We start from the raw sequence: 55976 nt of genomic DNA, 5'->3' as shown, positions 1-55976 counted from the left end.
CGGAGGTGGAGGAGAAGAGCCGGTCGAACTGGTCGAGGATTCTCCACCCACGATGGTTTCGCCCACGGCCAGCACCTGCACCATCTGAAGCAACGTCTGCGCGCGGCTACGCCCTGCGCCGCGCGCGCCGCTGATGGCGTCGGCACCTGGATAGACGACCTGCACATCGACGCGGTCTCCGGGCCGGACAAGGCCTGCGACCGCGATCTCGGCAGTTGTATCGATGCTGATCGCGCGCATGCCGACCGGGACGCGAATGGCGAGTTTGGCCTCTCCGCCCACCGCATCGCGCGGGATCGGCGACCCGGAAGCGATCGTCCGCGTGGCAACCTTGCCGATTAGTTCGGCTGGCGTCGCCACTTGCGGATTGCGACCAGGGTCGGCGACCAGGTTACGGATCATCCCGGGCGTGATCGTTTCTCCCGTGTCGATCTGGCGCGCGGCCGCTGCGAGTACGACGACCGGCGCTCCGACCCACGGGGCAGGTGAGGGAGACGCTGCTGCAGGAGTCCGCTGCAATTCCCGAATGCCAAGCATGAGGAATAGCAGGGCGGCTAGCGTCCCCGCGATCATCATGGTCCTGGCTTTTGCACCGAGCTGCATTTCAACCCCCTTTGGCTTGCGATTACGCAAAGCCTTTGCCCCGACCGGGATCAGCGCATCCCGGCGCTCACCCTTGGCCAGATTCCCTAGAGAATCCGCGAAGATAAGGGGACCGCAGATCGGGCCATTTTGATGTGAAGGGCTGCCGGAGGTTAATGGCGATCCGGCATCGGAAGCAGCCATTGCCGCCATTTTTGCGTGCCGATTAACGCGCAAAACCGATATATCGCGGTCGCGCGGGCGTAAATGTTCGCTTCATTTTGGTTGCAATTGCTCCGACCCCTATCAGCACGCAAATGCTGCATCGGACTTCAAAACGGCTAATGTGCGAGCAAAAGAGGCACCCGCGCCTGTCGCAACATGGAGCGGGTGACCCCGCCAAAGACCAGTTCGCGCAGGCGGCTGTGGCCGTAAGCGCCCATGGCCATCCAGTCGGGTTTCAGCACGCCTATGGCCGCCTGCAGCGTTGCTTCGACCGACCGTCCGTCCTGCGGCCAGATATGCAGCTGAGACTTGATACCATGGCGGGCAAGATATTCCGGCGCGTCGGTGGAGGGGAAGGGGTATTTCCCCGCTTCCTCGACGGTCACGATATGAACCTCCTCAGCCAGCTTCAAAAGCGGGAGCGAAAGGCGCAGCGCGGCTGATGCTTCTTGCGATCCGTCCCAGGCGACCAGCACCCGACCGGCGACGGTCAGGCCGCGCGCTGCCTGCGGAACCGCTAGCACTGGCGAGCGACCACCCAACGCTAAATCCGCGACGATATGCGGAGGATCGCTCATTTCCGTCCGGGGGCCTTCCGGCAGGGTGACGATAATGAAGTCGCTGAGTGTGGAGGCTGACAGCAGGCCGTTCACCAGATCGCCATCGACCTGCCGCCAATCCCAATTTACGCCCTCTCGCCGCAGCCGTTCTTCCATGTGGGTCCGCAGCCGGGCGTCTATGTCATGCAGTTCTGCCATCATCGCAGGCGCCATGGACGCGCCGCCATAGACATCGGACGCAATCAGCCCGGGTACGGAGGTTACTTGCACGCAATGCAGGTGCGCATCCGCTCCGCGAGCGATGTCGCAGGCGACTTGCAGTCGGCTTTCCGAGCCGCTGTCGTCGTGGATGTGAAGCAGAATGGATGTCATGCGCGCCTCCATGTCCGTGACGTCCCCGCATGGGGAACGGGCCTGTGGTGGCGACCGTTATATCATGCAGGAACGGAGACGGCCAATGCCTGCCGACAGCAGCACCTGCACCACTTGCGCATTGGATGACGTGGCCGCCGCGCAGTCCCTTGTTGCGAACTATTCGGATGTGCAGGAATATTTTTTTCCAGTCGTCCTGTTGTATAGGCCTGTTTTTACAGGGTCATACATAGTATATTACAACTATGGCTACTGCGGCGGGAGTCGACAGTGACGAAAAGCGAATTGTTTTCCAGCTTCACGCGGAACTTCGACGAACGGCGTCAAGCCGAGATGTCGATTGAAGATTATCTGCTTGGATGCCGTAATGATCCGATCATGCACGCGTCCGCGCCGGAGCGGCTGCTTGCGGCGATTGGCGAGCCGGAGATCATAGACACATCCCGCGACCAGCGGCTGGGCCGGATCTTCATGAACCGCACCATCCGTCGCTACAAAAGCTTCGCCAATTTCTACGGCATGGAAGGGACGATCGAACATATCGTCAGCTTCCTGCGCCACGCGTCCCAAGGCCTGGAGGAGCGTAAGCAGATTCTCTATCTGCTGGGTCCGGTTGGCGGCGGCAAGTCGTCGCTTGCCGAGCGGCTGAAGGCGTTGATGGAAACCCATCCCATCTATGCGTTGAAGGCGGGGGATGAGATCAGCCCCATCTTCGAAAGCCCGCTCGCGCTGTTCGACGCGGAAACGCACGGGACCCTGGTCGAAGATAGCTACGGCATCCCCCGCCGCCGACTGACTGGTTTGATCAGTCCGTGGGCGCGCAAGCGGCTCGATGAATTCAGCGGCGACATCTCGCAGTTCAAGGTTATCCGTTTGATGCCCTCACGCATGCGGCAGATCGGGATCGCAAAGACCGAGCCGGGCGACGAAAACAACCAGGACATCAGCTCGCTGGTCGGCAAGGTCGATATCCGCAAGCTGGAAATGCTGTCACAGAATGATCCCGACGCCTACAGCTATTCGGGCGGTTTGAACCGCGCGAACCAGGGCATGCTTGAGTTTGTCGAGATGTTCAAGGCACCGATCAAGATGCTGCACCCGCTGCTGACGGCGACGCAGGAGGGGAATTATATCGGGACCGAAAATATCGGCGCGATCCCCTATACCGGCATCATCATGGCGCACAGCAATGAATCGGAATGGACGAACTTCAAAAATAACAAGAATAATGAAGCCTTTATCGACCGTATCTACGTCATCAAGGTGCCCTATTCTCTTCAAGCGACCGAAGAACGGCATGTTTACGAAAAGCTTCTGAGGGAGTCCGACCTGAACAAGGCGCCCTGCGCGCCGGGCACGCTGGACATGCTGGCGCGCTTTTCAGTCCTCACGCGCCTACGTGAGCATGAGAACAGCAATCTTTATTCCAAGATGCGCGTCTATGACGGCGAAATGCTGCGAGAGATCGATCCGCGCGCGAAGAGCATGCAGGAATATCGGGACGCGGGCGGGGTGGACGAAGGCATGTCGGGCATCTCCACCCGCTTCGCCTTCAAGGCGTTGTCGGCGACCTTCAACCATGACACCAATGAAATCGGCGCGGACCCTGTCCACCTCATGTATGTTCTGGAGGGCATGGTTCGGCAGGAACAATTCCCGGCCGAAACGGAAGCCAAATATCTGGAGTTCATCAAGGGCGAACTGGCCCCGCGCTATGCCGAATTCATCGGCAATGAAATCCAGAAGGCCTATCTTGAATCCTACAACGACTATGGCCAGAACCTGTTCGACCGCTATGTCGCCTATGCCGACGCATGGATCGAGGATCTGGACTTCAAGGACCCGGACACCGGCCAGCTGCTGGATCGGGAGGTCATCAATCAGGAACTGACCAAGACCGAAAAGCCTGCCGGGATCGCCAACCCCAAGGATTTCCGTAATGAGGTGGTGAAGTTCGCACTGCGGATGCGGGCCAGCAATGATGGGCGGAACCCCAGTTGGACCTCCTATGAAAAAATCCGCGAAGTGATCGAAAAGCGGATGTTCAGCCAGGTCGAGGACCTGTTGCCGGTCATCAGCTTTGGATCGAAGCGCGACGGCGACACCGCTATGAAACATGACGAATTCGTCGCCCGCATGGTTGAGCGGGGCTATACGGAACGGCAGGTCCGGCGGCTGGTCGAATGGTATATTCGCGTCAAGCAGGCTGGTTGAAGGAGGCGCTCGGGTCGGCATGCACATAGTCGACAGACGGCTGAACCCCGGGGGCAAGAGCCTGGTCAATCGGCAACGCTTCTTGAGGCGGGCGAGGGCCTATGTCAGTCAGGCGGTTCGCGATAGCCTGAAGGACCGGAGCATCAAGGATCTGGACAAGGAAGGCGAGATCACGATTCGCCGCGACGCCATTCACGAACCTACGCTGCGCCGCGCCGCGAAGGGGGGTAACCGGGAACAGGTGCTGCCGGGCAACCGCGAATTTCTGGAAGGCGACAGGATCAAGCGACCGGACGGAGGATCGGATGGCGGCTCCAGGGCCGGAGAGGGGGAGGATGAGGATGATTTCCGCTTCGCCCTGTCTCGCGAAGAATTTCTGGACCTATTTCTGGACGATCTGGAGCTGCCCGATATGGCCAAGAAACGGCTGATCGCTGGCAAGATCGAAGGCATCAGGCGCGCGGGCTATTCGACCGCCGGGAACCCCTCGAACCTGTCGGTCCCTCGCACCATGCAAAGGGCGCTGTCACGCAGGCTGGCGCTGCGAAGGCCAAGCAGCGGCGACCTCGGCCGACTGGACGACGCAATTGCAGAGATTGAAGCGCGGGATATCGCCGGTCCAGACGATGCCGCGACGCTGGCACGATTGCGGGACGAACGCGCGCTTGTCATCCGGCGGCGTAACCTGATCGCCTATATCGACCCTGTGGACCTGCGCTATCGCCGGTTTGAACCTGTCCCGCGTCCAGTGGCGCAGGCGGTCATGTTCTGCCTGATGGACGTGTCCGGGTCCATGACGGCGCATATGAAGGACCTGGCCAAGCGCTTCTTCGCGTTGCTGCACCTGTTCCTGTCGCGATGCTATGAACATGTCGATGTTGTGTTCATCCACCATACCGACCGTGCGGCGGAGGTTGATGAGCAGACCTTCTTTTACAGCACGGTCACGGGCGGCACGCTGGTGTCGAGCGCCCTGGACAAGCTGCTGGAGGTGATCAGGGATCGCTACAACCCCACCGATTGGAACATCTATGTGGCGCAGGCCTCTGACGGGGACACGCTGGCGTCGGACAATGCGCGGGTGGTCAGTCTGATGGAGGATGAGGTCCTGCCGATCGCCCAATATGTCGCCTATCTGGAAGTCGGGCGTGAGGAATTCGCGTCAGTCGAAAGCGCGACGGCGACCACCGGCTTGTGGGATGCCTATGCGCCGGTGATGGTGGCGAACCCTCATTTCGCCATGCGCAAAGTCACGCACAGGCGCGAAATCTATCCGGTGTTTCGCGAGCTGTTCCAGCGTCGGGGCGTCAGTGAAAGGGCTCGGAGTTGAAGGGCGCGCTGGCTCCTGCGCCGCTATTTACCGGCAGCGATTGGGATTTCGCGCTCATCAACCGCATCTATGAGACGATAGAGCCGATTGCGCTTCAGGAAATGAGGCTCGACATCTATCCCAACCAGATAGAGGTGATCAGCGCCGAACAGATGCTGGATGCCTATTCGTCCATCGGCATGCCGCTATTCTACAAGCACTGGTCCTTCGGCAAGCAGTTCGTGACTAACGAGATGCTGTACCGCAAGGGACTGCGCGGGCTGGCCTATGAACTGGTGATCAACAGCAATCCGTGCATCAACTATCTGATGCAGGAAAACAGCGCGACCATGCAGACGCTGGTCATCGCCCATGCCGCGTTCGGGCATAATCATTTTTTCAAGAATAATTATGTGTTCCGGCAATGGACCGACGCGGACGGCATTTTGGACTATCTGGAATTCGCCAAACGCTACATCGCCAGTTGCGAGGAACGCCATGGCCAATTGGCGGTGGAGAGGGTCCTGGACGCCGCCCATGCGCTGATGAACCAGGGCGTGCACCGATATCCGCGTGTCCGCCCGCGCGACCTGAAAGCCGAAGCGGCGCGGGAAGCCGAACGGCAAGCCTATCGGGACCGCATCTATGACGATCTGTGGCGCACGGTTCCCACAGGCGGGAGGGCTGATACGGTCCCTAGCGATCAAAGGCGCGCGGCGCTGGGTTTGCCGCAGGAAAATATTCTGTATTTCCTGGAAAAGAGTGGACCGCGCCTGGAGAGCTGGCAGCGCGAGATTTTGCGCATAGTGCGGTTGATTGCGCAGTATTTTTATCCGCAGCGTCAGACCAAAACCATGAATGAAGGCGCGGCTACTTTCACACATTATCGGATCATGACGGCGCTGCATGAAAGGGGGTGGATTACCGATGGGGCGTTTATGGAATTCATCCAATCGCACACGGGCGTCGTATATCAGCCAAGCTTTGATTCCGGGCATTTTGGCGGGTTTAATCCCTATGCACTGGGCTTTGGAATCATGTCGGATGTGGAACGAATCTGCATCGACCCGACGGAGGAGGATCGCGAATGGTTTGGCGATATCGCCGGATCAGGCGACCCGGTCGAAGTGCTGAAGGACATATGGGCCAATTACCGCGACGAAAGCTTTGTTTCCCAATATCTTAGCCCGCACCTGATCAGGCAATGGCGGCTGTTCAAGATATTGGACCATGAAGGCGAAGCGGACGTGCGGGTGGACGCCATCCATGATGAGCGGGGATACAGGCGTATCCGCAGGGCGCTGTCCCGCGAATATGACATTGCCCGGCAGGAACCGGACATTCAGGTCGTGGATGTCGACCTGGCCGGTGACCGGACGCTGATGCTGGAAAATACCGTCAGCGATGGGGTGGTGCTGGAATCATCGGACGCCAATCTGGTGCTGCAGAACCTGGCCAATTTGTGGGGTTATGAAGTGGCGCTGAGCGAAGTGGATGCGGACAGCCGCAAGGAGCTGCAAAGCCACCGGTGCCAGCCGCAGGATGACTGGATGCGCTGAACTGGTGCGCGCGACGGTTATGCGGCCAACGCGCCCGAAGATTCTATTTCCCATTGCGTTGCGGGAGGCGTAAATTCCGCGCGATATGGCGATGCTTTCGGTCTGCCAGGACGGATCGCGAGTCGAGCCTGAGGCGGCAGGACAGCAGGAGTGCGGTTCATGACCAATGCCCTTAATGCCCAGGAATGTCTGGAGCGGGCCAGAATGCACGAACAATTGGCGGCGACGACGGCGGACCCCTATGCCCGCACGATGCATCAGGCGATGGCGGCTGAATTTCGCCGCCGCGCGACAATGGGATCTTTCGATGCGGCCCGTGCGGTGATCAACAAGCCGATGGCCGAACTCTGCGCCCCCGTCAGTTGAACGCGGCGGGAGCCCGGCGCAGCAAATAGACGTCCATAATCCATCCATGCCGCGCGCGCAGAGCAGCGCGCCGTTCCACGATGGCGGGGCCAACTTCGCCCAGCGGCCCACGGGCCAGTTCTTCGCAATCCATGCCCAGATAAGCACCCCACCAGATAAGCATGTCCTGCGGTGGAAGGTCGCGAAAGGCGCAATGCCCGTCCAGCATCACGACGATGTCATTGACACCCGGCGGCCATCCCTGTTCCCGCAAGCGGCGGCCCGTGGTGATCAGCACCGGTTCTGCCAGGCGGTTGAGGCATATGCCATGGGCGGCGGTCAGCGCCTGGATGCTGGTGATGCCGGGGATCACGCGGATGTCGACCTTTGGTCCCAGACGGGCGGCGATCCGCAGGCTGCTGTCGTAGAGGGACGGGTCGCCCCAGACCAGTAGCGCCATGGTGCCGCCGTCAGGAAGGTGAAGCGCGGCCTGTTCCATCCACAAACCGGCGATGGCGTCGTGCCAGCCGGTGACGGCATCCAGATAAGCCGGTTCGGCAGCGCGAACCGGCATGTCGAATTCCACGATGCGGGTCGGGCCGGTCAAAAGCTGCGCGCAGATGGTGCGGCGCAGGTCGATAAGGTCGGACTTCGCATCGCCCTTGCGGGGGAGGAGGATGAGGTCGGCGTCGTTCATCGCCTTGGTCGCAGCGCGCGTCAGATGGTCGGGATTGCCCGTGCCGATGCCGATGAGCAAAAGCCGGATCATGCCGCACCTGCCAGAAGGTGAAAGAAGCTGCCGGTGACATGGCCCCGCCGCGATCCAGTGGAGGCGACCGTCACGCCCGCCGCGTCGGCAACGTCCGCAAGCGGGTCGTCGGGCTGTTCGATAACCGTTGAGTAATGAAATTCGTGGCCGTTCAATATGGCCCCGGCTTCATAGCCTGCCATGGGCGCAAGCAAGCGGGCGCGACGGTAGCCCAGGTGCAGGCGGCGGTCGGCGAAACTGGCGACAAGCCCCAACAGCCCCGCCATCGCGTGTGCTTTGCCATTGGCATCTATCAGCGCCTGACCCAGCATCATGTAACCGCCGCATTCGCCATGGACCGGGCGGTCCTGCGCATGGTGGCGAAGCCCGGCGATGCAATGGCGGGCAGCGGCAAGGCGAGGGGCGTGCAGTTCGGGATAGCCGCCCGGAAGCCAGACGGTGTCGGCGTCGGGCGCAGGGGCTTCGTCAGCCAGGGGGGAAAAGGGCAGGATTTCAGCGCCCGATTCGCGCCAGCCATCGACCAGATGCGCATAGGTGAAGGAAAAGGCGGCATCCTGCGCCAAGGCGATGCGCTGACCGGGCGGCGGGCAATGATGATGCGCCTGTGTGAGCGGGCGCGCGTCGGCGAGCGAACGTAACGCCGGAATATCGATATGATCGGCGATGTGGTCGGCGAGAGCGTCGATGATGCGCTCCGCCTCCGCCAGTTCACCGGCCTGGACCAGACCCAGATGCCGTTCGGGCAAGCTCAATTCAGCATAGCGGGGTATGGAGCCAAGCACGGGCATGGCGATGTCGTCCATCGCCTGGCGGATCATCCGATCATGCCGGTCGCTGCCCACGCGATTAAGGATGACGCCTGCGACCCGCACGTCCGGGCGCATGGTGCGGAAACCATGGGCCAGTGCTGCGGCGGACTGACTTTGACCTGTGACGTCGATGACCATCAGGACGGGCCAGCCGAGCATCGCGGCAATGTCGGCGCTGCTGCCGTCCCCCGCGCTGCCGGGCGCAGCCGCGCCGTCGAACAGGCCCATCACCCCTTCGGCAATGGCGAGTTCCGCACCCTGCGCCCGCGCCGCGAGCGACCGGATCAGCGCGCCGTCCATCGCCCAGCTGTCGAGGTTGAAGGCAGGACGATCGCTCGCCTTTTGATGATAGCCGGTGTCGATATAATCAGGGCCGCATTTATAGGGCTGAACCCGGACGCCCGTTCGTGTCAGGGCGCGGATCAGCCCCAGCGTGACGGTGGTCTTGCCCGAACCGGAGCGCGGCGCGGCGATCAGGAGGCCGGGCGTCATTCCTCCGACCCGACAAAGCGGGATTGCGTGGAGGCCGGGCGAAAGCGGCGATCATAGCCGGGCGCGTAGAGGCTGCTTTCGGCGAAATCGCCGTCGCCCAGCACCGGGCCGACCAGAATCAGGGCGGTGCGTTCGGGACCGTCTTTTGCGGCTTCCTCTATGGTGGCAAGGGTAGCGCGAACGATCCGCTCATCGGGCCAGGTGGCGCGCCATATGATGGCGACCGGGCAATCGGGGCCATAGAGCGGCACAAGTTCCGCCACCACCTGATGGAGCGCATGGATCGAAAGATGGATGGCGAGCGTGGCCCCGCTGGCGCCGAACGCTGCCAGGCTTTCCCGTGGTGGCATGGCGCTTGCCCGGCCCGATGTGCGGGTCAGCACGACGGACTGGCTGACGCCCGGCAAGGTGAGCTCGGTGCCCAGCGCCGCCGCCGCCGCCGCAAAGGACGGAACGCCCGGCGTGATGCTGTAGGGGATGTCCATCGCCTTCAGGCGGCGCAATTGTTCGCCCATGGCCGACCAGACGGACAGGTCGCCCGAATGGAGCCGGGCGACATCCTGACCCGCCGCATGTGCTTCGGCAAGGATCGCGATGATCTCATCCAATGTCATGGGCGCGCTGTTCACGATGCGCGCGCCGGGCGGGCAATGGTCCAGCAAGGCGCGCGGCACCAGTGACCCGGCATACAGGCATATGGGCGATGCGGCGATGAGGTCGCGCCCGCGCAAGGTGATGAGGTCGGGCGCGCCGGGACCTGCGCCGATGAAGTGGATGGTCATGCGGAAAATCCTTGGGCAAGGGCGCAGGTCGCTCCCCCACTGGGCGAAACGATGCGGGGGGCGATCAGCCGCGATCCGGTGCCAGCGGCCATCAACGCAACGGCTTCGGCCACGCTGCCGGTGCGATAGGCGGCGATGCTGGCCGGGGAACAGGTGAGGGTCGGGACGCCATCAATGGCGGACGGATCGATGAGCAGGAGGGGAAGGTTGAGCGCCTGGGCAAGGGGGGCGAGTTGCGGTGCCTTGTGCGTCAGGGTGGCGATTGCCGTGGGCGGCGGCGCGTCGCGGGTTGCCAGGTCGAACGCGGCGCGCAGGGCGTCCGCGCCGACGCTGTCGCGGCAGCCAAAGCCCGCGACGATCATAGCGTCACGCTCCACTGCACCAGCGGGTAGGAGGATCGCCAGCCGCGTCGCGTGCCCAGCGGAGCGGCGGAGGCCAATTCTATGCGCAACAGGTCGCCACCCAGACGGGCATGCCACTGGGCGAGCAGGCTTTCGGACTCCAGCGTCACGGCATTGGCGACCAAGCGGGTGGGGCCGCCGGGCCGTCCTACAATGGTTTCGATCAGCGCATCGCTAAGGCCGCCGCCGATGAAGATGGCGTCGGGCCGGGTGCGGTCTTGCAGAATGTCAGGAGCTTGCCCGTGGACGACGGTCAGCCGATCCGCGCCCAGCCGATGAGCATTGGCCCGCGCGCGGGCGGCGCGGGCGTCGTCGGCTTCGAAGGCGAGGGCCTGGGTCGATGGATGGCTCAATAGCCATTCGATCGCGATGGACCCGGAACCGCAGCCAATGTCCCACAATATTTCGCCGGGGCGCGGCGCGAGCGCGGACAGGGTGAGGGCGCGGACGGGGCGTTTGGTGATCTGGCCGTCATGATCGAACCATTGGTCGCCAATGCCGCTGGCGCGCGGCATGACGTCGCCATCCCCCGCCACCGCTATGGCGACCGCGACCGGGTGTGCGACATTGGAAAGGGCATAGCTGTCCGCCCGGACTTGCCGGATATGTTCGCGCGGCCCGCCCAGCGCCTCCATCACGTGAAGCGTCGATGCGCCGAAACCCGCGTTGGTCACATAGGCCGCCAGTTCCCGCACTGCGTCGCCATCGCGCAGCAGGATGATGGCGCGGCGGCCCGGCGCAAGATCGTGGCGCAGCCGGGCCAGCGGCACGGCGTGGAGACCGTGGCAGGCGGTGTCCTGCAGCGCCCAGCCGATCCGCGCCGCCGCGATGGAGAAGGTGGAGGGGGCCGGGTGGACGGTCCATTCACCGGGTGCAAGGCGGCGTGTGATGCTGGCCCCGGCGCCGAACCAGAAGGGATCGCCCGACGCCAGCATGACGGTGGGCTGCCCCCGGCGCGCCAGCAGCGGGGCGATGCCGTCTTCGAACGGCGCTGGCCAGGGGACGCATTGCGCATTAAGGGGCGGCAGCAGCGCGAGTTGGCGCGGTGCGCCGGTGATGAACCGCGCCTGATCCAGCGCCGCGCGCGCGGCGGGGTTGAGGCCGACAACGCCGTCCTCGCCTATGCCGATGATCGTCAGCCAGGGACTGTCAGCGACCATGACCAACATCCTGATATTGGGCGGCACGACAGAGGCGAGCGGGCTTGCCACCGCCGTCGCGCAGAAAGGGTTGCGGGCCGTCCTGAGCTATGCCGGGCGCACCGAACGGCCCCGCGCGCAGCCGGTTCCGGTGCGCATCGGCGGCTTTGGCGGGGTGGAAGGGCTGGTCCACTATTTGCGGCAGGAACGGGTCACGCATCTGGTCGATGCGACCCACCCCTTCGCCGCTACGATGAGCCGTCATGCGGCGCAGGCGGCGCAGATTGCGGGGGTGCGCCATATCATGCTGACCCGGCCCCCATGGGAAGCGGGCGAGGGGGACCGTTGGCATCATGTGCCGGACATTGCCGGGGCGGTTGCGGCACTGGATGGTGGGGCGCGGCGCGTGATGCTGGCGCTGGGGCGGATGCATGTGGATGCTTTCACGGCGCAGCCACAGCATGATTATCTGCTGCGCTTCGTCGATGCGCCGGACATTGCGCCCACGCTGCCGAGCCACCGGCTGGTGGTGGATCGCGGGCCTTTCACGCTGGAAGGCGACCTGGCGCTGATGCGGGAGTATCGGGTCGAGCTGGTCGTCGCCAAAAATGCGGGGGGCGTTGGCGCGCGGGCGAAGCTGGATGCGGCGCGGGTGCTGGGCATAGCGGTGCTGATGATCGACCGCCCGCCCTTGCCCCTGGCGCGGACGACGCACAGCGTTGCGGACGTGATCGAGTGGCTGGATCATTCGGCCCAGCGCGGGGTGTAGAGGATGGGGCCGCTTGGGCGGTTGATCATGCGGGTGCGGCTGGACCCCACGATCACCATCGTGCGCATGTCGGCCATTTCGGGCGTGGCCCGGTCCAGCGTGGTGATGTGCAGTTCCTCCTGCGGGGTCGATACGGCGCGGGCGAAGAGGATCAGGCGACCGGCTTCGCATGTCTCACGCAGGATGCCGAGCGTCCGGGCAAATCCTTCGGGGCGGGAGAGTGAGCGGGGATTGTAGAAGGCCATGGCGAAATCCGCCTGCACCGCCAGGCGCAGCCGTCGTTCGATCAGCGGCCAGGGTTTCAGATTGTCGGACAGGTTGATGGCGCAGAAATCATGGCCCAGCGGCGCGCCCGCTCGCGCGGCGGCGGCGAGCATCGCGGTGATTCCGGGCAGGATGCGGATGTCGACCGCGCGCCAATGGTCGGGGCCGGACTCCAGCGCTTCGAAGAGGGCGGACGCCATGGCGAAGACGCCGGGGTCGCCCGATGATGCGACCACCACGCGATGGCCCTGCGACGCGAGGGTCAGCGCATGGGCGGCGCGGTCAAGCTCCACGCGATTGTCGGACGGGTGTCGCGTCAGGCCGGGCCTGTCGGCCACCCGCGCGACATAGGGCGCATAGCCGATGATGTCGGTCGCCTCATCCAGCGCGGCGGTGACCTCCGGCGTGATCAATGCTTGCGCGCCGGGGCCTAGCCCTGCGACCGCCAACCATCCGCTCATGGCCGCCGCCCTTGCCCATGGATCAGCAGGATGGAAAAATAGCCGGTGATCGCTTCCGCATCGGCCAGCGGGGTGATCCGCTGGTCCGCCATGGTCGCATATTCGACCAGCCAGGCGCAGTCCTGCTTGCCCGCGGCCTCTACCGCGCGGCGCAGCTTGGCGAGGTTGCGGCCGATCTTCATGACGACCAGCGCGTTGGTGTCGTGGATGCGGCGGGCAAGCTCCTCCTCTGGCAGGGTCGCCATCAGCACCGTCAGCACATCGTCGCCCCAGCTGATCGGCGTGCCGCTGGCGGTCCAGGCGCCTGACATGCCGGTAATGCCCGGCACGATCCGCACGGGTGCGTGTGACGCCAGGCGGCTGTGCAGGTGCATGAAGCTGCCGTAGAAAAAGGGGTCGCCCTCACACAGGACGACGACGTCCTCCCCCTGCGCCGCCAACCCTTGCAGATGCGCGGCGCAATCGGCGTAAAAGGGAGAAAGGCAGGCATTGTAGCGGGGATCGGACAGGGGAATTTCGGTCGTTACCGGATATTCCATCGCATATTCCATGGCATCGGCGCGCAGCATGCCCTCCACGATCCGGCGGGCATGGCCGGGCCGCCCGGCCTTGCGGAAATAGGCGATGTGCCGTGCTTGGCGGATCAGCCGGTCGGCGCGCACGCTCATCAAATCCTGCGCGCCGGGGCCGAGGCCTACGCCGTGGATCGTGCCGGTCATTCGGCGGCACTCGCAATTGCGTTGATGGCCGCCACGGTGATCGCGCTGCCGCCTAGTCGGCCTTCCACGATGCAGCAGGGCGCGGGCTGGACCTGCCACAGCGCGTCCTTGGATTCCGCCGCGCCGACGAAACCGACCGGACAGCCGATGATCGCCGCTGGGCGGGGGCAAGCGGGGTCTTCCAGCAGGTTGAGCAGGTGGAAGAGGGCGGTGGGCGCATTGCCGATTGCGACGACCGCACCGGCCAGATGGGGTCGCCACAATTCGAGTGCGGCGGCGGACCGGGTGTTGGACATTGCATGGGAAAGGCCGGGCACTTCAGGATCGTGGAGCGTGCAGATGATGGGGTTGGCGGCGGGCAGGCGGGCGCGGGTGATCCCTTCGGACACCATGCGCGCGTCGCAGAGGATCGGCGCGCCTGCGTCCAGCGCGGCGATGGCTGCTGCGGCAAAAGTGGGGGAAAAGCGGATATGGGCTTCCAGGCCGACCAGCCCGGCTGCGTGGATCATCCGCACGGCGATGCGTTCTTCCTCGCGTGACAGATGGGAGAGATCCGCCTCCGCGCGGATGGTGCGGAAGGATTGGCGATAAATGGCCGCTCCGTCGGTTTCATAGACATGCGGCATCAGGAGGCTCCGAACAAGGCGATGATCTGAGAAGGGGCAAGCCCGGTGCGAACCGGCGGCGCGCCCGCGCGCGCATTCAGCGCCAGGTCGAAACCGCCGTCCCGTCCCGTAAGCACGGTGCCTGCCTGCGTCGGGCGCGCGCATCCCTTGGCGCAGCCCGAAACATGCAGGTCGGCGACATAAGGGGCCAGTTGCGCCGCAAGATCGCGGGTATGGACGCTGGCCTGGGGGCAGCCGGGCGCGCCGGGACAGGCGTCGGTGCTGAGCAAGGGGTCGGCGGGATTATCGGACGGCCCATCGTCGCCCTCCATGATCAGGCCGCGCCATGGGGTGAGGCGCACGGCATGCACCTTTTCATTCATCGCCATGCGCAGCGTGTCGGCGTCGATCCGACCGAAGGGCGCGCCAAGAAAGCGGCCAGGGCAGGCGGCGATGGTGGCGGCGAGCTCGCGCTGTGGAGCGGGCATCCGGTCGGCGCATTGGGGCAGCGGCGCGGCATGGCGGGCCATGCGCCCGGCCTGCGCGCCGCCGCTCGTCATGAACCATGCGGTGAGTGCGATGACGTGATCGACCGCGTTTTCGACGCTGATCGCCATGCCGCAGTCCCGTCCATCGGCGCGCAGGATCAGCGCGCCATTCATGTCCCGCTCAATACGGAAATCCGCCGGGCGGTGGGTCAGGGCGGGGGCAGGACCGGCGTCGATGGCGAAACCCACTTTCGGGGGCAGCGCGGGCAGTTCATCCATCCGGTCGAGCAGCGCGAGGGCGATGGTTTCGGTGTCGTCGCCGGGGGTCCAGTCGGGGTTCAGGATCACAGGGGCATGGGCATCCCCCGCCGCGTCGGGATCGATCAGCCCCATGGCGGCGAGCGCCTGCGCAAGCGGTAGATGGTTGTGATCGCTTACGCCACGAATTTGCAGCCCGGCGCGATTGGTGAGGTCGATATGCCCGTTGCCGAAACGCAGCGCGGCGTCGCACAGGCCTAGCATCTGGGGGCGGCTCATCCGGCCCAGGCGGGGCCGGACGCGGACCAGCAGGCCGTCGCCCGCCATCATCGGCTGCCACGCAGTGGGGCACCAGCCCCGCACCACGGCTAGGGGCGGTTGATCGGCGAACGCGCGCCGTGATCGGTCCTCCACTGTCCAGTCCTCCGAACGCCAAGCAACGATGGCGGCGGAGCACCGGCGTGGCGACAGCCGCACGCCAGCACAGCCGCAGCCGCGCAAAAACTTCGTCGCTCAAACGGAGAACCGAGCCGTGACCATCCCCTGGACCATGGCAAGAGCGACCTTTGCGGCGGCAGGTCTCCTGGCTTGCGGGTCAATGCTGGGACACGGGCCTTCCCGGATTGCTCCAGTGGCTGATCACCTGTCAGGCGATCGTCCGTATCTCGCTCACCGCTCACAGTTGCAGGGACAGCCACGGATTAGGGAGCAAGCTCCCGCACCGCGTTCCCAATTAAGCCCCCGAAGGGACACCGACGCGATCGATGGACCGGCAAGCCGATCCGCCTCGCCTCATAGGGCCATCATCGGGCAAAGGAAAGGGGGGCCGGCCACGCCGTCTTGCGTGCCCCCTGCCGCGTCATTAGTCCTTCGCGGGACAATGATATGGGAGAGATAAATGACCGATCTCAGCTTCGAAGCAACAAGCCGGTTTCTGGAAACGGCAAATGGGCGGCTGCATTATCATGAGGCGGGGTCGGGTCCGGCTTTGTTGTTGCTCCACGGGTCCGGTCCCGGCGTAACCGGTTGGGCCAACTTCGCAGGCAATCTGCCACTCTTTGCGCGCCATTTCCGCACCATCATCCTCGATGCGCCGGGTTATGGAAGGAGCGATCCCATCGATGGCGATCCGGTGGCCGTCGCGCGCGATGCAGCGGTGGCGCTGATGGATGGTCTTCGCATTGATCGCGCCCATGTCATCGGCAACAGCTATGGGGGAATTGTAGGCGGGCACCTGGCCGCGTCGCACCCGGATCGTGTCCTGCGCTACATCACCATTGGGGGCATCGGGTTCAACATCACGTCGACCTTCCCCAATGAAGGGCTGACGCGGTTGGTCGATTTTATCGAAAATCCCACGCGTGAGAATATCGTCGCATGGCTGGAATCGATGGTGTTCGACAAATCGATCATCACCGATGAGTTGATCGAGATGCGGTACAAGGCGGCGCTGGAACCGGTGACGATGACGAGCAGCCGCAAGATGTATACGCGCTCGGCGTTGGAGTTCATTGCCCAGTCAATGAGCGGCCCAGCCGTGTCGCAGCGGATCGATTATCTGGGCAGGATACAGGCGCCGACGCTGATCACCTGGGGCCGTGATGACAAGGTCAGTCCGCTGGACGGCGCTTTGTTGCCCATGCGGGTGATTCCGAATGCGGAACTGCACGTCTTTCCCCGGTGCGGTCATTGGGCGATGATCGAGTGCAAGGAGCGGTTTGAAACATTGGCGCTGGGCTTCCTGCTCGGAGAGAATTAGCGTCCTCTAACGCCGCACCACGACCGAATGCCAGTCGGTGCGCTGTTCCCAGCCGCGTCGCTCCAGTTCCGGCATGTCTTCCTCGCTCATCGGCTTGCCCAGGCAGAGCAGGCCCAGGCATTCCCAGCCCGAAGGGATATCGAGCATCGCGTCCACGCCCGCAGATTGCAGGATCGACACCCAACCCATGCCGATGCCACGCGTGCGCGCCGCCAGCCATAATGTGTGGACCGCCATGACACAGGAATAGCGGCGCGCTTCGGGCATGGTGACGGCACCCAGATGATGGCCGGTTTCGGTGCCGTCGTCGCAATAGACGGCGAACAGCACCGGCGCTTCGCGCAGGCCATGCAGTTTCAGGCTGCGATAGAGCCGGTCCTGATCGCCTTCATACTCCTTGCCCGCTTCGCCGACCTGTGCGTCGACATGGACGGCCAGCCGCTCGCGCAGCGCGGGGGTATCGATCCGCACGAATCGCCACGGCTGGGACAGGCCGACGGACGGCGCGCGGTGCGCCATGCTGAGCAGCCATTCGACATCGGTTTCGTGAATGGGGTCGGCAAGGAAGTGGCGAATGTCCCGCCGCGCCCGCACCAACGCTTCGAACCGTGCGCTGTCGATGGGGGTGATGGCGGGTCCGCTCACGATTAATATTCGATCCCGGCCTGCGCCTTGACGCCCGAACGAAAGGGATGCTTGACCAGCGTCATCTCGGTAACCAGGTCGGCGGCTTCGATCAGGGCTTCGGGCGCATTGCGGCCGGTGATGATGACATGCTTCATTTCGGCGCGGGCACTCACGGCTTCCAGCACCTCGTCCACGGGCAGATAGTCGTAGCGCAGGGCAATATTAAGCTCATCTGCCAGCACCATATCATAGGCCGGGTCGGCAATCATCCTCTTCACCTCTTCCCATGCGGTCCGGGTGAGCGCAATGTCACGCTCGCGGTCCTGCGTGTTCCAGGTAAAGCCTTCGCCCATCGGCTTGAAGTCCACCCGTTCGGGAAAGGCGTCGAACACCGCCTTTTCTCCGGTGGTCATCGCGCCCTTCACAAACTGGACGACGCCGACCTTCCTGCCATGGCCGATCGCGCGGACGACCATGCCCAGCGCGGCGGTGGTCTTGCCCTTGCCCTTGCCGGTATGGACGATCAGCAGGCCCTTTTCCTGCGTCTTGGTTGCCATGATCTTGTCATGGGCGACCTGTTTCTTCTTCATCTTTTCGGCATGTTGTTCGGGGGTGCGTTCGATCATGGCTGGGCTTCCTTGAGCTGGGAGAGGAGCATGGCGGCGCTGTTGGACCGGGGCCGCCACAGCCCCCGGTCGAGCGCTTCGTGCAGGCGGGCGGCGGTTTCGCGCAGGGCGGCGGAATTGGCCTGCGCCATGAAGGCGCGGACCTCTTCATCCTCGATGAAGGCGGCGTGGACGGCGTCGAAATGATGGTCCTTCACGCCATGGGTCGTGGCGGCGAAGGCGAACAGATAATCGACGGACGCGGCGATTTCGAACGCGCCCTTATAGCCGTGACGCATCATCCCCGCGATCCATTTGGGATTGGTGACGCGGGCGCGGACGACCCGACCGATCTCATCCTCCAACGTGCGGACGACTGGCCGTTCGGGGCGGCTATGGTCATTATGGTAGCTGAGCGGTTTCCTGCCCGACAGATGTTCGACGGCGGCGGCGATGCCCCCTTCGAACTGATAATAATCGTCGCTGTCGAGCAGGTCATGCTCGCGATTATCCTGATTCTGGATGAGGGCGTCGGCCTGCGCGAGCCGCCGCGCGAACAGGGCGCGTTCCGCTTCGCCCTCCACGCCGCCGCCATAGACGTGGCTGCCCCAGTCGAGATAGATGTTCGCCAGATCCGAACGGTCATGCCAGATGCGTTCGTCGATCATGGCCTGCAGGCCCGCGCCATAGGTGCCGGGGGCCGAACCGAAAACGCGCGCGCCCGCGCGGCGCAGCGCGGCCTTTTCAGACGCGCCTTCCGCCATCAGCGCAGCGGTTTCGGCGCGGTGGCGGGCGGCGGCGGGATTATCTTCTTCCGGTTCGTCGAGTGCCATCACGGCGCGGGCCGCGCTGTCCACCAGGTCGACCTGATCGGGGAAGGCGTCGCGGAAGAAGCCGGATATGCGCAGGGTGACGTCCACCCTGGGACGGTTCAGCTCCGCGATCTTCACCACTTCAAAGCCGATGACCCGGCCCGATGCCCATTCCCATCGCGGTCGCACGCCCATCAATGCCAGCGCCTGGGCTATGTCGTCGCCGCCGGTGCGCATATTGGCCGTGCCCCACGCCGAAATCGCCATGGCGCGGGGATATTCGCCATTGCGCTGGAAATAGTCCTGAATGAGGGAGTCTGCGGATAGCTGCCCCAGATTCCAGGCGGCGACGGTGGGGACGGCGCGGGTGTCGACCGAATAGAAGTTGCGGCCAGTGGGTAGCACGTCGGGCCGTCCGCGTGTCGGTGCACCCGATGGACCGGGGAGAATGAAGCGTCCGTCGAGCGCGGCCAGGAGGGCTGATTTTTCCGCTGGTCCGCTCGCATCCACGCGGGGGGCGAGGTCGTGGTGCAGGGTGTTCAGCACGGCGGCGCTATGAGGGCCGGGGGCGGGGCTTCCGCTGTCGAGCAGGTGGATGGCGAACAGCTCCAGCCGCTCGACCGTGTCGCCGGTGGTCCGCCATGGGGCCGGGGTGAGGTCTTGAAGCGTGGCGGGGCGGGAGCCATCCCATGTCTTCCCCAAGACGCAGTTCAATGGATTGAAATACAGGGAAAAGTCGTCCGCCAGCGCTCGAAGCAAAGAGCCTTGCCCGTCGTCCAGCCCCCGTGGACAGCGAGCGAGGGCGATCATCAAATCGCGGCGCTGCGGTCCTTCAGGCGACTGGGTAAAGATGTGGAGCCCGTCACGTATCTGCATTTCCTTGAGGTCGCACAGATAGTTATCGATCGCGGCTAAGGCGTCATCTCCAGAGCCACTCGCCCCGGCATCCTGGTCCAGCCCCTGGATCGCGGCGAGGGCCAATATGTCCTTGCGCAATGTTTCCAGACGACGCGGGTCCATGCCGGCGGCGAGATAATATTCATCGACCAGCGCCTCCAGTTCCTTGAGCGGGCCATAGCTTTCGGCGCGGGTCAGCGGCGGGGTCAGATGATCGATGATGCAGGCCCCGATGCGCCGCTTTGCCTGGGTGCCTTCGCCCGGATCATTGACGATGAAGGGATAGATTTGCGGCACCGGCCCGGCGCATATTTCGGGAAAGCAGCTTTCCGACAAGGCGATTGCCTTGCCGGGGAGCCATTCGAGATTGCCGTGCTTGCCGACATGGACGACCGCCTGCGCACGAAAATGGTTGGCCAGCCAGAAATGGAAGGCGAGATAGGCGTGCGGCGGGGGAAGCGCCGCGTCGTGATAGCTGGATTTGGGGTCCACATCATAGCCCCGTGATGGCTGCACCGCGACAGCGACATTGCCGAAGCGATGGGCGGCGATGGGGAATGCTGCGTCGCGGATGGACGGATCGGCTTGCGGTGGACCCCAGCGCATGGTCACCGCATCGCGCACCGACGCGGGGAGGGTGTCGAACGCCGTGTGATAGTCGGTCAGGGCAAGGCTGGCTGGCGCGTCGGCGTGGGTCAGCCTATCCATCAGGCTGGAGCCTTCCAGGGGCGCGCCGGCGGCATCATAGCCGCTGTCCGCCATGGCTTTGAGGATGGCGACGGCGCTGGCGGGCGTGTCGAGGCCGACGCCGTTGCCGATGCGGCCTGCGCGGCTGGGATAGTTGGCGAGGATGAGTGCGACCCGGCGTTTGTCTGGGGCTGTTTTGCGCAAATATGCCCAGTTTGCGGTAAGTTGTGCGGTGAAGTTAGCGCGGTTCGGCAGGATTTGGGGAACGACGATGCTGCATTGGGTGCGCTCGTCGAAGCGGGTGGCGGCCTTGAAAGCGACGGCGCGTGTGATCAGCCGTCCGTCGACTTCGGGAAGGGCGATGTGCATGGCAAGATCACGCGGGCCAAGTCCGCGCGCGCTCGCCTGCCATGCCTGCTCCTCGGCGCTGGCGAAGACGGTCTGCAGGATCGGGCAGTCCGCCTGTTCAAGGATGGAAGGCGTGCGCGGCTCGCCCGGAGCGGAGGCGGCGAAGGCGGTTGCGTTGAGGATAACGTCCGGTGGTGTTTCCGACATCGACGCCCGCAGGAAATCGCGCGCAAATGGTTCACGCAGGGAGCGAACATGCACAGGCAAGACGTTGAGATTATGTGATTCCAGTGCGGCGATCATGGCATCGACCGCTTCAAGCGTACCGGCGATCAGCAAGGCTCGGTAAAAGAGGAAGAGGACGGTCGGCTGTCCTGCGCGCCATCGGCCTTTCACTTGGGCCAGGCTCGCGCGTTCGATCCCCGGCGAATAGAGGCCCGCATCTGCTACCGGGACCGGATCATTGGGTTCGCCTGCATCCAGTCCCGCAAGGCGGGCGGCGGTCTTCAGGAAAGCGGCGGCATTGGCGACGCCGCCCTGGCGCAGATAGTCGCGCAGCCGGTCGCAGACATCGGGAGGGACTGTGGACGCTTGGGCAAGATCTGGGTCCTGTTCCCGCCCATCGGCGATGGCGGCGAAGGCTATGCCCTTTTCCCGCGCGATATGTCCAATTTCATCAATGCCATAGGGCCAATAGCTCTTACCCCCCAGCAGGATGACACAGACGAATTTGGCGTTGGCGATCACCTGTTCGACATAGAGGTCGACGGAATAGGGGTGGCGCAGTTGCAACAGGTTGGCGAGGCGGATGGTGGGGGCGGCGTCCCCCAGCGTCGCCGCCGCGCTGGCAAGGCAGGCCAGTTCGCTGTCCGCCACGGTCAGCACCACGATGTCGCCCGGCGTCTGGCCAAGGTCGATTGCTTCGTCGCCGTTCGATACGGTGCCGGGCGTGGCGGTCAGCAAATGCATCAGGCGGGCACCGGCTTTGCGTCGAGCGTGTTTGCTATGGCGTCGCGGTCCAGGCCGTGCTGGCCGATGATGACCAGGCGAGAGGCGCGCTGCTCATCGGGTCGCCATGCGCGGTCATAATGATGCTGGACGCGGGGTCCGACGGACTGGAGGACCAGGCGGGCCGGGCGTCCACGGATCGCCAGGAAGCCCTTGACGCGCAGCAGGTCATGTCGGGCGATGGCGATATCCAGTGCGGCGAGAAGGGGTTCCGGGCTGTCCAGTTCGCCCAGGTTCAGCACGAAGCTGTCGAAATCGTCATGGTCATGATCCTCATCGCCGTCATGGTGGGACGGGCGGGCGTCGATCTTATCCTCCACGGCGGCGTCGATGCCCAGCAGCGCGGCGGGGTCGATGCGGCCCATCGCGGTGCGGATGAAGCTGACGCCGGGGCGGACCTCTTGCCTAAGCCGGTCTTCCAGCGCCTCCAGCTGGTCGGCATCCACAAGGTCCGTCTTATTGAGAAGGACCAGGTCGGCGCAGGCCAGCTGGTCTTCGAACAGTTCCTCAATCGGGCTGTCATGGTCGAGCGTGGGGTCGGCGGCGCGGGCGGCGGCCAGCGCGGCTTCGTCATGGGCGAAACGCCCTGCGGCGAGCGCGTCGGCATCCACCAGCGCGATGACGCCATCGACCGTGGCGCGCGTGCGGATGTCGGGCCATTGGAACGCCTTGACCAATGGCTTGGGCAAGGCGAGGCCGGAGGTTTCGATGATGATATGATCAGGCGGGGTCGGCCGGTCGAGCAACCGCTGCATGGTCGGCAGGAAATCGTCGGCCACGGTGCAGCAGATGCAGCCATTGGCCAGTTCGATAATGTCATCGTCGGGGCAGGCTTCGTCGCCGCAGCCCTGGACGAGCGCGCCGTCCACGCCGACATCGCCAAATTCGTTGATGATGAGGGCGATGCGGCGGCCGCCCGCATTTTCGATGATATGGCGGATCAGGGTGGTTTTTCCAGCCCCCAGAAAGCCGGTGATGACGGTAGCGGGAACCTTGTTCATGGGACATTTCCTTGGATTGCGAGGGGGACTTCGATGTCGTCGAAGCGTTTCCAGCGATAGATTGCCCAGCTGATCAGCCAGCAGGCGGCGAACAGGCCGACGATGAAGAAGCCCAGGCTGTTGAAATGGTCGCCCAGATTGGCGGCCAGCGACCAGACGCCGCCGGTCAGGCCGAGCTTGTCGCCCAGCAGCGCCGCCGTTTCGATCCCGCCGATCACGATGGCGACGATCGCGGAAACCAGCGTGATGGTGATGTTATAATAGAGTTTGCGAATGGGCTTAACGAAGGCCCATTGATAGGCCCCCATCATCAATGCGCCGTCGGCTGTGTCGATCAGCGCCATTCCCGCCGCAAAGAGGAGGGGAAAGATGAGAACGGTGGACAGCGCCAATCCACTGGCCGCCTGCCCGGCGGACAGGCCCAATATGGCGACCTCTGTCGCTGTGTCGAAGCCCAGGCCGAACAGGAAGCCCAGCGGCGCCATGTGCCAGCTGCGCGTGACCAAACGGAAAAGCGGCTTGAACAGGCGGGCCAGCAGGCCGCGATTTCCCAGCAATATGTCCATGTCTTCATTGGCATAGGCCCCGCCTTTGCGAACATGGTTAAAGGTTGCCCAGACCGATTTCAGGATGATCAGGTTCACCGCCGCGATGGCGAAGAGGAAGGTCGCTGAAATGATGGTGGCGATGACGCCGCCGATTTCGCCCGCCGCCTCGACCCGGCTGAGCGCGCTGGCGGCGGTGGCGATCAGGACCGCGCCGATCAGCACGATGGCGCTATGGCCGATCGCGAACCAGAAGCCGACGGTCAGCGGGCGCTGGCCGCCCTGCATCAGCTTGCGCGTCACATTGTCGATCGCGGCGATATGGTCCGCGTCCACGGCATGGCGCAGGCCCAGGCTCCAGGCCAGCAGGGCCATGCCCAGCATCGTCATGTCGCCTGCGAACAGCGCCCCGGCCCATAGCCAGAGGAAAATATTGGCAGCGATCAGGCCGGCGAACATCCATGTGGCCCGCTGGCGAAGCCGGCCCCCGTCGGGCGGCGGGGTCAATGTCGGAGGAATAGCATTCATAACGGCAGTCCCGTCGGCGTCGGCGAACCGAAACGGGAGCCTCCGCAACGCGGCCGACATCGATCGCCGGACGGACGCCTGTGCGCCCGGCACGCATGCCGTTGCGGCTCCCGCCGCACTAGGCGTCGCTCAGACGGAACACCGTGCCCCGGCCATCCCCTGGACCAAAGCAAGAGCGACCAGACGCCGGCAGGTATCCTGGCTTGCGGGTCATCGCTCGACACATGGCCTTCCCAGGCCTCGCAGGATTTAGCGTCCGGCCCAGTGGCTGACCTTCCCATGTCATGGAAGGTCGATATGCATCTCGCTCACCGCTTACAGTTGCAGGGACAGCCGCGGATTTGGACGCCGGAAAAAGCATCCGCACCGCATTCCCATTCAAGCCCCTTCGGGGCACCGGCGCGATCAGATGAAGGCTGCCGAAGCGGACCTTCACGGCGGGGGCATAGAACGCATCGGTGGGAAAGGGAAGCGTGGACGGCTGAATGATCGCCTGAAATAAAATCGTAACAATGGAGTCATGGATTAGTCACGTAGCTGACATATCTGCCCCGCCCATGAGAAGGGACCAAGCAATGAAAGCCAGCCGTTGGGCAATCGCCATCGCGATGCTCCAAATAGCCGCACCCTCATGGGCGAGCGCACAGACGATCAGCCAGGCGGAAGCCGAGCAGTTGCGGGCGCAGATCGCCGCACTGAAGATGCAGGTGCAGATGTTGGAAACGCGCCTCGATTCGGCAGCGCCCGCGTCGGCTGTTTCCGGCTCAGGGGCGTCAGCCGCTCCACCGGCTGCCCTGGCCAGCGCGTCCAAACCGGCGGCTGCGGCGGAGCCTGCAACCAAGATCAGCTGGAAAGGCAGCCCGCAATTTTCCAGCGACGACGCAAAGTTCAAGGTAAAGGGCCGCATTCAATATGACGCCGCCCTGTTGATGGCGCCGGGCAGCGTGTCCGATCGCGCGCAGGGCTATTCCAATGAACTTCGCCGCCTGCGGCTGGGCGCTGAAGGTCAGCTGGGGGCCGGGTTCGGCTATAAGCTGGAAACCGAACTGTCGGACAACAGCATCGATCTGGTCGACACGTTCATCACTTATGAAAATGGCAAGTGGCTGGTGACGTTGGGCAATCACAACCAGTTTCAGTCGCTAGACGAACTGATCGGCGACACGACCGGTTCGGTGATGGAACGCGCAGCCTTTACCGATGCCTTCAATTTCGAACGCCGCATTGGCCTGTCCGCCCAATATCGGTCCGGCATCCTGCTTGCCCAGCTTGGCCTGTTTTCCGACAGCGCCGATTCGCTGACCAATGATGAGGATGGCGATGAAAATAACAGCTACAGCGTGGATGGCCGGGTCGTGCTGGCACCGCGCATCGGCAAGACGCAGCTGCATTTCGGCGCGTCGGGACATTGGCGCGACCTGAACCGCCTGGCCGACGAGCCGCAGCGCTATCGCCAGCGGCCTTATCTCCACACGATCAACACGCGCTTTCTCGCCACGCCGTCGATCGATGCCACGGGCGAATCCCATTATGGGCTGGAATTCGCCGGTACGCGCGGCCCGCTTTACTGGGCGGGTGAGACACATTGGCTGCGGACGAAGCGGCCCGGCCTGTCGGACCCGACCTTCTTTGGCGGCTATGCAGAGGTCGGCTATTTCCTGACGGGCGAAACGCGGTCCTACAAAAATGGCATTTTCGGCAGCACCAAGCCCAAGCAGGAATTTGGCGACGGCGGCATGGGATCGCTTCAGCTGACGGCGCGCTACGATTATCTGGACCTGAACGACAAGGATATTGTCGGCGGCACGCAGAATGCCTGGATATTGGGGCTGGTATGGACCCCGATCGAATATCTGCGCTTCAACCTAAACTACGCGCACCTGCGCTATACCGATGCCGCGATCCCCGCCGGGACCGACCGGGATTATGGCGTCAATGTCGTGGGATGGCGCGCGGAACTGGACTTTTGATCCGGCAGGGCATGGGCCGCGAAAGGTCCATGCCCTATTCGCAGCTTGCGACCTGCGCCCGCTCGCACTATCAGCGGCAGCGCGACAGGTTCCTCGCAAGGGGATGAAAAGGGAAGTCGGGTGAAGCCCGCGCTGCCCCTGCAACTGTAAGCGGTGAGCGGACGGCCATTCACGCCATTGGGACCCATTTGGGTGCTCCCGAGAAGGCGGCCAGACGCACTGACCCGTGAGCCAGGAGACCTGCCTGCCGCAGTCGTTCTTCGACCGGACAGGGTGTGCCGGACGAACGGGGATATCCTCGCCGAGCGACAGCCATTGCCTTGCCGGTGCGGCCGCGCGGGAAGCATGTCGTTGTGCGTCCCCGCTTCGTCCCCGCCACAAGGCTGTTTGCGGTCGGAATGCGGAGCCGGGGATGATGATCCATTATGTGATGCCGGGGCGCGGCTGAAATGTTGCGCGCGGTCGAAACCGGGGCGGCGGTGGTGGTCTGTTCGACCTGCCGCCTGTCATCCGAACAACGGGAAGATGGCGAGGGGCGGCGCGGCGGCGCTCTGCTGGCGCAGGCGCTGCGCGCGGTGCAGGCGGGCGACAGCGCCTATGCGGGGGTGGAGGTGCAGGACATGCCCTGCCTTTTCGCCTGTCAGCGGCATTGCACTGTCCATCTGCGCGCGCCGGGCAAGGTCGGCTATGTATTGGGGGATTTCACGCCCGATGAAGCGGCGGCGCGCGCGATCCTTGATTATGCCGTCCGCCACGCGGCCAGCGAGGAAGGCGTGGTGCGTTACGCCGACTGGCCGCAGGGGGTGAAGGGACATTTCATCGTCCGCACGCCGCCCGAAGGCTTTATCTGCACATGACGTTCTTTCGCGACCGGGCCGCGTTCGATCAGGCTCTGGCGACATTGCCCGCCCCCGATGAAGGCGCGATGGAAGCTGCGGCCAATCGGCAAGCGTCGTTGACCAAGCCCGCCGGTTCGCTGGGGCGGCTGGAGGACATCGCGCTGTTCATGGCCGGATGGCAGGGACGAGAACGGCCCCGCGCCGACACGATCCGCGTGGCGGTGTTTGCTGGCAATCACGGGGTGGCTGCGCGCGGGGTCAGCGCCTTTCCTCCCGAAGTGACCGCCCAGATGGTCGCGAATTTCCGCAGCGGAGGCGCGGCCATCAACGCGCTCGCCGCCGCTTGCGGAGCGGAACTGGTCATTGTGCCCATCGATTTGGATCGCCCGACCGGCGACATTGCCGAAGGTCCCGCCATGACCGAGCCGGAGTGCCTGGCGGCGATCAATGCCGGGGCTGCGGTCATCCAACCCGGCATCGACCTGCTGTTGCTGGGGGAGATGGGCATCGCCAACACGACCGCCGCCGCCGCCCTGTGTGCGCAGGTGCTGGGCGGCGAAGCGGGGCAGTGGGTCGGTCGGGGCACCGGCGTCGACGCCGCTGGGATCGATCGGAAAGCCGAGGCCGTAAGGCTGGCTCTTGCCCGGCATGGCGCGCATTGCGGAGACGCGTTCGAAACGCTGCGTCGCCTTGGCGGGCGGGAGATTGCGGCGATCGCGGGCGCGGTGCTGGCGGCGCGGTTGAGCCGCCTGCCGGTGATGCTGGACGGATTTATCTGCGGGGCGGCGGTTGCTCCGCTGGCCCGCGACAACCCGCAGATTACGGGCCATTGCCTCGCCGCGCATTGTTCTGCGGAGGCCGGGCATGCCCGGTTGCTCGACGCCCTGGGTCTGGAGCCGTTGTTGCGGCTGAACATGCGGCTGGGCGAAGCGAGCGGCGCGGCGGTGGCGGCGCAGATCGTGCGATCGGCGCTCGCGGCGCATGGGGGGATGGCCACATTTGCGGAAGCTGCGGTCGCGAGCGGGCGATGACTTCACTCTCCATCCACCTGATGCGCCATGGCGTGCCGGAAATGGCGGGCAGGCTGCTGGGCCATTGTGACGCGCCGCCTGATCTCGACGGCATGGCGCTGTGCGTGGATCGCGCGCGATCCTTGCGCTTCGATCATGTCGTGACGTCCGATCTGGCGCGGGCGCGCATCCCCGGCGAAACCATCGCAACGGAACGAAATGTGGCTTTGCATATCGATCCGCGCTGGCGCGAGCTGGATTTCGGGCAGTGGGATGGGTTCGATCCCGCCGATCTGGCTGCCGATGCGCTCAGCCGCTTTTGGGACGATCCTGAGGCCAATCCGCCGCCCGATGGGGAGCGGTGGTCCGCGCTGTGCGAGCGGGTCGGCGCGGCGTTGAGCGACATAAGCGCGCCGACGCTGGTTCTCAGCCATGCAGGCGCGATGCGCGCCGCGCTGTCGGTGCTGTGCGGGATGGATCACCGGCAGGTCTGGGCTTTCGACCTGCCCTATGGCGCGCTGTTGAGCCTGCGGCTGTGGCCGGACGGGACGGCGCAGATTACGGGGCTTCAGTCATGAGGCGGCTGGTGCTGGCGATGCAGCTTATGACCTGCCTGCCGTTGCCGCCGGTGAAGGCGGACGAAGGGGACTTCGCCGCCGCGATCCGCTGGTTCCCCGCAACGGGCATGGTTGTCGGTGCCTGTGTGGCCGGGGGGTTAATGCTGGGCGGTAGAGTCGATCCCTGGGCAGGGGCCTTGCTGGCGTTGCTGGTCTGGGTGGCGATGACGGGCGCGCTGCATATCGACGGGCTGGCCGACATCGCCGACGCGGTGGGCGCGGCTCATGGGGACCGCACCAAGCTATCGCTCGTGCTCGCCGACCCGCATGTCGGCAGCTTTGGCGTCACGGCGGTCGCGCTGCAATTGCTGACGAAGCTGGTGTTGCTGCGCTTATGTGCGGAGCTGGTCCCGGCCTGGTGGCTGATCGGCGTCGCCATGGCCGCGCGGATGGGGCCGCTCTTTTGGTCGCGTTGGCTCCCGCCGCTGCATGAGGGGCTTGCTAGCCGATTCCGCGACGGTGTTCGGCCAGCGCATCTGCTGGGCTGGAGCGCGGTTGCGATGCTGTTTGCCTGGTGGATGCCGGGCCTGCTGATCGTCGCCGCGCTGATCCCTGCATGGGCCATGTGGCTGCGGGCGCGCATTGGCGGCATTTCAGGCGACGGGCATGGGGCGGGGATCGAGATAGTGGAAAGCGCGCTGCTGGCCGCGCTGGTCCTGACGTCATGAGCGATGCGTTCCGTTGGCATGGTGGTCGTGTGGCCGATGCGCAGGCCCGCTATGGTTCGGCTGAACCGTGGATCGACCTGTCCACGGGGATCAACCCCGTGCCGTGGCCCGGCGCGGCGCGGATCGCAGTCGATTGGGCGGCCTTGCCCGATCCATCGGCGCTGGTGGAGCTTGAGGCGGCGGCGGCGGCTCATTTCGGCCTTCCCCCGGCCCATGTCTGCGCCGTGCCGGGGAGCGAGATCGGCTTGCGGATCGTGGGACGGCTGCTGGACCGGCCCGCTTGTTACCTGACGCCGGGCTACCGCACGCATGGGGAGGCTTTCGCCCAGGCAAGGCCGGTCAGCGATCCCGAAGACGCGCCGCCCGCTTCTGTCCTGCTGATCGCCAATCCGAACAACCCCGATGGCCGCGTTTTCGCGCGGGAGCAGCTGTTGGCATGGACGGAGCGCATGCAATGGCTGGTCGTCGATGAAGCCTTCGCCGATTGCATGCCGGGCGGCAGCATCGCGCCGGACGTCGGGGAGGGGCGGCAACTGATCGTCCTGCGATCGTTCGGCAAATTTTTCGGGCTGGCGGGCGCAAGGCTCGGTTTCCTGCTCGGCCCGACGCCGATTGTCGCGGCCTGTCGGCGCATGCTGGGCGACTGGCCGGTGTCGGCTGCTGCCATCGCCTTTGGCACGGCGGCCTATCGCGACAGGGGTTGGATCAATGCGACCATCGACGCGCTCGGCGAACGCGCGAAGGGATTGGACGCGCTGCTTGCCCGCCATGGCCTGGCAGCGAGGGGAGCCTGTCCGCTGTTCAGGCTGGTCGAGCGGGACGATGCGGCGCAGCTGTTCGAACACCTCGCCCGCCGCGCTATCCTGACCCGGCCTTTTCAGGCACAGCCGACATGGTTGCGTTTCGGCCTTCCCCCGAATGCCGACGCGATGGAGCGGCTGGACAGGGCGCTGGCGGGTGGTTGAGGCGGTGGCCCTTGCTGCGCTGACGCTGGACGCGGCGCTGGGATGGCCCAGTCGCCTGCACGCGCGGATCGGCCACCCGGTCGGCGGGTTCGCCCGGATCATCGCGAAGTGTGAGCGCCGGTGGAACCGCCCCGGCTTGCGCGACGGGGCGCGGCGGATTGGCGGGGTCGCTACCTTGCTGGTCCTGTTGACGGTGGCGATCGGCTGTGGCTGGGCCGTCGAATGGCTGATCCAGCGGACCATGGGAAGTTGGGCCTGGGTTGGCGTGGCGCTGGCAGCCTGGCCAGCTTTGGCGCAGCGCAGCCTTTATGACCATGTCCTGCCGGTGGCGCGGGCGTTGGAAGCGGGCAAGCTGGACGATGCGCGCCGCGCGGTGGCATGCATCGTCGGCAGGGACACGGCCAGCCTGGACGAAGCCGGCGTGTCGCGCGCGGCGGTGGAAAGCCTGGCGGAAAGCTTTTGCGACGGCGTGGTCGCGCCGCTTTTCTGGCTGCTGCTGGGGGGCCTGCCGGGCATATGGGCCTATAAGGCGGCCAATACCGCCGACAGCCTGATCGGTCATCGGGAGAAACCATATGGTCCGTTCGGTTGGGCTGCGGCCCGATTTGACGATCTGCTGAACCTCGCACCCGCCCGGCTGTCCGGGTTTCTCGTCTGCGTCGCGGGCGGGCGCGGATGGCGGGTCATGTGGCGCGACCATAAGCGACATGCTTCACCCAATGCGGGCTGGCCGGAGGCGGCGATGGCGGGCGCGCTCAGGGTCAGGCTTGGAGGGCCGATCCGCTATGACGGGGTGCTGCACGATAAGCCGTGGATCGGCGGCAGCCATCGGGACGTCACCCCGGCGGATTTACGCCGGGCGATGAGGATTTTCCTGCGGGCATGCGCCTTGCTCTGGGGATTAAGCGCATTTTTGGAGCTTGGCTTATGAACATATTGGTCCTTGGAGGTGCTCGATCGGGCAAGAGCCGCCATGCGCAGGCGCGATGTGAGGCGCTGTCGGGATCGCTGGCCTATGTCGCCACGGCGGAGGCCCATGATGGAGAAATGACGGATCGCATCGCACGCCACCGGGCCGATCGCGGGCAACGGTGGCGGACGGTCGATGCGCCGGTCGATTTGCCGGGCGCGATCCGTTCATCGGCAGAATGGGCCGACGCGATACTGGTCGATTGCCTGACTCTTTGGCTGTCGAACCTGCTGCTGGCCGGTGAAGACATAGCCATGTGGACCTCCAAGCTGGCCGATGCCGTGCGAAGCTGCGCCGTGCCGGTTGTGTTCGTGTCGAACGAAGTCGGCCTGTCGATCGTGCCCGAAAATGCCCTGGCACGACGATTTCGCGACGAAGCGGGCTGGCTTAACCAACAGATGGCGGCTTTGTGCGACGAGGTCATATTGGTGACAGCCGGGTTGCCCATGACCTTGAAAGACGGGGCGTAGTCGACAGGTTTAGGCGGCAGGCATCAGCTATCAGATAATGTTATATTAGCCGTTAGCCCGCGGAAAACCTTCGTCGCGCGCGATCGCCGCCCTATTTTGCGTTTGTTCACCTTGCCTGTAGCGGCCCGGATCAATAAGGGGCGACGATCAATTCTGGAGGGGATTGAGCGGAATCAGTGATTCTGATTGATGCGAGCGCGCATTTGGCCGCATGCATTCATCTGGAACGGGCGGCGCTGGAACGGGCCGAACCGCTGAGTCCTGAAGCAGGGGATGGTGACAGTGAACGCTTTTAATGCAGATTATCTTTTCGTCTTCATACTGGCGGCCTTTTTGGGTTTTCAGTTGATCAAGAAGGTGTCGCCGCTGCTGCATTCGCCGTTGATGTCGCTGACCAATGCGATTGCGGCGGTGGTGATCGTGGGGGCGATCACGATCACGGGTGAGGAAGGCGCGACGCCGCTTGCCAAGACGCTGGGCTTTATCGCGGTGTTCTGTGCGACGGTGAACCTGGTCAGCGGGTTCATGATCACCGATCGCATGCTCAAGATGTTCAAGCCGCGGGGGAAGTAACAGATGGGCGTCTTTGTTCCTTTCGCGGCGATTGCCGCATCGGCTCTGTTCATCCTGTCGCTGATGTGGATGAGCCATCCTTCGACGGCTCGGCGTGGTGTGCGCGCGGGTGAGATCGGGATGGTCATCGCCATCATCGGCGCGCTGGTCCAGCATGAGGTGGTCAATTACGACCTGATCATCATCGCGATGATCGCGGGCGCGGCGGCGGGCATCCCGATGGCGCTGTTGATGCCGATGACGGCGATCCCGCAGCGAACTGCCATCTCCCACGCATTCGGCGCGCTGGCTGTCGGCCTGATCGGCGCGGCTGAATATTATAAACATGCCCACCCCGAATATGCCGGCGGCTTCATCATGTGGGTGCTGATGTTCGAAATGCTGCTGGGTTTCCTGACCTGTACAGCGTCGGTCGTCGCCTTTGCCAAGCTGCAGGAACTGATGGGCAGCCGCCCGGTGTCTTTCCCCGGCCAGCGCATCTTCAATGGCGCGGTGGCGCTGGCGACGGTGGTGATCGGCGCGACCCTGGCGATCGATCCGACCCAGACCTGGCTGTTCCCGGCGTTTGTCGCGCTGGCGCTGCTGTTCGGCATATTGCTGGTGATCCCGATTGGCGGCGCGGACATGCCGACCGTGATCGCGCTGCTCAACAGCTATGCGGGTCTGGCCGCGAGCGCCATGGGCTTTGCGCTGGGCAACAAGCTGCTGATCGTGGCGGGTGCGCTGGACGGGGCGTCGGGCTTCATTCTGGCGCTGGTCATGTGCAAGGCGATGAACCGCAGCTTTGCCAACGTCATGTTCGGCGGCTTTGGCAAGGTCATCGCGGGCGTGGCCGGTGGCAAGGACGACCGCGTGGTGCGCTCCGCCTCGGCTGAGGAAGCGGCGATGCAGCTGGAAAATGCCAGCAGCGTGGTCATCATTCCGGGCTATGGCATGGCGGTGGCGCAGGCGCAGCATAAGGTGAGCGAGCTTTACCAGGCGCTGACCAAGAAGGGCGTGGACGTCAAGTTCGCGATCCACCCGGTGGCCGGGCGCATGCCCGGTCACATGAACGTGCTGCTGGCCGAAGCCAATGTGCCTTATGAGCAGCTGGTCGACCTGGACGACATCAACCCCGAACTGCCGCAGGCGGACGTGGCGGTGATCATCGGCGCGAACGACACGGTCAATCCGTCGGCGCGTGACGATCCCAACAGCGCAATCGCGGGCATGCCGATCATCGAAGCGGATCGCGCCAAGTCGGTGTTCGTGATCAAGCGGTCGATGAACGCAGGCTTTGCCGGGATCGACAACCCGATCTATTACAACGCCAACACCCAGATGCTGTTCGGCGATGCCAAGGACATGGTCGGCTCCATCGCCAAGGAACTGAGCGGGGGCGGGTCGGGGCTGCACTGATCGACAGCGGCGTTATCAGCTGCCGATGGTCACCAGTTGATTGCCCAGCCGTTCTGCTTCGGCAGGATCATGGGTAACATAGAGCATCGGCAGCTTTAGTTCGTCGCGGATGCGCAGGATTGCGTCGATGATGTCGCTGCGCCGCGCCGGATCGATCGACGCGAGCGGCTCGTCCAGCAGCAGCGCCCGTGCCCCGGACAGAAGGGCGCGGCCAAGGGCGACGCGCTGCGCCTCCCCGCCCGACAAGGATCGGGGCCAGCGATCCAGCAGCGGTGCGATGCCAAGGAAGGCAACGACTTCGTCCAGCGTCATCCAGCGTTCTTCGGGTTGAGCGAGACGATAGCCATAGAGCAGGTTCGCCCGCACGCGCAGGTGGGGGAAGAGCCGTCCGTCCTGAAACACATAGCCAAGGCGGCGGCGATGGACGGGCAGGTTGGCCCCTTGCGCGGCATCGAACAGCGGCTGGCCATTCACGACCACATGCCCGCGATCAGGCGTCAGCAGCCCGGCGATCATGTTCAGCACGGACGTCTTGCCAGCGCCCGACACGCCGCGCAGCACGGTCAGGCCGCCGGGGACGGCGAAACGCGCTTCGATCATCCGGTCGCCCAGCGCCTTGCTGACGTCTACCTCAAAGGACATGGCCGCTCCGTCCCGCGCGTTGCCGCTGGCTGAGCGCTTCCGACGCGACCAGCGCGCCCAGCGACAGGGCGACGGAGATCAGCGCCAGCCGCCACACGGTCGCGTCGCTGCCCGGCACTTGCAAGGCGCTGTAGATGGCGAGGGAAAGGGTGCGCGTTTCGCCCGGAATGTTCGACACGAAGGTGATCGTCGCGCCAAATTCCCCGATTGATCGGGCAAAGCCCAGGATGAAAGCGGTCACCACGCCCGGCAGCGACAGGGGCAGCGTGATGGTCAGGAAGCAGCGGCCAGGACTTGCGCCTAAGGTGCGCGCAGCATCCTCCACCCGGCTATCCACCGCCTCTATCGACAGTCGCATCGCGCGCACCATCAGCGGTAGCGCCATGATGGCCGCCGCCACCGCCGCCCCGGTCCAGCGGAACATGACGCTGACGCCCAACCAGCGGTCGAGAAACGCGCCTGCGGGCCCCGCAGGGCCAAGCGCCAGCAGCAGCAGCCAGCCGATCACCACGGGGGGCAGGACAAGCGGCAGGTGGATCGCGGCATCCAGCAGCAGCTTGCCCGGAAAACGCCCGCGCGCCAGCAGCCAGGCAAGGGCGAAGGCAAAAGGCAGGGTGATGAGCACGGCGGCCAGGCTGACCTTCAGCGATAGCTGCACAATGTCCCAATCTGCGGCGCTCAGCATCATGCCCCGGTCACTTTACGCCGAAGCCATAGCGGCGGAATATCGCCTTGCCCCGGCCCGAAAGGAGGAAGCGGCGGAAGCCGTCCGCATCCGGGTGGGTCGATCGCGCCAGCATTGCCAGCGGATAGGTGATCGGGGGGTGGCTCCCCGCTGGGAAGACGCCTGCGATGCGGACGGCGGGAGCGGCGCGGGCGTCCGTGGCGTAGACGATGCCGTAGGGCACTTGCCGCCGCTCCACCATGGCGAGCGCGGCGCGCACATTTTCCGCCGCAGCGATGCGTCCCGAAACCGACGGCCAGACGCCCAGCGCCATAAGAGCGGCCTTGCCATATTTTCCCGCAGGCACGCTGTCGGGGTCGGCCATGGCGAGCCGCCCTTTGCCGAGCGCTCTGGCCAGGGGGAAGCCGCGCCGGATGTTCATCCCGCCACCCTTGGCCGCAGGCGCGACCAGCACCAGCCGGTTGGTCAGGAAGTTTGTTCGGATGCCGCGACGCAGCAGGCCTTTGGCGGCGATGGCGTTCATCCAGTCCTGATCGGCGGACAGATATAGGTCCGCAGGCGCTCCGGCCAGGATCTGGCGCGCAAGGGCGGACGACCCGGCGAAAGACAGGATGGGACGGTCATGACCCATCGCCGTCCAAGCATCGGCAGCGGCACCAAGCGATTCCTGAAGACTGGCGGCGGCGAGGATAAGCGGCCCCTTCGCCCGCGCGGACCCCGGCGCGAACGCGGACATGATAAGCAGCAGGACGAGCAGGTGAAAGCACCGGCGCAACGACGATCCCCTATGCAGTATGTAGGAGCATATACAGTGCTGATCCCCGCAGGCGACCGTTAATTTTCACTGCGCCCAAAGCGGGCCAGCAGGTCAGCGGATGCGGCTGCGTTGCGCCGCCAGCGCTTCGCCGGACAGGGCCGGGCGCTCCCGCGCGGCCTTGCCCTTGCGCAGCCTTTTGCGATCCTTTTCCGGGGGATCGACCCTGCGGACGCGGACGGGCGCATGCCCTTGCTGCCTGATGCCCAGCAGGTCGGCAGCCCCGCGAGAAAGATCGATGATGCGGCCCTGGGCAAAGGGTCCGCGATCATTGACGCGCACCAACGCCGTCCGCCCCGTGTCCAGATTGGTCACTTCGACATAGGATGGCAGAGGCAGGGTTTTATGGGCGGCGCTGATCCATTTGGGACGGAATTTTTCTCCACGTGCGGTGCGATTGCCGGACTCCGATCCATACCAGCTGGCAGTGCCGACCTCATCATAGACGGGCTGGGCGGCGGGCACATAGGTTACGCCTTTGACACGGTAGGGCGGGCCGATCCGCACCGGGCTGTCGGTCACCGGCTGGTAAGAAGCGCAGCCCGCGACGAGAAGGCCAAAGAGGACGGGGACGAAACGATGAAGCAAGGCCATCGCCTGCCATAACGCGATCCAGCTGATCAACTCAAGGCGAAGAGCGTCATTTCCACTGATTCCTATTTTCCAAGTATATTTCAGGGGGATAACCCATGTTGCCGTCAATCGCCCTTAAGGGGGACGGCCCTGCTCCAAAGGGCAGGCCAGCCAGCATTAAGCGCACATGCCGGTCCGTCATGGGTCGGATAATATGCCGATCAGTCGCTGGCGTTCGGGGCACTGGCGGCGTCGCTGACTCCCGCAGGTCATGCGAACAGGGTCCGGCTGCCCCGCCAATTTTCCGCACTCCGATACAGCCGGACCCATATATCAGGAACGCGAATGCCGTCAGCCTGACTGACGCTGTTGCCGATCCCGATCGGCATCATCGATCGCCTTTATGAGATCGTCGAACGCCCCGTCACGGGGTATGGGGAAAAGGCGCGAGAAATTATTCCCCAATCGACGGATGTCGTCCTGGGTCAAAAGTCCCACTGCTACAATATCATCCTGGGTGTCCATCGGCGACCTTTCCTGCAAGGGTAACGATGCAAGCGGGATCTGGTGCCAAGCTGCTGCACGCCTGATGAAAAAAGACAGGTAATGCCAAACAGGATCTCGTCGGAACTTAACATAATCCTTATTATCGAGCTTATCCCGGCGGTGGCAGGGGGCTGTCAGTGCTGGTCCCCAGGCAGACCGACGATGCTGTTTAAACGCGCCAGCATGGCCCTTTCGCCCTCTGCGGTTTGGTCGACAGGTTCATATTCCAGTTCGACGATTCCCGAATAGCGCGTTGCGTCGATAGCGGCGAGGATTGCTGCCCAGTCGAGCGTGCCAAGGCCGATATCGACGCGATCGGGCAGATCGGCGGCCTGAATCAACCCGATCATGTCGGCGCACTCATGCAATGCGTCCGGCACCGCGTGGCCCATCATCGCGACATGGCCAATGTCGAACAACAGTCGCACCGATGGCATGCCGACGGCGCGCACCATATCGAGTGCGTCCTCCAGCCGATTGAGCAGAAGCCCGGCTATGCGGCTTTCGGCAATCGGCTCGACCAGCAGCAGCAGCCCGGCGCGCTCAGCGGCTTGAGCATGGCGCTTGAGATTTTCGGTCATTGCCGTGAGCTGGGCTTTGCGCGACCGGGTGGCATCGAAGCCTGCGACGCACACCGCGCCTGCCCCGCCAAAACGCGTCGCAAGGTCGCAGCTCTGCGTGACGCTTTCTGTCACGGCGTCACGTTCAAGCGGGTTTTCCGTGCTCCAGAACGGGCTGTTCCAGTGCATCGGATCGCCGCCAAAGCTGGTCAGGGCCAGCCCGCGCCGGGCCATGTTCGTCGCCATCGTTGCCTGTTCAGACGACGGGCGCAGTTTCAGGAACAGGTCCTGCACACCCGCAAAGCCATGGTCTGCGAGCGCATCGATCTGGTCGAGCGGATCGACCGAACGTCCCAGATGCGCGAGCAATGGACGATCCGGGGCGCTCAGTCCCAGATGCCCGGAAAGACGGATGCGATCCATCACACGGTCATCCCGTCCAGAAAGTCGAGCAGGGCGGCGTTGAAAGCGTCGGGCTGTTCCTGCTGAACGAAATGGCCCGCTTTCGGAACGGCCACGATTTTTCTGAGGCCTGGCACACGCGTCCGCATCCGTTCCTCCCAATCCGGGAAGAAGCCGAAGGACGGGTCATCTTCGCCATAGAGGAACAGGGTGGGCGTTTCGACATCATGGTCGGCCCATTCCTTGCCGATCCGCCAGTTGGCGTCCGCGGTGCGATAGCTGTTGAGGCCGCCGATGAAGCGCAGCATCGGGTCGGCGTGGTGATAGCCCGCCACGAAATGGTCGAACTCCGCCTGATTGAGCCAGGGCCATGGCAAGGGCGGCGCGGACGGCAACACATCAAGATAGCCGCTCCCTTCAGAAGGCACCGTCTTCCATCGCCAGAGGTCGCCTTCAGCGGATAATTCATGGAACAGCCGGGCCAGAAAATCCGGCACCCGGTCGGCCAGTTCGCGTTCGGCGGGGCCGACTTGCTGGAAATAGTGGAAATGGACAAAATGTTCGCGCGCCATGGCGGCGAAGCGTTCGGTTGGGCTGCGATCCGGGGAGGAAGCATCGGGGCGCGCGGGCGCATCGGCAGGCAGGCGCTGCGCGCTGCCCAGCATCGCCCGCCCGGCCATGTCATAATCATAGGGGATGGTGGCAATAAGCGCCGCGACCCGGTCGGGTGCCCGCACCGCCAGATTCCAGGCATATTGTGCGCCGAAATCCTGACCCACGACCACCGCACGGTCAGCGCGATAATGATCGAGGATGGCGAGCAGATAATCCTGCATCCGGTCGGCAGTATAGGCAGCCGGATCGGTCGGGCGGTCGCTGCCGCCATAGCCCAGGCTGTCGATAGCGACGGCGCGATAACCGGCTGCGGCAAGGGGTGCCATCTGATGCCGCCACGACCATGCGAGGCCGGGGAAGCCATGCACCATCAGGACGACAAGCCCCTCCCCCTGTTCGACTGTGCGCAGCCGATAGCCGCCAACATCAATCCTTTGTTCTTTCATAGCCGTGCGTCATCCTGTTCGCAGGCGATCCGCCAGGCAAGGCCGGCGATCTCGCCCGCGCGCGCGCCATGGATGGCGGCTGCTTCGCTGGACGCATTGCCCTCCACCGCGCGGCGGTAGACGCCCTGCCGGATGCCAGCATTGCGGAACATCGCAAAGGCGAGCGCATAGCGCCAGTGCGCCGGATCGATCTCGCCCGCGCCGCTGCGTTCCCCATAGCGGCGCAGATATTCGGCTTCTGACGGAATGCCGAGCGTCGGCAGGTCCGCGTCGGACAGGCCGCGATAGCCTTCCCTGGGGACGCGCCATGCCATCAGATGCTGGGCAAGGTCGGCGAGCGGGTGGCCGAGGGTCGACAATTCCCAGTCGAGGACGGCGATGATGCGGGGCTCGGCGGGGGCAAAGATCATATTGTCATTGCGATAGTCGCCATGGACGATGCGGCTCGCTTCCAGGCCGGGGTCGTTGGCGGGGAGCCAGTCGATGAGCTGCTCCATCGCGTCGAGACGCTGCGTCTGGGTGGCGCGATATTGCTTGGTCCAGCGGGCGACTTGGCGGGCGAAATAATTGCCGGGCTTGCCATAGTCGGACAGGCCCACTTGCGCCGGGTCGATGGCGTGGAGCGCGGCGAGGACACGGTTCATTTCGTCATAGATGGCGGCGCGGTCAGGGGCGCTCAATTCCGGCAGACGCGCGTCCCAGAAGTTGCGGCCCTGCGCATAGGCCATGATGAAAAAGGGCGTGCCGACGACGCTCGCATCCTCGCACAGTGCGAGCGGGCGGGCGACGGGGACGGCGCTGTCCTTCAGCGCGTCGGTCACGCGATATTCGCGCTCTATGGCGTGGGCGGAGGGAAGCAGCACGCCGTCGGGCTTGCGGCGCAGGACGAAGCGGGGTTCGCCGTCCACCGACAGGAGATAGGTGGGATTGGACTGGCCGCCTGCGAATTTTTCCGCGCTGATCTCTCCGTCCGCGCCCGGCACATGGGCGCGCAGCCATGGGCCCAGGCGGCTGGTGTCGAGCGTGCGGATGTCAGTCATATTTGGCGAGTTCGAGGCGGCCAAGCTGGTGGCGGTGCACCTCGTCCGGGCCATCGGCGAAGCGGATCTTGCGAGCGTGGGCGTAATAGTTCGCGAGGAAGAAATCCTGGCTGATGCCCGCCGCGCCATGCGCCTGTATCGCCCAGTCGATGACCTGACAGGCCATGTTGGGCGCGGCGACCTTGATCATCGCGATGTCGGCCTTCGCCACCTTGTTGCCGACCGTGTCCATGCGGTGCGCGGCGTGGAGGGTGAGGAGGCGCGCCTGATCGATCATGATGCGCGAATTGGCGATGCGTTCGATGATGACGCCCTGTTCGGCGAGCGGCTTGCCGAAAGCGACGCGTGATTTCACCCGGCGGCACATGGCTTCGAGCGCACGTTCAGCCATGCCGATCATGCGCATGCAATGATGGATGCGGCCAGGGCCAAGCCGGGCCTGCGCGATTTCGAAGCCGCGCCCTTCGCCGAGCAGCATGTTGGATGCGGGCACGCGGACATTTTCGAACAGGATTTCCATGTGGCCGTGCGGCGCGTCGTCATAGCCGAGCACGGTCATTGGGCGCAGCACGGTGATGCCGGGCGTGTCGCGGGGCACGAGGATCATCGATTGCTGCTTATGCTTGGGCGCTGACGGGTCAGTCTTGCCCATGAAGATCATGAGCGCGCAGTCCGCTTCGCCCATGCCGGAAATCCACCATTTGCGGCCATTGATGACATAATCATCGCCGTCGCGGACGATAGAGCTTTCGATGTTGGTCGCGTCGGACGAAGCCACTTGCGGCTCGGTCATGGCGAAGGCGGAGCGCATCTCCCCCGCCAGCATGGGCTCCAGCCAACGCGCCTTATGCTCGTCCGTGCCGAAGCGTTCGATCGTTTCCATGTTGCCGGTGTCGGGCGCGGCGCAGTTGAACACGGCGGGGCACCAGTGGACGCGGCCCATTTCCTCGCACAGTGGTGCATATTCGAGGTTGGTGAGCCCTGCGCCATGGGTGCTTTCGGGCAGGAAGAGGTTCCAGAGGCCTGCTTCCTTCGCCAGTGGTTTCAGCTTGTCGATCAGGGTGACATGCGCCCAACGGTCGCCGGTCGCCACCTCCTCATAATAGGCTTTTTCATTGGGATAGATGTGCGCGTCCATGAAGGCGCGCAGGCGGGTGAGCAGGTCGGCGGTTTTGGCGTTGGGTTCGTAGCTCATGCGTAGAAACCCCTGCCCTCGCGCGCATATTGTTCCAGCAGTGGCGCGGGGGTCCAATAGGCGTCGCCCTGTTCGGCGCGGAATTTCTCGATGGTCGCCAGCAGCTTGTCGAGGCCGATCTGGTCCGCCCAATGCATGGGGCCGCCGGTGTAGCTGGGCCAACCGAGGCCGTTGACCAGCGCGACGTCGATTTCATGCGGACGCGGCACAATGCCTTCGCTTAGCAGCTTCGCGCCTTCATTGACCATGGCGTAGAGCAGGCGTTCGCGGATTTCATCCTCGCCGATTTCGCGGAGCCTAAGGCCGTGGCGTTCAGCGTGGGCTGCGATCATCTCTTCGGTCAGCGGGTTGGCACTGCCCTTGCGATTTTCGTCATAGCTGTACCAGCCAGAGCCGGTTTTCTGACCGAGGCGTCCGGCGGCGACCATCTGTTCGGGGAAATCGGCGCGCAATTCGCGCTCCGTCGCCGTCGCAGCGCGGGCCTTTCGCGCGGCGGCCTGAACATCTAGCCCGGCGAGGTCGCCGAGCGCGAACGGTCCCATGGGGAAGCCGTAGGACAGCAGCACCTTGTCGATGTCGGCGGGCTTCGCGCCTTCCTCGACAAGGAAAAAGCCCTCGCGCGACCGCTTCGACAGCATGCGGTTGACGATGAAGCCGTCGCACACGCCTGACAGGACCGGCAATTTCCCGATACGCTTGCCCAGCGCCATGATCGTCGCGACGACTTCGGGGTCGGTCTTTGCCGCGCGGACATTTTCCAGCAGGCGCATGACATTGGCGGGGTTGAAGAAGTGCATGCCGCATACATCTTCCGCCCGGCCCGATGCTTCGGCGAGCGTGTCGATGTTGAGGAAGCTGGTGTTGGACGCCAGGATGGTGCCCGGCTGCGTCACTTCGCCCAGTTTGGAGAAGACGGCCTGCTTGATCTCCATATCTTCGGTCACTGCTTCGATGACCAATTGGGTGGTGAAAAGATCGCGGGGATCGTCGCTGGTGGTGATGAGAGCGAGGCGTTTGTCCATCACCGCCTGCGAAATGCTGCCCTTTGCGACGGAGGAAGACCACATTTTCGTGATCGCCTTCATCGCGGCGTCGATATTGGGTTGATCGAGACCCACGGCGATGACGGGAATGCGCGCGCTGACGACCGCCATGACGATGCCACGGCCCATGACCCCCAGGCCGATGACGCCCACCCGCTCGATATTGCGGGTCAGGGTGTCGGACGCAAGGCCGGGAATGCGGGCGACTTCGCGTTCGGCGGCGAACAGGTTGCGCAACGCCTTGGACTGCGGCCCGGCCATGCATTCGCGGAAGATCGCCAGTTCTTGGCGAACCGCCTCGTCGAAGGGCAGTTCATAGCCGAGGCGCATAGCCTCCAGCGCGCGCAGGGGTGCGGTTTGGCCGCGCATCTTGCGGGCGAGCGTCTTTTTTGTCTCTTCGAACAGGGCGGGATCGTCGGCGGGCATTGGCAGCGTCGCCGCGCTGCGCGGACCCTTGCCCTGCGCCGCAAGTGCTTCGGCGAAGGCGTGGGCCTCGGCGGCCAAATCGTCGCCTTCTGCGATGGCGTCGATCAGATGGGATGCCAGCGCCTTGTCCGCGCTGATCTGATTGCCTTCCGTCACCAGCAACAGCGCGTCGGCCAGTCCTGCCAGGCGCGGCGTTCGCTGCGTGCCGCCGCCGCCCGGCATCAGGCCCAGCTTGACCTCAGGGAAACCGAACTTCGTGTCCCTGGCGGCAATGCGATAATGGCAGGCGAGCGCGACTTCGAAACCGCCGCCCAGCACGGTGCCATGCACGGCGGCAACGATTGGCTTGGTCGCGCGATCCATCATCGCCATGACTTGCGGTAGGCCCGGATCGGCCATCGGCTTGCCAAATTCCTTGATGTCCGCGCCTGCGATGAAGGTCTTGCCCACGCAGCGCACCACCAGCGCCTTGACGGCGGGATCGGCCTCCATAGCCTCAATCGCGCGGGCCAGTCCCTGGCGGACGCTGGCGGATGTGGCATTGACGGGCGGATTGTCGATCAGGGCTTGCGCTATGGCGCCCTGAACGCTGTAGGCGACGGTGTCGGACATTGTGATTTCCCAGCTTTTGTCAGGATGCGGGCGAAATGGTCAGCAGCACCTTGCCCTTGACCTTTCGCCCTTCAAGATGATGGAGCGCCGCGACGACGTCCGTCATGGCGAAGCATGTGTCGACCACGGGCGTTATCGCGCCGTGCGCCAACCATTGGAGCAGCTGGCGCATGTTCGCCCCCTGCCCCACCGGATCGGCGCGGACGGAATTGCCCCACAGGACGCCGACCGCCGACGCGCTTTTCAGCAACAGCAGGTTTGCGGGGATCGAAGGAATCTCGCCGCCTGCAAAGCCGATGACCAGCAGTCGGCCACCCCAGGCCAGGCTTTTGACGGCGGTCAGGTTCATCGGGCCGCCGACCGGATCGTAGACGACGTCGACCCCCTTGCCGCCGGTCAGCGCCTTGACCCGTTCGCGCAGGTCTTCTTCGGCATAGTTGATCAGTTCGTCGGCACCCTGCGCGCGGGCGAGCGCCAGCTTGTCAGCGCTGGACGCGGCGGCGATGACATGCGCGCCCATCAGCTTGCCCAGTTCCACGGCGGTCAGCCCGACGCCGCCGCCTGCGCCCAGCACCAGCAATGTTTCGCCGGGTTTCAGGGCGGCCCGGTCCTTCAGTGCGTGATAGGATGTCCCGTAGGTGATGGAGATGCCCGCCGCGATGGCCAGGTCGACCCCGTCTGGCACGGGCCACACCTGCGTCGCGGGGACGCGGACCTGCTGGCCAAAGCTGCCGGTGCCAGTGAACGCCACCACCCGGTCGTCGATTGCGAAGCCTTCCACGCCTTCGCCGATGGCTGCGACACGCCCTGACGCTTCGCTGCCCGGCACGAACGGCAGGGGTGGTTTGGTCTGATATTTGCCCTGCACGATCAGCACGTCGGGATAATTCACCCCAGCGGCCACGACATCGATGAGCAGTTCGCCCGGTTCGGGCTGTGGCGCAGGAAAGTCGCCCCAGGTCAGCGCATCGATCGGCGCGAAAGCGGGGCAGATCACGGCCTTCACATCACTCTCCTTATTTCTGCACGCGGCAGGCTTGGAGAAATGATTAGGCCTTTGCGCCTGTCCCTACCAATTCGAATATTCGACGGGATACATCAGAAAAACTGACGATGATCATGCCTCAGCCAGTTGGGACGCAAAGGCATGGAAGGCGCGGGCGGCGGCGGGCAGCGGCGTGTCGCGTCGGCTGATCAAGCTGACGATGCGGGTGAAGCGGAGTTCGGGAATGTCGAGCAGGGCCAGCTCGCCCCGTGCAACCTCATCCTCCACCGCCATGCGGGACAGGCAGGCCAGACCCGCGCCGTCGCGCACCGCGCGCTTGATCGCCTCCACACTGTCCGCTTCGAGCACGATATTGAGCGAATTGAGGGATTTGAGCACTTCCACGGTGAAAAAGATGCGTTCGCTGGACTGCGTTTTTTCCAACACCCACGCTTCGTCGGCAAGGGCGGCGAGTGGCATTTCGCCGCGCCCGACGAGCGGATGTTCCGGCGCTGCGCACACGGCCAGCGCATCCCTGCGCCACGGCTGCGCGTCCAGATAGCTGGAATTGACCGGCGATCCGACGAAGCCGATGTCGAACGCCATGTTACGCACGCCTTCCATCACATCCTGCGACGGCTGCACGCGCAATTCCATCCGCACGCCGGGGTGGCGACGCATGAAGGTGGCGCACAGGCGCGGCAGCACATGGTCCGCGACCGAAGCGACGGCCCCTATGCGCAGGCGGCCCCGCACCTCCTCCGGCAAGGACAGTGCCTCCATATCGGCGACCTGGACCAGCACGCGGCGGGCCATTTCCAGCATGGGCCGCCCCTGATCCGACAGCAGCAATCGGCGGCCCGACCGCGCGAACAGCCGGACGCCCAGATGGGTTTCGAAATCCTTGAGCGACATGCTGGCGGCAGAGGGGCTGAGGCCAATCTCCTCTGCCGCGCCCGCGACGCTGCCAGTCCGGGCGACGGATTCGAACACGGCAATCTGACGCAATGTTATCTTCACCTGACACTCACACAGCCGCAGATTTGAAAGCAAGTCCTAGTGCAGCGCGAGCGAGCGGCCAACAGCAAAGCAGGATGCCGACCACAGCGCCCTAATTCATGTGCGCCACGCGTTCCTGCAGCCATTGGGCGACGGCTTCGATCCGGGGCAGTTTGCGCAAATCTTCGTGGATCACCAGCCAGAAGCTGCGCGTGATCTGCACCGCATCGGTCAGCAGGGGGCGAAGTTTCGGGTCCCTGCGGCCGATGAAGTCAGGCAGGATGCCGATGCCCGCACTTTCCGCGATCATCCGATATTGCATGTTGATGCTGGTCGCCCGCAGATGCGCTTCCAACCCGGCATGCACTTCATTGAGATAGTCCAGTTCGGGCGAGAAGATGAAATCGGGGACATAGCCGATCAGCGTGTGGTGCAGCAGGGCAGCAGGACTCGCGGGTTCCCCCCGCTGTTCCAGATACGCGTCGGCCGCATAGAGGTGCAGGCGATAATCGCCCAGTCGCCGCGCGGACAGACGCCCCCGTTGCGGACGAGCGAGCATCAGCGCCATGTCCGCTTCCCGCTTGGAGGGGTTGAGGAAGCCGGACGCGGATATAAGGTCCAGACGGATGCCCGCATGGCGCGCGTGAAAGTCGGCCAGGCCGGGTGCCAGCACCCATGTCCCAAAACCCTCCGCCACGGACAGGCGCACCTGCCCTGAGAGCATCCGTGACTTGCCGGTCGCTTCCTCCATTGCGGCCAGGCTGGCGCTTTCGACCCGTTCGGCATGGGCCAACATCGCCAGCCCCTGTTCGGACAACAGCCGTTCGCCCATGCTGAGGTCGAACAGGCGCGCGCCCAGCGCCTTTTCCAACCGACCGATCCGGCGGGTCAGCGTGGTCGGGTCAAGCCCCAGCGCGCGGGCGGCGGGTGCGATCTTGCGCGCCCGCGCCACCGCCAGAAACACGCGCATGTCATCCCAATCGAACATTCGTCATTCCTACGCGCCATGCTGCATTTTTGCAGCCAATAGATGCAACAATGCGCTATTGCATGCAATTGTGCTTGCGCCCAGAGACGACGCAACAGCAGGAGAGATCTGTCATGCGCGAAATCAGCCACAAGCTCGCCTTTGCCGATGCGCCCGTCCCCGGTCGCTTTGGCGATGTGTTCGATCCCAATAATGGCGGCGTGCAGGCTCGCGTGGCGCTGGGCGACCGGGCGCTGCTGGACCGCGCCGTGGAAGCCGCGAAGAAGGCGCAGCCCGCCTGGGCCGCCGTCAATCCGCAGCGCCGCGCCCGCGTCATGTTCAATTTCAAGGCGCTGGTCGAACAGAATATGGACGAACTGGCGCGCCTGCTCAGTTCCGAACATGGCAAGGTGGTGGCCGACGCCAAGGGCGATATTCAGCGCGGGCTGGAAGTGATCGAATTTTGCTGCGGCATTCCCCATGTTCTGAAGGGCGAATATACCCAAAGCGCCGGGCCGGGCATCGACGTTTATTCGATGCGCCAGCCGCTGGGCATCGGCGCTGGGATCACGCCGTTCAACTTTCCGGGGATGATCCCCCTGTGGATGTCGGGCGTGGCGATCGCGACCGGCAATGCCTTCATCCTGAAACCGTCGGAGCGTGACCCTTCGGTGCCGGTCCGCCTGGCTGAACTGTTCCAGGAAGCGGGTCTTCCCGAAGGCATCCTGCAGGTGCTGCACGGCGACAAGGAGATGGTGGACGCGATCCTCGATCACCCGGATATCGCGGCGGTCAGCTTTGTCGGATCATCCGATATCGCCCATTATGTCTACAAGCGCGGTGTCGACGCGGGCAAGCGTGTCCAGGCGATGGGCGGCGCGAAAAATCACGGCATCGTCATGCCGGACGCCGACCTGGACCAGGTGGTGAATGATCTTTCGGGCGCGGCTTTCGGCTCTGCGGGTGAACGTTGCATGGCGCTGCCCGTGGTGGTTCCTGTGGGAGAGAAGACGGCGGTCGCCCTGCGGGAAAAGCTGATCCCCGCCATCGCCGCGTTGCGCGTGGGCGTTTCCACCGATCCCGAAGCGCATTACGGCCCCGTCGTCACCGCCGCGCACAAGGCCAAAATCGAAAATTATATCCAGATGGGCGTCGATGAAGGCGCGGAACTGGTGGTCGATGGTCGTGGCTTCACGCTGCAGGGGCATGAGCAGGGATTTTTCGTCGGGCCAACGCTGTTCGACCATGTGAAGCCCGCCATGCGCACCTATCGGGAAGAGATATTCGGTCCCGTGCTGCAAATGGTCCGCGCGGACAATTTCGAAGAGGCGATCGCCCTGCCCAGCCAGCATGAATATGGCAATGGCGTCGCCATCTTCACCCGCAACGGTCATGCGGCGCGCGAATTTGCGGCACGCGTCAATGTCGGCATGGTGGGTATAAACGTCCCCATCCCGGTTCCGGTCGCCTATCACACATTTGGCGGCTGGAAACGGTCGGCCTTTGGCGACACGAACCAGCACGGCATGGAAGGCGTCAAATTCTGGACCAAGGTGAAGACGGTGACGCAGCGCTGGCCCGATGGCGGCGCAAGCGGTGACAGCGCGTTCGTCATTCCGACCATGGGGTGAAGCGCGTCCTTCTGCCGGCGGCGACGTCCCGCTATCATGCAGGCAGAGGATGCGCCAAAAAGCAGGAAGCCATGACCAACCAGTTCGACCTTACCGACGATCAGCGCGAGATCCAGGATCTGGCGCGCCGCTTTACCGCCGACGCGATCACGCCGCACGCCGCCGAATGGGATGAAAAGCACATCTTCCCGCGCGACACGATCCGCGCGGCGGCAGAGCTGGGATTCGGCAGCATCTATGTGTCGGAGCAATCCGGCGGCATCGGGCTGGGGCGACTGGAAGCGGCGCTGATCATGGAAGCCATGGCCTATGGCTGCCCGTCGACCAGCGCCTTCATTTCCATCCACAATATGGGCGCGTGGATGATCGACCAGTTCGGCGGCCAGGCGGTGAAGGACAAATATCTGCCCGATCTGGTGCCGATGGCCCGCATGGCGAGCTATTGCCTGACCGAGGCGGGGTCAGGTTCCGACGCCGCCGCGCTGAAGACGCGGGCGGTGCGCGATGGCGATCATTATGTGGTGACCGGGTCCAAGCAGTTCATTTCCGGCGGCGGCGAGAACGACATCTATGTCACCATGGTCCGCACCGGGGAGGAAGGGGCCAAGGGCATCAGCTGCCTGGTGATCGAAAAGGACATGGACGGCGTCAGCTTCGGCGCGCAGGAACGCAAGCTGGGCTGGCATAGTCAGCCGACCGCACAGGTCAATTTCGACGGCGTGCGCGTGCCGGTGGACAATCTGATCGGCGGCGAAGGTGAAGGTTTCCGCATCGCGATGATGGGACTGGACGGCGGGCGGCTGAATATCGGTGCCTGTTCGCTGGGTGGCGCGCAGCGGTGCATCGACGAAGCGCTGCAATATACCAAGGAGCGCAAGCAGTTCGGCCAGAGCATTGCGGATTTCCAGAACACGCAATTCATGCTCGCCGACATGCAGACCGAGCTGGAAGCGGCCCGCACCCTGCTATATGCCGCCGCCGTCAAGGTGACGGCGAACGCGCCGGACAAGACGCGCTTTGCCGCCATGGCCAAGCGGCTGGCCACTGACATGGGGTCGGCGGTGGCCGACCGCGCGCTCCAGCTGCTTGGCGGCTACGGCTATTTGATGGATTATCCGGTCGAACGTTTCTGGCGCGACCTGCGGGTCCATTCGATTTTGGAAGGCACCAACCAGGTCATGCGCATGATTGTCGCGCGTGACATGCTGAGGCAGTAGGCCCGATCACGGGCATGCCAATGGAGCGGAAATGGCGGATCAGCTTATCACCCTTATCGACAACGGCATCGGTCGCATCCGGTTGAACCGGCCCAAGGCGATCCACGCCCTGACGCCGGAAATGTGCCATGCGATCATCGACGCTCTGGTCGCATGGGCGAATGATGATCAGGTGGTCGCCGTGATGATCGACCATGCGGATGGCAGAGGCTTTTGCGCGGGCGGCGACATTGCGTTGATCGCCAGCAGCGCAAAGGAGGATTGCGCCGAGGCGGAACGGTTCTTCTTCGTCGAATATCGCATGAACCATATGCTGTTCCGCTATGGCAAGCCGGTCGTCGCCTTCATGGACGGGATCGTCATGGGTGGCGGCGTCGGCATATCGCTGCCCGCCCGCTATCGGGTGGCGACCGAACGCACGACATTTGCCATGCCTGAAACCGGGATCGGCCTGTTCCCCGACGTCGGCGGCGGTTGGTATCTGCCGCGCCTGCCGGGCCGAACGGGCGCATGGCTGGCGACCACCGGCGCGCGGATCAAGGGAGCAGACTGCGCCGCGATGGGGATCGCCACCCATTATATGGCATCCGACAAGGTCGAGGCGGTCAAGGCGCGGATCATTTCGGAGCCATCGCGCCTTTCCGACATTCTAGTCGAGATGGTCGACGACGCCCCCCCTTCCCAATGGGAAGCGCGCCGCGCCGACATCGACCGGCTGTTCGCGTCGGACCGTTACGAAGATATATTGGCGGCGCTGGATGCGGACGGTTCCCCGTGGGCGCGGGAACAGCTGGACACGCTGGCGACCAAGTCGCCCCAGACCGTCAAGGTGGCGCTGCGGCAGCTGGCCGAAGGCGCGGCCTTCACTGATTTTGCCGACAATATGCGCAACGAATATCGCATCGCCTGCCATGTGATCCGCCGCCCGGACTTTGTCGAAGGCGTGCGCGCCGTCATCTTTGATAAGGACAATGCGCCGCGCTGGAATCCGGCGGCTCCGCAAGAGGTAACCGACGATCTGGTTGACAGCCTCTTCGCTCCACTGCCACCGGGTAAGGAGTGGACGCCTTACCCGCAGACTGGAGTTTGACCGATGACCTATGAAACGATCCTGGTGGAACAGCGTGACGCCGTTACGCTGATCACGCTGAACCGGCCGCAGGCGCTCAACGCGCTGAACAGCCAGGTACTCAAAGATCTGAGCGCCGCCTTCGCCGCCTATGACGCAGACGCGTCGCAGCTATGCGCGGTGCTGACCGGCAGCGGTGACAAGGCGTTCGCGGCAGGTGCCGACATCAAGGAAATGGTGGAAAAGGACGCCGCCGACTTCTTTCTGGAGGATTTCTTTTCCGGCTGGCAGACCGGCGTGGTCGCCACGCGCAAGCCTTGGATCGCGGCGGTCAATGGCTTTGCCCTTGGCGGCGGATGCGAATTGGCGATGATGGCGGACTTCATCATCGCGTCGGATACGGCCAAGTTCGGCCAGCCTGAAATCAAGCTGGGCGTCGCGCCCGGCATGGGTGGGTCGCAGCGCCTGACCCGCGCCGTGGGCAAGGCCAAGGCGATGGAAATGTGCCTGACCGGTCGCATGATGGGCGCGGAAGAAGCGGAGCGTTCGGGCTTGGTCGCGCGCATCGTCCCGGCGGCTGAACTGCTGGACGACGCACTCAAGACTGCGCAGGCGATCGCTTCGATGCCTCCAATGGCGACGATGATCAACAAGGAGATGGTGAACATCGCGTTCGAAACCGGGCTGGCCCAGGGCCTGCTGACCGAGCGCCGACTGTTCCAGATTTTGACCGCAACCCAGGACAGGATCGAAGGCATGACCGCCTTCGTCGAAAAGCGCCCCGCCCAATGGAAGGGCCGCTGACCGGGACCTGATCCCGCTGTTCCACAGCTAACGACCGCAAGGAGACGGCCATGACCACGACCATCGCATTCATCGGCCTGGGCAATATGGGCGGCGGCATGGCCGCCAACCTGTTGAAAAATGGCTATGCCGTCCGCGCCTTCGACCTGTCCGCGTCCGCGCTGGACAAGGCGCGGGAAGCGGGTGCCGTCCCTTGCGCAAGTGCCGAAGATGCCGTTGCCGGAGCCGACGCCGTGGTCACCATGCTGCCTGCGGGCAAGCATGTGGATGCGGTCTATAACGGATCGGTCTTTGCAGCGGCAAAGCCTGACACGATCCTGCTCGATTGTTCGACCATCGATGTGGAAACGGCGCGGCGGACGATCGCTGTGGCGGAGGAGAAGGGCTTCGCCATGGTGGATGCCCCGGTTTCCGGGGGGATCGCTGCGGCGAATGGCGGTGCGCTGACCTTCATGGTGGGCGGCACGGACGCGGCTTTTCACCGGGCAAAGCCGATCCTGTCAGCCATGGGGAAGGCAGTCATCCACGCAGGCGCTGCGGGTAATGGGCAAGCCGCCAAGATCTGCAACAACATGCTGCTGGGCGCGACCATGATCGCAACCTGCGAAGCCTTTGCCATGGCGCAGAAGATCGGTTTGGACCCCCAGATATTCTACGACATTTCCAGCGTGTCTTCGGGCCAAAGCTGGTCGATGACCAGCTATTGCCCCCTGCCCGGCGTCGGCCCCGATTCACCGGCGGATAATGGATATGAAGGCGGGTTTGCCGCTGCGCTGATGCTGAAGGACCTGAAGCTGGCGGTCGAAGCCGCCGCCGCCGTCAATGCCAGCGTGCCGATGGGCAGCAATGCCGAGGCGCTTTACCAGATGCTCGTCAATAATGGCGAAGGGGCCAAGGATTTTTCGTCCATCATCCAGTTGCTGCGGGGCTGAGCGCAGCAGTTTGTCTGCCGCGCCTTGCCCCGCCCCGTCCTGCCCCGCTTCGTCAGCTGTTGCCGCCGGTCATGTGGCGGGCGGCGACATAGCCGAAGGTCAGGGCCGGGCCGATCGTCACGCCCGCGCCCGGATAGCTTTCACCCATGGATGACGCGGCATTGTTGCCGACCGCGTAAAGGCCGGGGATCGCCGTCCCATCTTCGCTGACCACCTGCGCGTTGGCGTTGGTCTTCAACCCGCCATTGGTGCCGATATCGCCGGGATAGATGGGCAGCGCATAAAATGGCCCCTTGTCCAGCGGGCGCAGGCAAGGGTTGGGCGAATGGCGGAAATCGCCATACATTTTGTCATAGGCGGCTTCGCCACGATGGAATTCGGGGTCTTCCCCCTTGGCGGCGTGCGCATTGAACCGACCGATGGCCGATGACAGGCGGGATGGGTCCATACCGATCTTGCCGGCTAGTTCCTCGATTGAGCGGCCTTTCTTCAGGATGGAGCGAACGCCCTTGCTGTGCATGGCGGTGGGCATCAGCGGATAGAGCGGACCCATCGGGAATTTGTGGCGATATTCCTGGTCGAATATCATCCAGCAGGGGTCGGCATCGCCGTGTTCGGCCTGACGGCGGGCCATTTGCTGGCCGACGATGTGGTAGGATGCCGCTTCGTTCAGGAAACGCTCACCGCTTTGATTGACCATGATGCAGCCCGGCAGCGCGCGTTCGACCGTGCACAGCCGCCCCCGGTCTTCACCCGGCACATAAAAAACCGGCGCGGCCCAGGCGGACTGCATGTTCATGGTGCCCGCGCCCACAGCCTCTCCCGCGACGATGCTGTCGCCGGTGTTGCTGGTCACGCCGCCGGAATAGCGCGCGGCAGGATAGAGCGGCGCATTGCCGTCGCGCATCGCCTGGTTCTTTTCAAAGCCGCCAGCGGCCAGGACGATGCCCTTGCGCGCGCGGATGCGGTAAGGCTTGCCATCCTTCTCCACAACCGCGCCAGTCACTGCGTCGCCTTCGCGCACCAGTTCCTTCAGCGGCGTTTCCAGCCACAGCGGCACGTCCTTTTCATTCAACGCCATGCGCAGGCCGCCGGTCAGGGCGTTGCCCAGCGTCAGCCGCCGATCCTTGCGCGATGTCAGGCGGAACGGCAGGTCCAGCCAATATTTGGCCATGTTCTTGGTCAGATTCTTGATCCAGCCCTTCTGCCGATAGAGCAGTTCATAGGTTTCGCTGAAATGCCAGTTCAGATAGCCGAACAGGCTGGCGGCGGGCGATGCAAAGCGGAGCGTGCGGACGTCCGCGCCCAGCGGCTTGCCGTCGAGAGGATTGGGCAAATGGGTGCGGAATCCCTTTGCCGACCCGCCGGGATTTTCAGCATGATAGTCGGGATAAGGAAAGGCCATATACTGGACCGGGGTGTTCGCCATCATCCAGCGCAGCATGGGCGAAGCATTGTCCACATAGGCCCGGATATTTTCATCGGGGACGTTCGCGGCCGACAGCTTGCGCAGATAGATGAAGGCGTCGTCCAGATTGTCGTCGAAACCCGCCTGCTTTGCGACATCGCTGCCGGGAATCCAGATGCCGCCGCCCGATGTCGCCGACGTTCCGCCCCAACGGTCGGCCTTTTCCACGATCAGCACATCGGCATGGTTATGCGCGCCGACCAGCGCCGACATCATGCCGCCCGCGCCGGAGCCTACCACGAGGATGTCGACTTCCTTGTCCCAATTGCTCATGTTCGCCCGCTCAGAAAATTGCCCACGTCGCGGACGGGGCACGTCCGTCATTGGACCACCCCAAGGCTGATGCCTCTCCCGCTTCTTAAACGCAGAGGTCGGCTTACCTTGCCTTAAAGTCAACATACGCGTAGAATTTTGTTCAATATATTGCGACAATCGAAGGAGAGGATATGCCCGGATTAACGGGAAAGGTCGCGCTGATCACCGGCGCGGGCCAGGGCATCGGGCAGGGCACGGCGCTGGCTTTCGCCAGTGAAGGCGTTGACCTGCTGCTGGCGGGACGAACGCTGGACAAGGTGGAGGAGACGGCGCGGCTGGCCCGCGAACGTGGCGTGCGCGCCATTCCGGTCGCCTGCAATGTCAAGTCCCTGGACGATCTGTCCGCCGCGGTGGACAAGGCGGCGGCGGAACTGGGCGGCGTCGACATATTGGTCAACAATGCGCAGGAAGTGCCGCTGGGGCCGATCGATCAGGTCAGCGACGAGGCATTTACGGCAGGCTTTGAATCCGGCCCCCTCGCCTCTTTCCGGCTGATGAAGCTGGTCCATCCCCATATGGTGCGGCGCGGTGGCGGCACCATTTTCAACTTCGCATCATCGGCGGGCATCCGATGGGACATGAGCCATTATGGCTGCTACGCCGCGGTCAAACAGGCCACGCGCGCCCTGACCCGCGCGGCAGCCGCCGAATGGGGCAGGGAAAATATCCGCGTGCTCACTATCGCGCCCCATGCGGAATCGCCCGGCCTGAAATCATGGATCGACCATAATCCCGATGAGGCGGAAGCCTTTTTCCGCACCATTCCGTTGGGACGTATCGGGCGGCTGGAGGAAGATATCGGCCGCGCCCTGGTTGCGCTGTGCGGATCGGACTTGAGCTACCTCACTGGCGCGACCGTTCCGCTGGACGGCGGCCAGGCCAATTTCGACTGACATAATAATCTGCCGGAGAGATACATGGAAAAAGTGATTTGCGCGCTTTGGGCGTCCGAAGGCGAAAGCCGCGATGACTATGGCGCGCGCCTAGTCGCGGAACTGCCCCGCGCGCTCAAGGCGGCGGGCGCGAGCGGCATCCGCCTCAACATCCGCGACGCCATCGTCGAACCCGCCGCGCCGCTGGTCCAGCAATGGCAGCAGCCGCAGCAGGACGCGGCGGTGCAATTCTGGCTACCGTCCGCCAACGCCATTTTCCGGCAGCAGGTGGACGCGGTGCTGGCGGAAATGAGCGGGCGGTTCGAGGCGTGGCTGGTCGCCGAATCCACCATCATCCCCAATGCGCAGCATCAGCCCGCGCCCGGATCGCGGACATGGGGCTGGTCGCAGGCGAGCTTCATTTCCTTTCGACCCGACATGACGTGGCAGGATGCGGTCGCGCATTGGCACAGCCACCATACGCGCGTGGCCATCGATACCCAGTCGAACTTCGAATATGTGCAGAATATCATCGTTCGGCCATTGACCGAAGGCGCTCAACCCTATGGCGCCTTTGTCGAGGAATGTTTCCCCCTCGACGCGATGACCGACGGTCGCGTCTTCTTCGATGCAGTCGAGGATGAAGCGAAGTTCGATCAGAATACCAAGGCCATGGTCGACAGCTGCGCGGGTTTCATCGACTTTTCGCGGATCGATATCATCCCGACCAGCCAATATGACTTTGCCCATCTGGATCAGGCCTGAAACGGACGGCGGGGCGAGGACCGCTATCCTCGCCCCGCCAGCCTGACGAGTTTAGACCAAAACATGGGGAAAGACGGCGGCGGCGCGTGGCCCCCTCAGCCAGCGGTCGGCTCTCCCGATGCCAGGACGGTAAGCGACCCATCCTCATTAATCTGTTCGGTCAGCATGGACGTCACGCGGCTGACGCTTTCGGCGATCCACCAGCGTCCACCTTCGCGGCGATAAACATCTTCATATTCGACCGCCAGCCGGGTGATGTGGCGCGGTCCGGTCAGGATCGTGCGGAAATTGAGGGACCACAGGCCCCGCGCCTCGTCGGGCCCGGTCAGGCTGATGTCCCAGTTGGTGGCATGGTGGATGTCATATACGCCGCCGTGGCATGCCATGCTTTCATAGGTGGCGACGAAATCGTCGCGGTCGGTGTAAACGGGAAAGCCCTGATAGGCGATCCGCACGCCAACGGGCAGGAAACAGTCACGCACTCCATCGGGCTGCTTCAGGTCGCAGGCGCGCAGATAGCGCGATTTCAGCAGCCGGATTTCTTCCTTATCCTCCAGCGCCTGAAGCCGTGCGGCCAGATTTTCCAAACTGTCGGCCATGCCATCTCCTCATTTTCGTTTATGATGCCGGGGCGGCGTCTGCCGCCCCGCAAAGCAAGCGCCCCGGCGGTTGAGCCAGGGGCGAATGTCACCTCATTCCCATTCGACCACGGACAGGATGTGATTGGTATAGCCGGGGAAGACATAGTCAAATTCCAGGATCATGGTTTCGCCCAGCATCCCGCTCGACAATATGTCGGTTTCCAGAAAGGCCTGGACGCCATTCTTGCCATAGGCATGGCGGGTCGCGTTTTTGTAAATGGGGGACGCGTCCAGCCGCGCATCCACTGCCGGGGTGCCGGGCAGTGCGCGATTATAGACCAGCTTGAGCCGGC

The 55976-nt window shown here is 64.1% G+C and carries 55 protein-coding genes and 3 riboswitches (2 of these 58 cut by a window edge); of the genes, 23 read left to right on the top strand and 32 right to left on the bottom strand.

What is annotated here, in order from left to right:
- Both cpaB and FHS54_RS15195 read right to left on the bottom strand, forming a co-directional pair.
- Window positions 1-603, bottom strand: partial view of a Flp pilus assembly protein CpaB gene (cpaB, locus tag FHS54_RS15200; protein WP_167304992.1) — the 5' portion only. Its footprint begins 279 nt before the window's first position; only the first 603 of its 882 coding nucleotides appear in the window; the start codon lies at window positions 601-603; the stop codon falls past the left edge of the window.
- 320 nt (window positions 604-923) lie between these two features.
- Complete coding sequence (locus FHS54_RS15195; protein WP_167304991.1) at window positions 924-1739, bottom strand: universal stress protein; 816 nt, start codon at window positions 1737-1739, stop codon at window positions 924-926.
- A gap of 270 nt (window positions 1740-2009) precedes the next feature.
- Between FHS54_RS15195 and FHS54_RS15190 the strand changes: the two genes are divergently transcribed.
- The 4 genes from FHS54_RS15190 (at window position 2010) to FHS54_RS15175 (ending at window position 7187) form a co-directional block, all read left to right on the top strand.
- Window positions 2010-3953 carry a PrkA family serine protein kinase gene (locus FHS54_RS15190; protein ID WP_167304990.1) on the top strand — a complete coding sequence of 648 codons (1944 nt, stop codon included), beginning with the start codon at window positions 2010-2012 and terminating at the stop codon, window positions 3951-3953.
- A 19-nt stretch (window positions 3954-3972) separates the two neighbouring features.
- On the top strand, window positions 3973-5283 hold the full coding sequence (locus FHS54_RS15185) for a YeaH/YhbH family protein (protein ID WP_167304989.1): 1311 nt from the start codon (window positions 3973-3975) through the stop codon (window positions 5281-5283).
- Window positions 5280-6821, top strand: coding sequence for a SpoVR family protein (locus tag FHS54_RS15180; RefSeq protein ID WP_167304988.1), 1542 nt, complete (start codon window positions 5280-5282; stop codon window positions 6819-6821). Before FHS54_RS15185 ends, FHS54_RS15180 begins: the two co-directional genes overlap by 4 nt.
- 159 nt (window positions 6822-6980) lie before the next feature.
- Window positions 6981-7187: a hypothetical protein gene (locus FHS54_RS15175; RefSeq protein ID WP_167304510.1), complete on the top strand. Its 207-nt coding sequence runs from the start codon at window positions 6981-6983 to the stop codon at window positions 7185-7187.
- Here the strand turns inward: FHS54_RS15175 and cobF are convergent.
- From cobF to cbiE, 5 genes are read right to left on the bottom strand one after another with little or no spacing between them, the layout of a single operon-like run.
- Window positions 7180-7935, bottom strand: coding sequence for a precorrin-6A synthase (deacetylating) (cobF, locus tag FHS54_RS15170; RefSeq protein WP_167304987.1), 756 nt, complete (start codon window positions 7933-7935; stop codon window positions 7180-7182). The two genes, FHS54_RS15175 and cobF, sit on opposite strands and share 8 nt — an antisense overlap.
- Complete coding sequence (locus FHS54_RS15165; protein ID WP_167304986.1) at window positions 7932-9236, bottom strand: cobyrinic acid a,c-diamide synthase CobB; 1305 nt, start codon at window positions 9234-9236, stop codon at window positions 7932-7934. The genes cobF and FHS54_RS15165 overlap by 4 nt, the downstream gene beginning before the upstream one ends.
- Window positions 9233-10018, bottom strand: coding sequence for a precorrin-4 C(11)-methyltransferase (cobM, locus tag FHS54_RS15160; protein WP_167304985.1), 786 nt, complete (start codon window positions 10016-10018; stop codon window positions 9233-9235). The genes FHS54_RS15165 and cobM overlap by 4 nt, the downstream gene beginning before the upstream one ends.
- A complete protein-coding gene (locus tag FHS54_RS15155; RefSeq protein WP_167304984.1) occupies window positions 10015-10380 on the bottom strand; it encodes a cobalamin biosynthesis protein in 366 nt (121 codons plus the stop codon). The genes cobM and FHS54_RS15155 overlap by 4 nt, the downstream gene beginning before the upstream one ends.
- On the bottom strand, window positions 10377-11579 hold the full coding sequence (gene cbiE / locus FHS54_RS15150; protein WP_167304983.1) for a precorrin-6y C5,15-methyltransferase (decarboxylating) subunit CbiE: 1203 nt from the start codon (window positions 11577-11579) through the stop codon (window positions 10377-10379). The genes FHS54_RS15155 and cbiE overlap by 4 nt, the downstream gene beginning before the upstream one ends.
- Between cbiE and FHS54_RS15145 the strand changes: the two genes are divergently transcribed.
- On the top strand, window positions 11578-12327 hold the full coding sequence (locus FHS54_RS15145; RefSeq protein WP_167304982.1) for a cobalt-precorrin-6A reductase: 750 nt from the start codon (window positions 11578-11580) through the stop codon (window positions 12325-12327). The two genes, cbiE and FHS54_RS15145, sit on opposite strands and share 2 nt — an antisense overlap.
- Here the strand turns inward: FHS54_RS15145 and cobJ are convergent.
- From cobJ to FHS54_RS15125, 4 genes are read right to left on the bottom strand one after another with little or no spacing between them, the layout of a single operon-like run.
- Window positions 12303-13052, bottom strand: a complete 750-nt coding sequence (cobJ, locus tag FHS54_RS15140) for a precorrin-3B C(17)-methyltransferase (RefSeq protein ID WP_167304981.1) — start codon at window positions 13050-13052, stop codon at window positions 12303-12305. The genes FHS54_RS15145 and cobJ overlap by 25 nt on opposite strands.
- Window positions 13049-13771: a precorrin-2 C(20)-methyltransferase gene (cobI, locus tag FHS54_RS15135; protein WP_167304980.1), complete on the bottom strand. Its 723-nt coding sequence runs from the start codon at window positions 13769-13771 to the stop codon at window positions 13049-13051. Before cobI ends, cobJ begins: the two co-directional genes overlap by 4 nt.
- The gene (locus FHS54_RS15130; RefSeq protein ID WP_167304979.1) at window positions 13768-14397 is read right to left on the bottom strand and encodes a precorrin-8X methylmutase; all 630 of its coding nucleotides are present in this window, start codon (window positions 14395-14397) and stop codon (window positions 13768-13770) included. Before FHS54_RS15130 ends, cobI begins: the two co-directional genes overlap by 4 nt.
- Window positions 14397-15452 (bottom strand): cobalamin biosynthesis protein CobG, encoded by a 1056-nt coding sequence (locus FHS54_RS15125; RefSeq protein WP_167305187.1) that lies wholly within the window; start codon window positions 15450-15452, stop codon window positions 14397-14399. The genes FHS54_RS15130 and FHS54_RS15125 overlap by 1 nt, the downstream gene beginning before the upstream one ends.
- A gap of 226 nt (window positions 15453-15678) precedes the next feature.
- A riboswitch (cobalamin riboswitch) is annotated at window positions 15679-15894 on the bottom strand.
- Between the two features lie 126 nt (window positions 15895-16020).
- Between FHS54_RS15125 and FHS54_RS15120 the strand changes: the two genes are divergently transcribed.
- Window positions 16021-16881: an alpha/beta fold hydrolase gene (locus tag FHS54_RS15120; RefSeq protein ID WP_167304978.1), complete on the top strand. Its 861-nt coding sequence runs from the start codon at window positions 16021-16023 to the stop codon at window positions 16879-16881.
- A 6-nt stretch (window positions 16882-16887) separates the two neighbouring features.
- Here FHS54_RS15120 and bluB read toward each other — a convergent pair whose 3' ends face one another.
- Genes bluB through FHS54_RS15095 form a run of 5 tightly spaced genes read right to left on the bottom strand, consistent with a single transcriptional unit; the run spans window position 16888 to window position 23870 of the window.
- Complete coding sequence (gene bluB / locus FHS54_RS15115; protein WP_341785992.1) at window positions 16888-17502, bottom strand: 5,6-dimethylbenzimidazole synthase; 615 nt, start codon at window positions 17500-17502, stop codon at window positions 16888-16890.
- A 26-nt stretch (window positions 17503-17528) separates the two neighbouring features.
- Entirely contained in the window at window positions 17529-18134 is a 606-nt protein-coding gene (cobO, locus tag FHS54_RS15110) for a cob(I)yrinic acid a,c-diamide adenosyltransferase (protein WP_167304977.1), read from the bottom strand.
- Window positions 18131-21826 carry a cobaltochelatase subunit CobN gene (gene cobN / locus FHS54_RS15105; RefSeq protein WP_167304976.1) on the bottom strand — a complete coding sequence of 1232 codons (3696 nt, stop codon included), beginning with the start codon at window positions 21824-21826 and terminating at the stop codon, window positions 18131-18133. The genes cobO and cobN overlap by 4 nt, the downstream gene beginning before the upstream one ends.
- Window positions 21826-22866: a cobalamin biosynthesis protein CobW gene (cobW, locus tag FHS54_RS15100; RefSeq protein ID WP_167304975.1), complete on the bottom strand. Its 1041-nt coding sequence runs from the start codon at window positions 22864-22866 to the stop codon at window positions 21826-21828. Before cobW ends, cobN begins: the two co-directional genes overlap by 1 nt.
- A complete protein-coding gene (locus FHS54_RS15095) occupies window positions 22863-23870 on the bottom strand; it encodes a HoxN/HupN/NixA family nickel/cobalt transporter (RefSeq protein ID WP_208405055.1) in 1008 nt (335 codons plus the stop codon). The genes cobW and FHS54_RS15095 overlap by 4 nt, the downstream gene beginning before the upstream one ends.
- A 240-nt stretch (window positions 23871-24110) precedes the next feature.
- A riboswitch (cobalamin riboswitch) is annotated at window positions 24111-24355 on the bottom strand.
- A 159-nt stretch (window positions 24356-24514) separates the two neighbouring features.
- Between FHS54_RS15095 and FHS54_RS15090 the strand changes: the two genes are divergently transcribed.
- The 10 genes from FHS54_RS15090 (at window position 24515) to FHS54_RS15045 (ending at window position 33419) form a co-directional block, all read left to right on the top strand.
- Window positions 24515-25909: an OprO/OprP family phosphate-selective porin gene (locus tag FHS54_RS15090; protein WP_167304973.1), complete on the top strand. Its 1395-nt coding sequence runs from the start codon at window positions 24515-24517 to the stop codon at window positions 25907-25909.
- Between the two features lie 69 nt (window positions 25910-25978).
- Window positions 25979-26171: riboswitch (cobalamin riboswitch) on the top strand.
- Between the two features lie 187 nt (window positions 26172-26358).
- The gene (locus FHS54_RS15085) at window positions 26359-26766 is read left to right on the top strand and encodes a DUF1636 domain-containing protein (protein ID WP_167304972.1); all 408 of its coding nucleotides are present in this window, start codon (window positions 26359-26361) and stop codon (window positions 26764-26766) included.
- Window positions 26763-27779: a nicotinate-nucleotide--dimethylbenzimidazole phosphoribosyltransferase gene (gene cobT, locus FHS54_RS15080; protein ID WP_167304971.1), complete on the top strand. Its 1017-nt coding sequence runs from the start codon at window positions 26763-26765 to the stop codon at window positions 27777-27779. Before FHS54_RS15085 ends, cobT begins: the two co-directional genes overlap by 4 nt.
- Complete coding sequence (locus tag FHS54_RS15075; RefSeq protein WP_167304970.1) at window positions 27776-28336, top strand: histidine phosphatase family protein; 561 nt, start codon at window positions 27776-27778, stop codon at window positions 28334-28336. Before cobT ends, FHS54_RS15075 begins: the two co-directional genes overlap by 4 nt.
- Window positions 28333-29043, top strand: coding sequence for an adenosylcobinamide-GDP ribazoletransferase (locus FHS54_RS15070; protein WP_167304969.1), 711 nt, complete (start codon window positions 28333-28335; stop codon window positions 29041-29043). Before FHS54_RS15075 ends, FHS54_RS15070 begins: the two co-directional genes overlap by 4 nt.
- Window positions 29040-30008, top strand: coding sequence for a threonine-phosphate decarboxylase (locus FHS54_RS15065; RefSeq protein ID WP_167304968.1), 969 nt, complete (start codon window positions 29040-29042; stop codon window positions 30006-30008). The genes FHS54_RS15070 and FHS54_RS15065 overlap by 4 nt, the downstream gene beginning before the upstream one ends.
- Entirely contained in the window at window positions 30001-30939 is a 939-nt protein-coding gene (cbiB, locus tag FHS54_RS15060; RefSeq protein WP_167304967.1) for an adenosylcobinamide-phosphate synthase CbiB, read from the top strand. Before FHS54_RS15065 ends, cbiB begins: the two co-directional genes overlap by 8 nt.
- Window positions 30936-31448, top strand: coding sequence for a bifunctional adenosylcobinamide kinase/adenosylcobinamide-phosphate guanylyltransferase (gene cobU / locus FHS54_RS15055; RefSeq protein WP_243855792.1), 513 nt, complete (start codon window positions 30936-30938; stop codon window positions 31446-31448). Before cbiB ends, cobU begins: the two co-directional genes overlap by 4 nt.
- A 282-nt stretch (window positions 31449-31730) precedes the next feature.
- Entirely contained in the window at window positions 31731-32021 is a 291-nt protein-coding gene (locus FHS54_RS15050; RefSeq protein WP_167304665.1) for a proton-translocating transhydrogenase family protein, read from the top strand.
- Window positions 32022-32024: 3 nt separating this feature from the next.
- Complete coding sequence (locus FHS54_RS15045) at window positions 32025-33419, top strand: NAD(P)(+) transhydrogenase (Re/Si-specific) subunit beta (RefSeq protein ID WP_167304966.1); 1395 nt, start codon at window positions 32025-32027, stop codon at window positions 33417-33419.
- Between the two features lie 15 nt (window positions 33420-33434).
- Here FHS54_RS15045 and FHS54_RS15040 read toward each other — a convergent pair whose 3' ends face one another.
- From FHS54_RS15040 to FHS54_RS14980, 13 genes are all read right to left on the bottom strand, one after another.
- Window positions 33435-34061 carry an ATP-binding cassette domain-containing protein gene (locus tag FHS54_RS15040; protein ID WP_167304965.1) on the bottom strand — a complete coding sequence of 209 codons (627 nt, stop codon included), beginning with the start codon at window positions 34059-34061 and terminating at the stop codon, window positions 33435-33437.
- A complete protein-coding gene (modB, locus tag FHS54_RS15035) occupies window positions 34051-34749 on the bottom strand; it encodes a molybdate ABC transporter permease subunit (protein WP_167304964.1) in 699 nt (232 codons plus the stop codon). The genes FHS54_RS15040 and modB overlap by 11 nt, the downstream gene beginning before the upstream one ends.
- A gap of 7 nt (window positions 34750-34756) precedes the next feature.
- On the bottom strand, window positions 34757-35482 hold the full coding sequence (modA, locus tag FHS54_RS15030; RefSeq protein ID WP_167305184.1) for a molybdate ABC transporter substrate-binding protein: 726 nt from the start codon (window positions 35480-35482) through the stop codon (window positions 34757-34759).
- 132 nt (window positions 35483-35614) lie between these two features.
- A complete protein-coding gene (locus tag FHS54_RS15025; RefSeq protein WP_167304963.1) occupies window positions 35615-36154 on the bottom strand; it encodes a septal ring lytic transglycosylase RlpA family protein in 540 nt (179 codons plus the stop codon).
- Window positions 36155-36484: 330 nt separating this feature from the next.
- The gene (locus FHS54_RS15020) at window positions 36485-36658 is read right to left on the bottom strand and encodes a hypothetical protein (RefSeq protein ID WP_167304962.1); all 174 of its coding nucleotides are present in this window, start codon (window positions 36656-36658) and stop codon (window positions 36485-36487) included.
- A gap of 155 nt (window positions 36659-36813) precedes the next feature.
- A complete protein-coding gene (locus tag FHS54_RS15015) occupies window positions 36814-37662 on the bottom strand; it encodes a sugar phosphate isomerase/epimerase family protein (RefSeq protein ID WP_167304961.1) in 849 nt (282 codons plus the stop codon).
- Window positions 37662-38702, bottom strand: a complete 1041-nt coding sequence (locus FHS54_RS15010; RefSeq protein ID WP_167304960.1) for an alpha/beta fold hydrolase — start codon at window positions 38700-38702, stop codon at window positions 37662-37664. The genes FHS54_RS15015 and FHS54_RS15010 overlap by 1 nt, the downstream gene beginning before the upstream one ends.
- Window positions 38699-39742: a phosphotransferase family protein gene (locus FHS54_RS15005; protein WP_167304959.1), complete on the bottom strand. Its 1044-nt coding sequence runs from the start codon at window positions 39740-39742 to the stop codon at window positions 38699-38701. Before FHS54_RS15005 ends, FHS54_RS15010 begins: the two co-directional genes overlap by 4 nt.
- On the bottom strand, window positions 39735-40937 hold the full coding sequence (locus FHS54_RS15000; RefSeq protein WP_167304958.1) for an acyl-CoA dehydrogenase family protein: 1203 nt from the start codon (window positions 40935-40937) through the stop codon (window positions 39735-39737). The genes FHS54_RS15005 and FHS54_RS15000 overlap by 8 nt, the downstream gene beginning before the upstream one ends.
- Window positions 40934-43018, bottom strand: coding sequence for a 3-hydroxyacyl-CoA dehydrogenase NAD-binding domain-containing protein (locus FHS54_RS14995; protein WP_167304957.1), 2085 nt, complete (start codon window positions 43016-43018; stop codon window positions 40934-40936). The genes FHS54_RS15000 and FHS54_RS14995 overlap by 4 nt, the downstream gene beginning before the upstream one ends.
- 19 nt (window positions 43019-43037) lie before the next feature.
- Window positions 43038-44024 (bottom strand): zinc-binding dehydrogenase, encoded by a 987-nt coding sequence (locus FHS54_RS14990; RefSeq protein ID WP_167304956.1) that lies wholly within the window; start codon window positions 44022-44024, stop codon window positions 43038-43040.
- A gap of 111 nt (window positions 44025-44135) precedes the next feature.
- Window positions 44136-45023: a LysR substrate-binding domain-containing protein gene (locus FHS54_RS14985; protein WP_167304955.1), complete on the bottom strand. Its 888-nt coding sequence runs from the start codon at window positions 45021-45023 to the stop codon at window positions 44136-44138.
- Between the two features lie 91 nt (window positions 45024-45114).
- A complete protein-coding gene (locus tag FHS54_RS14980) occupies window positions 45115-45990 on the bottom strand; it encodes a LysR family transcriptional regulator (RefSeq protein ID WP_167304954.1) in 876 nt (291 codons plus the stop codon).
- Between the two features lie 113 nt (window positions 45991-46103).
- Here FHS54_RS14980 and FHS54_RS14975 point away from each other — a divergent pair, with 113 nt between their 5' ends.
- The 5 genes from FHS54_RS14975 (at window position 46104) to mmsB (ending at window position 51622) form a co-directional block, all read left to right on the top strand.
- Window positions 46104-47600, top strand: a complete 1497-nt coding sequence (locus FHS54_RS14975; protein ID WP_167304953.1) for a CoA-acylating methylmalonate-semialdehyde dehydrogenase — start codon at window positions 46104-46106, stop codon at window positions 47598-47600.
- 71 nt (window positions 47601-47671) lie between these two features.
- Complete coding sequence (locus FHS54_RS14970) at window positions 47672-48817, top strand: acyl-CoA dehydrogenase family protein (RefSeq protein WP_167304952.1); 1146 nt, start codon at window positions 47672-47674, stop codon at window positions 48815-48817.
- Window positions 48818-48848: 31 nt separating this feature from the next.
- Window positions 48849-49907: an enoyl-CoA hydratase/isomerase family protein gene (locus tag FHS54_RS14965; protein ID WP_167304951.1), complete on the top strand. Its 1059-nt coding sequence runs from the start codon at window positions 48849-48851 to the stop codon at window positions 49905-49907.
- 3 nt (window positions 49908-49910) lie between these two features.
- Entirely contained in the window at window positions 49911-50690 is a 780-nt protein-coding gene (locus FHS54_RS14960; RefSeq protein ID WP_167304950.1) for an enoyl-CoA hydratase-related protein, read from the top strand.
- 50 nt (window positions 50691-50740) lie between these two features.
- Window positions 50741-51622: a 3-hydroxyisobutyrate dehydrogenase gene (gene mmsB, locus FHS54_RS14955; RefSeq protein WP_167304949.1), complete on the top strand. Its 882-nt coding sequence runs from the start codon at window positions 50741-50743 to the stop codon at window positions 51620-51622.
- Between the two features lie 52 nt (window positions 51623-51674).
- Here mmsB and FHS54_RS14950 read toward each other — a convergent pair whose 3' ends face one another.
- A complete protein-coding gene (locus FHS54_RS14950) occupies window positions 51675-53363 on the bottom strand; it encodes an FAD-binding protein (protein ID WP_167304948.1) in 1689 nt (562 codons plus the stop codon).
- A 173-nt stretch (window positions 53364-53536) separates the two neighbouring features.
- On the opposite strand from FHS54_RS14950, the gene FHS54_RS14945 reads away from it, so the two are divergent.
- Window positions 53537-54298: an SDR family NAD(P)-dependent oxidoreductase gene (locus tag FHS54_RS14945; RefSeq protein ID WP_167304947.1), complete on the top strand. Its 762-nt coding sequence runs from the start codon at window positions 53537-53539 to the stop codon at window positions 54296-54298.
- Window positions 54299-54322: 24 nt separating this feature from the next.
- A complete protein-coding gene (locus tag FHS54_RS14940) occupies window positions 54323-55042 on the top strand; it encodes an EthD domain-containing protein (RefSeq protein ID WP_167304946.1) in 720 nt (239 codons plus the stop codon).
- Between the two features lie 95 nt (window positions 55043-55137).
- On the opposite strand, the gene FHS54_RS14935 is transcribed toward FHS54_RS14940, so the two are convergent.
- On the bottom strand, window positions 55138-55641 hold the full coding sequence (locus FHS54_RS14935; protein WP_167304945.1) for a nuclear transport factor 2 family protein: 504 nt from the start codon (window positions 55639-55641) through the stop codon (window positions 55138-55140).
- A gap of 93 nt (window positions 55642-55734) precedes the next feature.
- Window positions 55735-55976: the end of a hypothetical protein gene (locus tag FHS54_RS14930; RefSeq protein ID WP_167304944.1), read on the bottom strand. The gene runs 445 nt beyond the window's last position; only the last 242 of its 687 coding nucleotides appear in the window; the start codon falls outside the window, past its right edge — the gene reads right to left on this strand; the stop codon is at window positions 55735-55737.

It is taken from the genome of Sphingobium vermicomposti (assembly GCF_011762025.1).
GTDB classification, from domain to species: Bacteria; Pseudomonadota; Alphaproteobacteria; order Sphingomonadales; family Sphingomonadaceae; genus Sphingobium; species Sphingobium vermicomposti.
This window is presented reverse-complemented; position numbering and strand designations above follow the sequence as displayed.

Coding starts and splice junctions, on each gene's coding strand:
- FHS54_RS14980 (WP_167304954.1), bottom strand. CDS start 45,990: ATGTTCGATTGGGATGACATGCGCGTGTTTCTGGCGGTGGCGCGGGCG.
- FHS54_RS15125 (WP_167305187.1), bottom strand. CDS start 15,452: ATGATGGCGGGCGACGGCCTGCTGGTCCGCGTCCGGCCCCGCCTGGGC.
- cobT (WP_167304971.1), top strand. CDS start 26,763: ATGACGTTCTTTCGCGACCGGGCCGCGTTCGATCAGGCTCTGGCGACA.
- FHS54_RS15095 (WP_208405055.1), bottom strand. CDS start 23,870: ATGTTCGCCGGCCTGATCGCTGCCAATATTTTCCTCTGGCTATGGGCC.
- FHS54_RS15165 (WP_167304986.1), bottom strand. CDS start 9,236: ATGACGCCCGGCCTCCTGATCGCCGCGCCGCGCTCCGGTTCGGGCAAG.
- cobN (WP_167304976.1), bottom strand. CDS start 21,826: ATGCATTTGCTGACCGCCACGCCCGGCACCGTATCGAACGGCGACGAA.
- mmsB (WP_167304949.1), top strand. CDS start 50,741: ATGACCACGACCATCGCATTCATCGGCCTGGGCAATATGGGCGGCGGC.
- FHS54_RS14940 (WP_167304946.1), top strand. CDS start 54,323: ATGGAAAAAGTGATTTGCGCGCTTTGGGCGTCCGAAGGCGAAAGCCGC.
- cobW (WP_167304975.1), bottom strand. CDS start 22,866: ATGAACAAGGTTCCCGCTACCGTCATCACCGGCTTTCTGGGGGCTGGA.
- modB (WP_167304964.1), bottom strand. CDS start 34,749: ATGATGCTGAGCGCCGCAGATTGGGACATTGTGCAGCTATCGCTGAAG.
- modA (WP_167305184.1), bottom strand. CDS start 35,482: ATGTCCGCGTTCGCGCCGGGGTCCGCGCGGGCGAAGGGGCCGCTTATC.
- FHS54_RS15045 (WP_167304966.1), top strand. CDS start 32,025: ATGGGCGTCTTTGTTCCTTTCGCGGCGATTGCCGCATCGGCTCTGTTC.
- cobU (WP_243855792.1), top strand. CDS start 30,936: ATGAACATATTGGTCCTTGGAGGTGCTCGATCGGGCAAGAGCCGCCAT.
- FHS54_RS14975 (WP_167304953.1), top strand. CDS start 46,104: ATGCGCGAAATCAGCCACAAGCTCGCCTTTGCCGATGCGCCCGTCCCC.
- FHS54_RS15025 (WP_167304963.1), bottom strand. CDS start 36,154: ATGGCCTTGCTTCATCGTTTCGTCCCCGTCCTCTTTGGCCTTCTCGTC.
- FHS54_RS15090 (WP_167304973.1), top strand. CDS start 24,515: ATGAAAGCCAGCCGTTGGGCAATCGCCATCGCGATGCTCCAAATAGCC.
- FHS54_RS14965 (WP_167304951.1), top strand. CDS start 48,849: ATGGCGGATCAGCTTATCACCCTTATCGACAACGGCATCGGTCGCATC.
- FHS54_RS14960 (WP_167304950.1), top strand. CDS start 49,911: ATGACCTATGAAACGATCCTGGTGGAACAGCGTGACGCCGTTACGCTG.
- FHS54_RS15145 (WP_167304982.1), top strand. CDS start 11,578: ATGACCAACATCCTGATATTGGGCGGCACGACAGAGGCGAGCGGGCTT.
- cobF (WP_167304987.1), bottom strand. CDS start 7,935: ATGATCCGGCTTTTGCTCATCGGCATCGGCACGGGCAATCCCGACCAT.
- FHS54_RS15065 (WP_167304968.1), top strand. CDS start 29,040: ATGAGCGATGCGTTCCGTTGGCATGGTGGTCGTGTGGCCGATGCGCAG.
- cobM (WP_167304985.1), bottom strand. CDS start 10,018: ATGACCATCCACTTCATCGGCGCAGGTCCCGGCGCGCCCGACCTCATC.
- FHS54_RS15120 (WP_167304978.1), top strand. CDS start 16,021: ATGACCGATCTCAGCTTCGAAGCAACAAGCCGGTTTCTGGAAACGGCA.
- FHS54_RS15155 (WP_167304984.1), bottom strand. CDS start 10,380: ATGATCGTCGCGGGCTTTGGCTGCCGCGACAGCGTCGGCGCGGACGCC.
- FHS54_RS15005 (WP_167304959.1), bottom strand. CDS start 39,742: ATGACTGACATCCGCACGCTCGACACCAGCCGCCTGGGCCCATGGCTG.
- FHS54_RS15185 (WP_167304989.1), top strand. CDS start 3,973: ATGCACATAGTCGACAGACGGCTGAACCCCGGGGGCAAGAGCCTGGTC.
- FHS54_RS15040 (WP_167304965.1), bottom strand. CDS start 34,061: ATGTCCTTTGAGGTAGACGTCAGCAAGGCGCTGGGCGACCGGATGATC.
- FHS54_RS14995 (WP_167304957.1), bottom strand. CDS start 43,018: ATGTCCGACACCGTCGCCTACAGCGTTCAGGGCGCCATAGCGCAAGCC.
- FHS54_RS14970 (WP_167304952.1), top strand. CDS start 47,672: ATGACCAACCAGTTCGACCTTACCGACGATCAGCGCGAGATCCAGGAT.
- FHS54_RS14935 (WP_167304945.1), bottom strand. CDS start 55,641: ATGGCCGACAGTTTGGAAAATCTGGCCGCACGGCTTCAGGCGCTGGAG.
- FHS54_RS15175 (WP_167304510.1), top strand. CDS start 6,981: ATGACCAATGCCCTTAATGCCCAGGAATGTCTGGAGCGGGCCAGAATG.
- cobI (WP_167304980.1), bottom strand. CDS start 13,771: ATGACCGGCACGATCCACGGCGTAGGCCTCGGCCCCGGCGCGCAGGAT.
- FHS54_RS15195 (WP_167304991.1), bottom strand. CDS start 1,739: ATGACATCCATTCTGCTTCACATCCACGACGACAGCGGCTCGGAAAGC.
- FHS54_RS15070 (WP_167304969.1), top strand. CDS start 28,333: ATGAGGCGGCTGGTGCTGGCGATGCAGCTTATGACCTGCCTGCCGTTG.
- FHS54_RS15020 (WP_167304962.1), bottom strand. CDS start 36,658: ATGGACACCCAGGATGATATTGTAGCAGTGGGACTTTTGACCCAGGAC.
- FHS54_RS14950 (WP_167304948.1), bottom strand. CDS start 53,363: ATGAGCAATTGGGACAAGGAAGTCGACATCCTCGTGGTAGGCTCCGGC.
- cobO (WP_167304977.1), bottom strand. CDS start 18,134: ATGATCGAACGCACCCCCGAACAACATGCCGAAAAGATGAAGAAGAAA.
- cobJ (WP_167304981.1), bottom strand. CDS start 13,052: ATGAGCGGATGGTTGGCGGTCGCAGGGCTAGGCCCCGGCGCGCAAGCA.
- FHS54_RS15085 (WP_167304972.1), top strand. CDS start 26,359: ATGTTGCGCGCGGTCGAAACCGGGGCGGCGGTGGTGGTCTGTTCGACC.
- FHS54_RS15075 (WP_167304970.1), top strand. CDS start 27,776: ATGACTTCACTCTCCATCCACCTGATGCGCCATGGCGTGCCGGAAATG.
- FHS54_RS15000 (WP_167304958.1), bottom strand. CDS start 40,937: ATGAGCTACGAACCCAACGCCAAAACCGCCGACCTGCTCACCCGCCTG.
- FHS54_RS15010 (WP_167304960.1), bottom strand. CDS start 38,702: ATGAAAGAACAAAGGATTGATGTTGGCGGCTATCGGCTGCGCACAGTC.
- cbiE (WP_167304983.1), bottom strand. CDS start 11,579: ATGGTCGCTGACAGTCCCTGGCTGACGATCATCGGCATAGGCGAGGAC.
- FHS54_RS15015 (WP_167304961.1), bottom strand. CDS start 37,662: ATGGATCGCATCCGTCTTTCCGGGCATCTGGGACTGAGCGCCCCGGAT.
- FHS54_RS15130 (WP_167304979.1), bottom strand. CDS start 14,397: ATGCCGCATGTCTATGAAACCGACGGAGCGGCCATTTATCGCCAATCC.
- FHS54_RS14945 (WP_167304947.1), top strand. CDS start 53,537: ATGCCCGGATTAACGGGAAAGGTCGCGCTGATCACCGGCGCGGGCCAG.